At 69.5% G+C, this 57,671-nt stretch carries 38 protein-coding genes and 1 pseudogene (1 of these 39 running past the window's edge); 10 read left to right on the top strand and 29 right to left on the bottom strand.

The features are described from left to right. The 6 genes from AB8A24_RS19580 to AB8A24_RS19555 all read left to right on the top strand — a co-directional run. A protein-coding gene (locus AB8A24_RS19580) for an amino acid adenylation domain-containing protein (RefSeq protein WP_328961304.1) crosses the window boundary here: on the top strand, window positions 1–187 show its 3' end. 3,185 nt of this gene lie to the left of the window's left edge; 187 of the gene's 3,372 nt are visible here — the last part of the coding sequence; its start codon lies off the left edge, out of view; it ends in the stop codon at window positions 185–187. Beyond that, complete coding sequence (locus tag AB8A24_RS19575; protein ID WP_369476864.1) at window positions 180–2,738, top strand: type I polyketide synthase; 2,559 nt, start codon at window positions 180–182, stop codon at window positions 2,736–2,738. Before AB8A24_RS19580 ends, AB8A24_RS19575 begins: the two co-directional genes overlap by 8 nt. Window position 2,739: 1 nt before the next feature. After that, entirely contained in the window at window positions 2,740–6,009 is a 3,270-nt protein-coding gene (locus AB8A24_RS19570) for an aminotransferase class III-fold pyridoxal phosphate-dependent enzyme (RefSeq protein ID WP_369476862.1), read from the top strand. A gap of 55 nt (window positions 6,010–6,064) precedes the next feature. Further along, window positions 6,065–7,777 (top strand): carbamoyltransferase N-terminal domain-containing protein, encoded by a 1,713-nt coding sequence (locus AB8A24_RS19565; protein ID WP_328961301.1) that lies wholly within the window; start codon window positions 6,065–6,067, stop codon window positions 7,775–7,777. 399 nt (window positions 7,778–8,176) lie between these two features. Then, the gene (locus AB8A24_RS19560) at window positions 8,177–8,314 is read left to right on the top strand and encodes a hypothetical protein (protein WP_328961300.1); all 138 of its coding nucleotides are present in this window, start codon (window positions 8,177–8,179) and stop codon (window positions 8,312–8,314) included. Further along, a complete protein-coding gene (locus AB8A24_RS19555) occupies window positions 8,311–9,615 on the top strand; it encodes a ligase (protein WP_328961299.1) in 1,305 nt (434 codons plus the stop codon). Before AB8A24_RS19560 ends, AB8A24_RS19555 begins: the two co-directional genes overlap by 4 nt. 324 nt (window positions 9,616–9,939) lie before the next feature. On the opposite strand, the pseudogene AB8A24_RS19550 reads toward AB8A24_RS19555, so the two are convergent. From AB8A24_RS19550 to AB8A24_RS19420, 27 genes and pseudogenes are all read right to left on the bottom strand, one after another. Beyond that, window positions 9,940–10,634, bottom strand: a pseudogene (locus AB8A24_RS19550) (hypothetical protein); the annotation flags it as partial. Window positions 10,635–10,813: 179 nt separating this feature from the next. Further along, the gene (locus AB8A24_RS19545; RefSeq protein WP_328961298.1) at window positions 10,814–11,593 is read right to left on the bottom strand and encodes an alpha/beta fold hydrolase; all 780 of its coding nucleotides are present in this window, start codon (window positions 11,591–11,593) and stop codon (window positions 10,814–10,816) included. After that, on the bottom strand, window positions 11,594–12,328 hold the full coding sequence (locus AB8A24_RS19540) for a thioesterase domain-containing protein (RefSeq protein ID WP_328961297.1): 735 nt from the start codon (window positions 12,326–12,328) through the stop codon (window positions 11,594–11,596). Then, complete coding sequence (locus AB8A24_RS19535; RefSeq protein WP_328961296.1) at window positions 12,325–13,593, bottom strand: cytochrome P450; 1,269 nt, start codon at window positions 13,591–13,593, stop codon at window positions 12,325–12,327. Before AB8A24_RS19535 ends, AB8A24_RS19540 begins: the two co-directional genes overlap by 4 nt. Further along, entirely contained in the window at window positions 13,580–15,784 is a 2,205-nt protein-coding gene (locus AB8A24_RS19530; RefSeq protein ID WP_369476858.1) for an amino acid adenylation domain-containing protein, read from the bottom strand. Before AB8A24_RS19530 ends, AB8A24_RS19535 begins: the two co-directional genes overlap by 14 nt. Further along, complete coding sequence (locus AB8A24_RS19525) at window positions 15,781–15,945, bottom strand: hypothetical protein (RefSeq protein ID WP_328961294.1); 165 nt, start codon at window positions 15,943–15,945, stop codon at window positions 15,781–15,783. Before AB8A24_RS19525 ends, AB8A24_RS19530 begins: the two co-directional genes overlap by 4 nt. A 139-nt stretch (window positions 15,946–16,084) precedes the next feature. Next, window positions 16,085–16,303: an MbtH family protein gene (locus AB8A24_RS19520; RefSeq protein WP_328961293.1), complete on the bottom strand. Its 219-nt coding sequence runs from the start codon at window positions 16,301–16,303 to the stop codon at window positions 16,085–16,087. A gap of 253 nt (window positions 16,304–16,556) precedes the next feature. Then, a complete protein-coding gene (locus tag AB8A24_RS19515; protein WP_328961292.1) occupies window positions 16,557–17,606 on the bottom strand; it encodes a TauD/TfdA family dioxygenase in 1,050 nt (349 codons plus the stop codon). 46 nt (window positions 17,607–17,652) lie between these two features. Then, window positions 17,653–21,438, bottom strand: coding sequence for an amino acid adenylation domain-containing protein (locus tag AB8A24_RS19510; protein ID WP_328961291.1), 3,786 nt, complete (start codon window positions 21,436–21,438; stop codon window positions 17,653–17,655). Then, window positions 21,435–22,766, bottom strand: coding sequence for an MFS transporter (locus AB8A24_RS19505; protein ID WP_328961290.1), 1,332 nt, complete (start codon window positions 22,764–22,766; stop codon window positions 21,435–21,437). The genes AB8A24_RS19510 and AB8A24_RS19505 overlap by 4 nt, the downstream gene beginning before the upstream one ends. Before the next feature lie 161 nt (window positions 22,767–22,927). Continuing rightward, the gene (locus AB8A24_RS19500; protein ID WP_369476855.1) at window positions 22,928–29,563 is read right to left on the bottom strand and encodes an amino acid adenylation domain-containing protein; all 6,636 of its coding nucleotides are present in this window, start codon (window positions 29,561–29,563) and stop codon (window positions 22,928–22,930) included. Between the two features lie 258 nt (window positions 29,564–29,821). Further along, window positions 29,822–31,624, bottom strand: a complete 1,803-nt coding sequence (locus AB8A24_RS19495; protein WP_369476853.1) for a flavin-containing monooxygenase — start codon at window positions 31,622–31,624, stop codon at window positions 29,822–29,824. Window positions 31,625–31,973: 349 nt separating this feature from the next. Continuing rightward, window positions 31,974–33,146, bottom strand: a complete 1,173-nt coding sequence (locus AB8A24_RS19490) for a 2-oxo acid dehydrogenase subunit E2 (RefSeq protein WP_328961287.1) — start codon at window positions 33,144–33,146, stop codon at window positions 31,974–31,976. Further along, on the bottom strand, window positions 33,139–34,146 hold the full coding sequence (locus AB8A24_RS19485) for a transketolase C-terminal domain-containing protein (RefSeq protein ID WP_328961286.1): 1,008 nt from the start codon (window positions 34,144–34,146) through the stop codon (window positions 33,139–33,141). The genes AB8A24_RS19490 and AB8A24_RS19485 overlap by 8 nt, the downstream gene beginning before the upstream one ends. A 3-nt stretch (window positions 34,147–34,149) precedes the next feature. After that, window positions 34,150–35,079 carry a thiamine pyrophosphate-dependent dehydrogenase E1 component subunit alpha gene (locus AB8A24_RS19480; RefSeq protein ID WP_328961285.1) on the bottom strand — a complete coding sequence of 310 codons (930 nt, stop codon included), beginning with the start codon at window positions 35,077–35,079 and terminating at the stop codon, window positions 34,150–34,152. A gap of 142 nt (window positions 35,080–35,221) precedes the next feature. Next, the gene (locus tag AB8A24_RS19475; RefSeq protein WP_369476851.1) at window positions 35,222–36,316 is read right to left on the bottom strand and encodes a C45 family autoproteolytic acyltransferase/hydolase; all 1,095 of its coding nucleotides are present in this window, start codon (window positions 36,314–36,316) and stop codon (window positions 35,222–35,224) included. Beyond that, window positions 36,313–36,927, bottom strand: a complete 615-nt coding sequence (locus tag AB8A24_RS19470; protein ID WP_369476850.1) for a GNAT family N-acetyltransferase — start codon at window positions 36,925–36,927, stop codon at window positions 36,313–36,315. Before AB8A24_RS19470 ends, AB8A24_RS19475 begins: the two co-directional genes overlap by 4 nt. A gap of 1 nt (window position 36,928) precedes the next feature. Then, window positions 36,929–37,189 carry a phosphopantetheine-binding protein gene (locus tag AB8A24_RS19465; RefSeq protein ID WP_328961282.1) on the bottom strand — a complete coding sequence of 87 codons (261 nt, stop codon included), beginning with the start codon at window positions 37,187–37,189 and terminating at the stop codon, window positions 36,929–36,931. Next, the gene (locus AB8A24_RS19460) at window positions 37,179–38,717 is read right to left on the bottom strand and encodes an AMP-binding protein (RefSeq protein WP_328961281.1); all 1,539 of its coding nucleotides are present in this window, start codon (window positions 38,715–38,717) and stop codon (window positions 37,179–37,181) included. The genes AB8A24_RS19465 and AB8A24_RS19460 overlap by 11 nt, the downstream gene beginning before the upstream one ends. Continuing rightward, a complete protein-coding gene (locus AB8A24_RS19455; RefSeq protein ID WP_369476847.1) occupies window positions 38,714–40,729 on the bottom strand; it encodes a class I tRNA ligase family protein in 2,016 nt (671 codons plus the stop codon). The genes AB8A24_RS19460 and AB8A24_RS19455 overlap by 4 nt, the downstream gene beginning before the upstream one ends. Next, the gene (locus AB8A24_RS19450; protein ID WP_369476845.1) at window positions 40,726–41,802 is read right to left on the bottom strand and encodes an NAD(P)/FAD-dependent oxidoreductase; all 1,077 of its coding nucleotides are present in this window, start codon (window positions 41,800–41,802) and stop codon (window positions 40,726–40,728) included. The genes AB8A24_RS19455 and AB8A24_RS19450 overlap by 4 nt, the downstream gene beginning before the upstream one ends. 3 nt (window positions 41,803–41,805) lie before the next feature. Further along, window positions 41,806–43,101: a SidA/IucD/PvdA family monooxygenase gene (locus AB8A24_RS19445; protein WP_328961278.1), complete on the bottom strand. Its 1,296-nt coding sequence runs from the start codon at window positions 43,099–43,101 to the stop codon at window positions 41,806–41,808. 110 nt (window positions 43,102–43,211) lie between these two features. Next, complete coding sequence (locus AB8A24_RS19440) at window positions 43,212–44,447, bottom strand: acyl-CoA dehydrogenase family protein (RefSeq protein WP_328961277.1); 1,236 nt, start codon at window positions 44,445–44,447, stop codon at window positions 43,212–43,214. A gap of 342 nt (window positions 44,448–44,789) precedes the next feature. Further along, the gene (locus tag AB8A24_RS19435; protein ID WP_369476843.1) at window positions 44,790–45,707 is read right to left on the bottom strand and encodes a 3-oxoacyl-ACP synthase; all 918 of its coding nucleotides are present in this window, start codon (window positions 45,705–45,707) and stop codon (window positions 44,790–44,792) included. Beyond that, on the bottom strand, window positions 45,640–45,972 hold the full coding sequence (locus AB8A24_RS19430) for a hypothetical protein (protein ID WP_328961275.1): 333 nt from the start codon (window positions 45,970–45,972) through the stop codon (window positions 45,640–45,642). Before AB8A24_RS19430 ends, AB8A24_RS19435 begins: the two co-directional genes overlap by 68 nt. Before the next feature lie 34 nt (window positions 45,973–46,006). After that, on the bottom strand, window positions 46,007–46,429 hold the full coding sequence (locus tag AB8A24_RS19425; protein WP_328961274.1) for an acyl carrier protein: 423 nt from the start codon (window positions 46,427–46,429) through the stop codon (window positions 46,007–46,009). A gap of 229 nt (window positions 46,430–46,658) precedes the next feature. After that, the gene (locus tag AB8A24_RS19420) at window positions 46,659–49,910 is read right to left on the bottom strand and encodes a condensation domain-containing protein (RefSeq protein WP_369476840.1); all 3,252 of its coding nucleotides are present in this window, start codon (window positions 49,908–49,910) and stop codon (window positions 46,659–46,661) included. 626 nt (window positions 49,911–50,536) lie between these two features. Here AB8A24_RS19420 and AB8A24_RS19415 point away from each other — a divergent pair. The 4 genes from AB8A24_RS19415 (at window position 50,537) to AB8A24_RS19400 (ending at window position 56,046) form a co-directional block, all read left to right on the top strand. Further along, window positions 50,537–51,205, top strand: a complete 669-nt coding sequence (locus AB8A24_RS19415) for an LmbU family transcriptional regulator (protein ID WP_328961272.1) — start codon at window positions 50,537–50,539, stop codon at window positions 51,203–51,205. A 331-nt stretch (window positions 51,206–51,536) separates the two neighbouring features. Beyond that, a complete protein-coding gene (locus AB8A24_RS19410) occupies window positions 51,537–52,244 on the top strand; it encodes an alpha/beta fold hydrolase (protein ID WP_328961271.1) in 708 nt (235 codons plus the stop codon). Then, window positions 52,241–53,089 carry a mycofactocin-coupled SDR family oxidoreductase gene (locus AB8A24_RS19405; RefSeq protein ID WP_328961270.1) on the top strand — a complete coding sequence of 283 codons (849 nt, stop codon included), beginning with the start codon at window positions 52,241–52,243 and terminating at the stop codon, window positions 53,087–53,089. Before AB8A24_RS19410 ends, AB8A24_RS19405 begins: the two co-directional genes overlap by 4 nt. A 59-nt stretch (window positions 53,090–53,148) precedes the next feature. Next, a complete protein-coding gene (locus tag AB8A24_RS19400; protein ID WP_328961269.1) occupies window positions 53,149–56,046 on the top strand; it encodes a non-ribosomal peptide synthetase in 2,898 nt (965 codons plus the stop codon). Between the two features lie 94 nt (window positions 56,047–56,140). On the opposite strand, the gene AB8A24_RS19395 is transcribed toward AB8A24_RS19400, so the two are convergent. Together AB8A24_RS19395 and AB8A24_RS19390 are read right to left on the bottom strand one after the other, a co-directional pair. Further along, window positions 56,141–57,205, bottom strand: coding sequence for an MBL fold metallo-hydrolase (locus AB8A24_RS19395; protein WP_328961268.1), 1,065 nt, complete (start codon window positions 57,203–57,205; stop codon window positions 56,141–56,143). A gap of 78 nt (window positions 57,206–57,283) precedes the next feature. Beyond that, on the bottom strand, window positions 57,284–57,671 hold a 388-nt coding region (locus tag AB8A24_RS19390; RefSeq protein ID WP_369476836.1), incomplete at its 5' end, for a phosphoenolpyruvate carboxylase.

Raw genomic sequence — 57,671 nt, 5'->3', positions numbered from 1 at the left:
GGCCAGTCTGGCCGCGCGCCTCGGCCGGGCCGATGCCGCGACCGCCGACGTCGGCGGAGGCGGGGGCGGAGCCGGAGGCAGGGGCCGCGACCGGGATCGGGCGTCGAGCCGACGCATCCGACCGGCGGGCGACACGGTCCGCGACGCGCGCCTGCGGGCCCGGGAACGGGGCGGGAAGAATGCCTGACGCCGACGAGATCGACGTGACGATCCGGCCGAACGACGTGGCCGTGATCGGGATGTGCGGCCGGTTTCCCGGCGCCCCCGACGTGGACACGTTCTGGAGCCGACTGCGGGCCGGGGACGAGCTGCTGACCACCTACACCGACGATGAACTCCTCGCGGCCGGTGTGCCCGAGCGGGTGGTGCGCGATCCGCGTTACGTCCGGCGAGCGGCCGTCCTGCCCGACGCCTTCGACTTCGACCCCGAGTTCTTCGGCTATACCCGGCGCGAGGCGAAGCTGATCGATCCCCAGCAGCGGATCATGCTGGAGGTCGCGTCGGAACTGCTCGACACCATCGGCTACTCCGGCGGGGCCGGTGATCAGGCGGTCGGGGTGTTCGCCGGCGCGGCGATGAACACGTACCTGACGAACGTCGTCGCCCGGTCCTGCGACCTGCTGACCTACGACGGCATCGAGCTCATGGTCGCCAACGACAAGGACTATCTGACCACGCGGATCTCCTACAAGCTGGGCCTGAAGGGGCCGAGCGTCGCCGTGCAGACCGCCTGTTCGACCTCGCTGGTCGCGGTGCACGTGGCCGCTCAGAGCCTGATCGCGGGGGAATGCGACATCGCGCTGGCCGGTGGCGTCTCGGTGATCGCCAACGCGTATCCGGGCTATGTGTACCGCGAGGGGATGATGTTCTCCCCGGACGGCCGGTGCCGTCCCTTCGACGCGGACGCCGACGGCACCACGTTCGGCGACGGCGTCGGCCTGGTGGCGTTGAAGCGGCTGGCCGAGGCGATCGAGGACGGCGACCGGATCCTGGCCGTGCTGAAGGGATCGGCGGTCAACAACGACGGGTCCGACAAGATCGGCTACACCGCTCCGAGCGTCGAAGGGCAGCGGGCGGTGATCAGCGAGGCGCACGCGGTCGCCGGGGTGGACAGCGACAGCATCACGTACGTCGAGGCGCACGGGACCGCGACCGCCCTGGGCGACCCCATCGAGTTCACCGCTCTCAGCGAAGCCTTCGCCGACGGTGGCGCCCGGCCCGGGCAGTGCGCGCTGGGCTCGGCCAAGGCGAATGTCGGGCACCTGGCCGCCGCCGCCGGGATCACCGGGTTCATCAAGACGGTGCTGGCCCTGCAGCACCGGGAGATCCCCGGTCACCCGACCTTCACCCGGCCCAACCCGGAGATCGAGCTGGCCGGTAGCCCGTTCCACATCAACACTCTGCCGATTGCGTGGCAGCCGGGCCCGACCCCGCGGCGGGCCGCGGTCAGCTCGTTCGCCATCGGCGGCACCAACGCGCACGTCGTGCTGGAGGAGGCGCCAACGCTGCCCGCGCGGCCGACGCCGGACGCCGGTCCCCGGCTGCTCGCGGTGAGCGCCAAGAACGACCGGGCGCTGTGCGAGCTGGCCGGCCGGCTGGCCGACGTGCTGGCGCGGCCGGACGCCCCCGACCTCGCCGACACCGACTACACGCTGCGGGCCGGCCGGCGCGGGTTCGCGCATCGCCGCGCGGTCGTCGCGCACGACCACGCCACCGCCGTGGCCGGACTACGGGCGATCGCCGCGGGGGCCGCGGCGGGGCCGCCGGCGGAGGCCGCCCCGGCCGTGTCGTTCTTGTTCGGCGAGGTCCCGGTCGAGGATTTCCGGGTGCTGGCCGAGCGAGTGCCGGCCGTGGCCGAGATCGCGCAGCGGTCCACCGACAGCGTCCTGATCGGCGCGCAGAGTCCGCCGGCCGCACAGACGACCGCCGGACTGGTGCTTGCGACGCTGTGGGCCGAATCCGGCGCGCGGCCCGACGCGGTCGGCGGCGCCGGAGCCGGTGAAGTCCTCGCGGCCTGCTTCAGCGGGGTCCTCGACGAGACCGAGGCGCTGGCTCTGCTGTCCTGGCGGGCCGGGCTGCTCGACGGCCCGCCGGCGGTGCGGCCGCGGGTCCCGCGTGTCCCGATCCTGTCGGCCGTCGTGGGCGGCGAGCTGCCCGAGTCGCGAGCCCTCGACCCGCTGCACTGGACCCGGGACGTGTGGGAGGGCGGCCGGCTGGCCGCGGCCTTCGGGGGCCGGACCGAGGACGGGGCGACGGTGGTCGTCATCGGAACCCCGGCCGAACCGCTGCCGGGCGACTTCGGCCCGGACGGCGGCTCCGAGTCGTCACCGGTGGCGAGGCTGCTCCACGACGCGGCCCGACTGTGGACCGCGGGTGTGCCGGTGGACTGGTCCGACTGGTCCGGCCAGGAGCCCCACCGGGTCCCGCTGCCGGCACATCCGCTGCATCGCAGCAGGCTGCGGCTGGACGAACCGGACCAGGCGCCGCCGGCGGCCCCCGCCGGCCCGCCGCGCGGCGAGGAGCTGAAGCGGCTGCTGGCGAAGCTGTGGACCGAGGTGCTGCGCACCGAGGTCGACCGTTATGACCAGAGCATCTTCGACATCGACGACGACTCGATGCTCGCCGTGCGGCTCGCCCGCCGGATCGGGACGGAGCTCGGCGTCCCCCTGCCGACGATCGATCTGCTGAAGAACCCGACGATCGACCGCCTGGCGGCGCACCTGGACCGGGTCGGCTGACATGAACCACGAGGAGAACACCGTGGAGCCACTGCTCCCAGAGGTCGTCGCGATGATCGGCGGCTACTTCGACATCCGGCCGGACGCGCTGGATCCGGACGTCTCGTTCGCCGAACTCGGTGCGGACTCGATGGCGCTGCTCGGCATGCTGCGGCTGGTCGAGGAACGCTTCGGCTGCAAGGTCTCGCTCCGGCAGCTGTTCGGCGACCTCCACACGCCGGCCGCGCTGGCGGCGCACCTGGCGGCGAACGCGTCGGCCGGTACGCCGCCGGAGGCCACGGCGCCCCCGGCCGCCGGTGCCGTGATCGCCGCGGCCGTCGACGTACCGCGGACCTTCGCACCCGCGCCGGTGGCACCGGTCTCGGCCGACACCCTTCCGGTGCCCGGAGCCACGACGGCCGTCGAGCGGCTGATCACCGAACAGCTCGCCGTCATGCGAAGCCAGCTCGAACTCCTGGCGGGCGGTACCGCCTCGGGCGCCGGACCGGTCGTCGTCGAACCGGCGCCGGCAGCCCGTCCGGCAGGGCGACCGGCCTCATCCCGGCAGGCCGCCCCGCTCGCACCCGGTGCGCGCGGCGGAGCCGGCCTCGTGGAGTCGGAGCAACGTGCCCGGTATCTCAAGGTCCTGGCCCAGCGGTTCGGCAGCAGGACGAAGGGCTCGAAGGAGTTCGCCCAGCGGTTCCGCCCGCTGATCGCCGACAGCCGCTCGTCCATCGGCTTCCGGCCGACGACCAAGGAGATGCTGTACCCGATCGTCGCCGAACGCGGACAAGGCGCGCGGCTGTGGGACGTCGACGGCAACGAGTACGTCGACCTCACCATGGGTTGGGGCGTCCACCTCCTCGGTCACAACCCGCCCGCCGTCATGGCGGCCCTGCGCGAGCGGCTGGACCTCGGGTACGTCATCGCCTCGCGCACCGAGGCGGTCGAGGAGGTCGCCGCCGGCCTGATCGAACTCACCGGCATGGAGCGGGTCGCCTTCCTGAACACCGGCACCGAAGCGGTCATGACCGCCCTGCGCATGGCCCGGACCGCGACCGGCCGCGACGATGTCGTGGTCTTCTCCACGGCCTACCACGGTCACGCGGACAGCGTGCTCGCGGCGGCCTCCTCCGAGAACGGAGTGCGGACCACCCGGCCGATCACCTCGGGCATCCCGGCGCGCGCGGTGGAGAACGTGCACGTGCTCGAATTCGGCACCGACGAGGCCCTGGAGTTCATCGACAGGCACGGTCCGCGGCTCGCCGCGGTGATGACCGAGCCGGTGACCCTGCGCACCCCCGGAGTGCAGAACCCCGAGTTCCTGCGCCGGGTTCGGGAGATCACCCACCGGCACGGCACGAAGCTGATCTTCGACGAGATGGTGACCGGCTTCCGCTGCCACCCGGCCGGTGTCCAGGGGCTCTACGGCATCGAGGCCGACCTGGCCACGTACGGCAAGATCATCGGCGGCGGCATGCCGATCGGCGTGATCGCCGGCCGGGGCGGGATCATGGACACGATCGACGGCGGCGTGTGGGACTTCGGCGACGACTCCCGCCCGACCGCGGAGTCCACCTTCTTCGCCGGCACGTTCTCCCAGCATCCGATGACCATGGTGGCGGCCCGGGCGGTTCTGAACCACCTTCGCGGCGAGGGCCCGGCCCTGCAGCGGGACCTCGATCGCAAGACCGAGGTGTTCGTCGACGGGCTGAACGCCGACTTCCGCGAGCTCGACGTGCCGATCGAGGTCCGCCGGTTCTCCTCGCTCTTCCGGTTCGAGCACGAACAGAACATGGACCCGCTGTACTTCAACCTGCTCGACCGCGGCGTGTTCGTCTGGGAGCTGCGCAACTTCTTCCTGTCCACGGCGCACGAGCAGGCCGACCTCGACCACATCCGGGCAGCGGTCCGCGACTCGGTCACCGAGCTGCGGGAGCACGGTGTGCTCGGCCCCGGCGGGGCGGCCCCGGCCGGTGCCGTGGTGCCGCCGCCCGCGCCGCGCAGCACCCTCGCGCAGCGGCAGCAGGCGGCACTGGACGAGGGTGGCGTGCCGGCGTATCAGATGTCCGTCGGCTTCTGGCTCGACGGTCGGCTGGACCGGGACGCGCTGCGCGGCGCCGTCCAGGGCCTGGTCGCGCGGCACGAGACCTTGCGGACCACGCTCGCCGCCGATGGCGTGACGCTCGTCGTGCGTCCTGCCGCGGAGACGGTCCTGGACGAGGTTCTGACCGAACACGTCTGCCCGGATGACGACGACCTCGACCGCTTCCGGCAGTCCTGGGCCGAGCAACGGCTCGACCTCGCGGCCGGGCCGGTGTTCCGCGCCGCGATCGTGCGGACCGCTCCGGAGCGGCATCTGCTGCTGATCTCCGGGGCGCACGCCGCGGTGGACGGCTGGTCGTTCAGCGTCCTGGTCGACGACCTCGTCGCGCTGTACAACGCCGGCTGTCAGGATGTCCGGCCCCTGCTGCCGCCCGCGGTGCAGTTCCGGGACTACGTCGCGTGGCACGAGCGGGTCGTCGGCGGCCCCGACACAGCCGAGCACCGGGACCACTGGCGCACTCTGCTCCAGGGCGCGGCGGCTCCGGAGCTGCCCGGGTCCGGAACGTCCGGGCCCTTCCCCTACAGGGCCGTGCGGCACAGCGTCCAGCTCGACTCCGAGTTCTGCGACCGGATGCGCGACACCGCCCGAGAGCAGGGCGCGACGGTGTTCGCCTACCTGATCGCGGCCTGGGGCGCCGTGCTGCACCAGGTGACGGGGCAGGACGACATCGTCGTCCCGGTCCTGGCGGCCCGCCGCCCGCCGGAGCTGGACCAGGTGGTCGGGTACTGCTCGAACCTGCTGCCGCTGCGTCTGCGACGGACGGTGGACGTCCTGGCCGCGGACTACGTGGCCGAGGTCATGGAACACCTCGTGACCGGGCTCGAGAGCCAGGACCACCCGTTCGCCGACCTGATCGCGGAGCTCGCGCCCGGAACCGGCTTGCGCGCCGACCTGCTCGCGACGTCCGTCTCGTTCTACCGCCGCGTGGCGGCGCCCCCGATGGACGGGCTCACGGTGTCGGACGCCGACCCGCTGCCGATCGTTCACACCGGCCACCCCCTGGCGCTGAACATCATCGAGAGCGCGGACGGCTTCCGGTGCGACTTCGAGATCGCGACGGACATCGTCGCCCCCGACCTCGCCGCCGACGTCGCGCGCCGCTACCAGAACCTGCTCGCCAACCTGGTCGCGCACGGCGAGCGCCCACTGGCCCAGCTGGACGGGCCCGACCATGACGACCTCTGAGCACCACCTCCGACACGACCACATCAGCCCTCGGACATACGGGAGCCGCAAGACCATGATCACAGCAGGCCTGAAGCTGACGCAGAGCGGCGGCATCGCGATCCTCGACGAGGACCGTCTGGTGTTCAACGTCGAGATGCAGAAGATCGCCAACGGCGCCCGGTACAGCAACGTCGACGAACTCGACGACCTGGTCGGCGTCATGGACAAGTTCGGCCTCAAGGTCGGCGACGTCGGCACATGGGCGTTGGACGGCTGGGACGGCGCCGCCGGCGGGCACGTCAACGTGCTCGCCGGCGGGATCCGGACCGAGGTCCTGGTCGCCCCCTACCGGGAGACCGACCTGGTGCCCGACCCTGGGATGCCGGGCCATCGCGGCCGGATAACGATCGGCGGCCAGGCGCTGGACTACGACAGCTACGTCCACGTCGCCGGCCACCTGGCCTCGGCCTACTGCACCAGCCCGTTCGCGCGCCGCGGCGAGCCGTCGATGGTGCTGGTCTGGGACGGCGGCTGCTTCCCGCGGCTGTACTGCGTGGACGCCGACGGCCGGATCGAGGCCGGCGGCGAGGCGTTCCCGCTCATCGGCCACACCTACTCGATGACCTCGCAGTACTGGGGCCCGTTCAAGCGGCAGAACAAGTCGAGGAACGTCGACGACCTCTCCGTGGCCGGGAAGATGATGGCGTACATCGCCCTGGGCACCTCGCGGGAGCGGATCAAGCAGGTCTTCCGCGAGGAGTTCTTCGAGTTCTTCGACGCCGACTCGCCGCGGGTGCGGGAGTACCGGCGGGCCATCATCGGGTGCGGCAGCACCGGTGAGCCGTCGCACGCCTACGTGCACCAGTTCCTCTCCGCCGTGCAGTCCCGCACCGCCGCGCTCGGGTTCTCCGACGAGGACGTGCTGGCCAGCGTCCACGCGTTCCTCGAGGAACTGCTGATCGACCGGGTGACCAAGAAGATCCAGGCGTGGAAGGGCGGCGGCGCCTGGAACCTGTGCTTCGCCGGCGGCTGCGCGCTGAACATCAAGTGGAACAGCGCCCTGCGCTCCCACCCGACGATCAAGGCCATGTGGGTGCCGCCGTTCCCGGACGACTCCGGCGTCGCCATCGGCACGGCCTGCCTGGCCGCGGCCGGCGGCTCGGGGCTCCGGCCGATCCAGTGGGGCGCCCGGCTGGGCCCGGCTCTCGAACCGACGCCGGACGTGCCGCGCGGCTGGAGCACGTCGCCCTGCACGCCGGAGGAACTGGCCCAGATCCTGCACACCACAGGCCAGCCCGCGGTCGTGCTCGACGGCCGTGCCGAACTGGGACCCCGCGCGCTCGGCGGACGCAGCATCATCGCACCGGCGGTCGAGACGTCGATGAAGAGGCTCCTGAACGACGTGAAGACCCGGGAGCATTACCGACCGGTCGCGCCCATCTGCCTGGAAGAGCATGCCCCGACCGTCTTCGACCCGGGCACGCCGGACCCGTACATGCTGTTCGAACACTGGGTCCGTCCCGAGTGGATCGACCGCGTCCCGGCCGTCATGCACCTGGACGGCACCGCACGGCTGCAGACCGTCAACGCGTCCGACGACCCGAACCTGCACGCCATCCTGCGCGAGTACTACAAGTGCAGCGGCATCCCGGTCCTGTGCAACACGAGCGCGAACTACAACGGCCGCAGCTTCTTCCCCGACGTCGCGTCGGCGATCGAGTGGGGCCAGCTCGACCTGGTGTGGAGCGAGGGCGTCCTGTACCGGCGGGAAGACTCGGCGTTCTGAGGGGGCGTTTGATCCGGGCAGTTTGCCGTTCAGGCCTTAGCCTGCGCGTTTCACTTGCAGCGGTGTCCGGATCATGAGCGGGAACGTGAAAGTGCCTTCTGCGCTGGGGAGATGAGGCTTGTCAAAGGTTTCTGTCAGCCCAGCGGGAAGGCACTTTCCACGTGCACAGCACCGGGTCGGATCCCCGGCTCGTCGTCGCGACCGACGGGCGTGGGGAAGCCGCCTGGCCGCAGGCCGACGGGATCCGCGACGGTATCCCCGTTTCTCGCCCGGGCGGACGTGAACTGCCGGGCCTGGTAGTGGACATCGACGCCACCCTGGTCACCTGCCACTCCGAGGCGGAGAACGCGGCACCGACCTACGCTGCCGGCCGATCCGGACCGGCCGGTCATTCCGGCGATGCGGCCCAACCTCGGCGAGGCGCTCGACTTCCTGCCCGGACAGCACTCCGACCTGGCGTCGGGCGGCCGGCACCGGCCGGCCGCCGGCCCCGGTGCCTACGAGCTGGTCAACGACGAAACGGCAAAGCCCAGATGACACCTCAGCACACCCAGAAGAAGCCGACCCTGATCGTCGTCCACGACCGGGAGGGAACGCCCCCGTCCCAGGTGGCCCTCCCCCTGGGCTGGGCGGAGTGCGTCTTCGTGATCCCCGCCGCCGACGCCTCCCACGGGATCGCCTCGATCCTCGCCGCCTTCGGTGAGGTGGTGGAGATGGACCTGGACGCGGTCGAGGAGACGGCCGAACGGCTGCGCACGTACGGTCCCGACGGCATCATCACCTACAGCGAGCAGCTGCAGCGGGTCACTGCGCACCTGGCGGAGCTGCTCGAACTCCGCTACCACACACGGCAGATGGCGGAGCTGCTGACCGACAAGTGGCAGCAGCGGGCGGCACTGCGCGAGGCCGGGGTGGACTCGGTGCGCACCGCGCTGATCCACACCGAGGCGGACTGGGCGGCCGCCGCCGCGCACGTCGGCTTCCCCGCTGTGCTGAAGCCCGTCCACGGGGTCGCCAGCGGCAATACCTTCCACGTCCCGGACGAGGCCACTGGGCTCGGCCACCTGCGCTCGGTGCTGGCGCTGGACCGGCCGGGGCTGATCCAGGGCGGCGGCCTGGTGCTGGAGGAGTACCTGGTGGGCCGCCCGACCGAGCCGTTCGGTGACTACGTGTCGGTGGAGATCGCTGTGGTCGACGGCGATCTGACCACCGTCGGCGTCACAGGAAAGCCGCCGCTGGTACCGCCGTTCCGCGAGACCGGCCGGTTCTGGCCGTCCCCGTTCGGCCGGGCGGAGGACGAGGAGTTCACGGCCCTCGCCCGGAGCGCGGTGGCGGCCCTCGGGATCCGCACCGGCATCACCCACACCGAACTCAAGGTCACCCCGCAGGGGCCACGCTTGATCGAGGTCAACGGCCGTCTCGGCGGCGGCATCCAGGAGCTCTCGCTCAGTGCAATGGATCTCGACCTGACCGGGTACGCCGCCCGCATCGCGCTCGGCGAGACGGCCCCGCCGCGGCTGGTCCCGGTGGAGGGGGTGCACTTCCAGCTCATCCTGCTCGCGCCGCAGCGGTCCTGCGAGGTCGTCGCGATCGAGGGGGCGAAGGAGGTGCGGGCCCTGGACGGGGTGAGCAACTGCCGGTTCTACGTGAGGCCCGGTCAGACCCTGGACGGCGGAGTCGCCACCAAAGCGGTGGGCGTCGTCGGCGGTGTCGTTCCCGACCACGACGCGTACATCGCACTGGTCGAGCGGATCAACTCGCTGATGCGGCTGGGCTTCGCGTTCGAGGGGGAGCCGCAGCCCCGCTTCGTCAACGGCGCCGAGCTGTCCTCGCTGTAGGTCGACGCGGTACCGACGCACCCGAAGCACGACGAAGGGTTGAAGATCACGGCTCACGAGCCACCTGCCGCACCGGCGGCGAACCCGTTCGGAACCCCACCATCCGCGGCGTGTGCGCCGCCGCGCAGGCCGATCGCTCGTCGGCCCGGCCTGCGGTGACGGACCTCCTCTCGCCGGAAGACCGCGCCAAGGTGCCGGCCGGGGTCCAGGAGGTCATCACTGCCTCCAGCACGGCCGGACATACGAGGAGACGAAAGCATTTCCCATTCCGCCCGCACAAGACCGATCTGCCGCCGCCGCTTGACGCTTGTCCGCGTGGGATGTCTTGTCCCCGGCGACCGCGTCGGGTCGGGTGCGGGGACGACCGACCGGCCCGCGGACCCGCAATTTCTTGAGCACGGGGATGAACTGCGGACTGTCGGCAGCCTGCCCCTCGGTCAGCACGAACACTGGCGGGCGGCACTTTCACTCGCCGGCAACATGGCTCTTGCTGGTCTGCCCGCCTCTGGAGCGCCCGAGCGGCGCGGTCTTCAGGCGAGGATTGCGCCGCCGCCGGGCAGGTCGTCGCTCTTCGCGTTCTGGATCATCTGCGGCGTCCTGTCGGTCTTGTTCCTCCGGGCCGCCCCTTTTCGCCGGGCCTTCTCCGCCTCGTCGGCGGCTTTCTCCAGGGCCGCCAGGGCGTCGGGGCCCAGGTGCATCCCGGCGGAGTCGGGGTGAGCCCGAAGTGTGGTGGAATCCACGCCGACCAGCGACAAGTCCACCTCGCCCCGCCTCGCGGCCTCCGCGATCGCGCCCTCCACCAGGGCTTCGAAGACGCCCGCGTCACGCCACTGCCGGAAGCGATCGGAGACGGTCGACCACGCACCGAACTCCGACGGCATCTCCCGCCACTGCCCTCCGGTCTTGAACCGCCAGATCACGCCCTCGAACTGCCTCCGCAGTCGCTCCGGGTACGGACCGTACTCGCCGACCGGCAGGTACGGCTCGATGAACTCCCGTTCCGCATCAGTCAGTTGCACTCGCGTCGCGCGACATGATCTACCCGATCAGGCCTCGCCATGAGGGCGAACCCCACAGATTGATCACGACCCGATACCTGCCCTGGTCAGGCACAGGCCAGGGCGACGGTGCCGAGGGCGTGGGAGTTCGCCGCGGACGCCCGGAACCCCGACCGCGGTTTTCCGCGCGGAGCCGGACATCACATGTGATTCCGCACCGTGAATTCCAGGTCGGACGCGATCTGGTTGATCATTTCGGTGGTGCCGGCAGGGTCGAAGAAGTGCCCGCCGGACACCTTGGTCAAGTTGAACGCCGCTGAGGTTTCCCGGTACCAGTCCCGCATGAGCTCGGGTGGTGCTTCCGTATCGTCCATGCCGGTGAAAGCACGCAGCGGCACCGCCAGCGGCAGCCCGCTTCGCGGCGGGCAGGTGCCGACGACGGTGAGGTCGGCGCGGACGGTTGGCAGGTACATGTCCAGCAACTCTTTGCTGTCGAAGATCTCCGCGGCTGTGCCGCCGAGCTCACGCAGGTAGGCGATCAGCATGTCATCCGACTCGTTCCAGCCACGCACCGGCCGGCCTCGGGAAGGAGCACAACTGCTCGCGGAGAACATGTGCGAGGGCTGCGGCAGGCCGCGCTCGCGCAACAGGTGCGACACCGCCAAGGCCACACGCGCGCCCATGCTGAATCCGAAACAGGCATACGGCGGATTCAGCTCTCCGGCCATCGCGTCGGCAATGGCCTCGGCCAGCGGTCGCATGTCCCGGAAGGGTTGCTCCGCGAAGCGGTTCTCGCGGCCAGGCAGCTGTACGGCCACCACCTCGACGTACGGCGGAAGCAGGGATTGCCAGTCTCGGAATGAGGCGGCACTGCCACCCGCGTAGTGGAAGCAGAACAGGCGCAGTGCCCTGGATTCGTAGGCCGGACCGAACCGCCGGAACCACTTGGCCTCTGGCCCGCGCCGTGACTGAGCAGCCATCTAGGCCCCCTTCGCACCCATCCTGGCGGCGAACAGTTCGAACAACTCGGGTGGTCCGTCAAGGAACCGGTAATGCGCCCCCGGAAGCACGTGGTGATCCGTATCTCCGCACCGGTTCCAGCCACTCATTGTGTGGTGCTGGACTTCGCGGTCCTCGGTCCAGCCAATGGTCGTGATCGGCGTGGTCAGCCTGACGGGGTCGGGGACGACGTACCGTTTGTTGACCTCGATGTCGGCACGCAAGATTTCCAGCGCCAGTTCGAGCACATCCGGGCTCGGGTTCCCGCCGCGTTCTTCGATCATGATGCGGAGCTCGTCGGTCAGCCCATCGTCATCGAGTTCCAGGAACCGTCCGGTCGGGCCGTCCTGCGGCGCCACCTGTGAGGAGACGAACAAATGGCCCGGAACAGCCAAGCCTGTCGCCTCGACCTGGACGGCTGCCTGGTATGCCGCCAAAGCCGAGCCGCAGTGCCCGAAGAAGCCGTACGGCCGGTCGAGGTAAGGCGCCAGGCCGGCCACAAGGTCCACGGCCAACTCTTCGTAGGTGGTCGGCGCCTTTTCGCGCATCCGGTTCGCGCGTCCGGGTAGTTGTACCGGGACGAGTTCGACACCGCCGATGCTGGACGGCCAACGATTGTACATCCCCGCGCCGGTGCCCGAGTACGGGATACAGAATATCCGGGCGGTGGCCAGCGGATCGGGCCGGCGCAGCAGCCAAGGATTCATGCCCTTCATGAACTTCTCCCTCTGGTGCGCCGCTTCGCGGTTATTGGGATGTGCTTGAAGCCCGAAACAAAGTTCGACCGCAGTCGTTCCGTCGGTCCGGCGGCCTGAAAATCATCGAATCGTTCGAACAACTCGCTGAACAGGATACGAAGGGTCAAGCGCGCGAGCGAGTGACCGACGCAGTAGTGCGGCCCCACCCCGAAGGCGAGGTGCTTGTTGGGCTTGCGCCTCAGATTGAAAACCTCGGCGTCGGGGAACGCCTTGTCGTCACGGTTGGCCGCACCGAGCCATACCACCACCGCATCTCCGGCGGCGATCGGCGTATTGTGCATGACCACGTCCTGGGTGGCATAGCGCAGGAAGTGATTAACCGGCGACGCCCAGCGCAGGGCCTCCTCGGTGGCGGTCGCGTCGACCTCGGGGTGCGCGGCCCAGTCAGCAAGAACGTCCGTACCGATGAACTCGGCCATGACGAAGTTGGGTGAATGCGGGGTGGTGACGTTCGCACCGAGCAACAAGCTGTAACAGTTGGAGATGATCTCCCCCGGGGACATGTGGCGCCCCTCGAAAGTGGTCCCGATCAATACGCTGAGCAAATCGTCGGTGGGGTTGGCGCGCCGGAACTCCACGAGGTCTTGAAAATAGGCGAACAGCTCGCGGTGCGCGTTCTCCAGAGTGGCGGCCTTGCCATCTGGGCCTTGATACTCCGGATCGTCGGCGGCAATGCAGACCGTTGTCAGCCGGCTCAGCCACGACCAGTCCCGCCGCGGGATGCCCATCAGTGTGCCGCTGACGGCCATGGGAAGAGCCAGAGTGGCTTGAGCGAAGTCGAAGACTCCTCCGTCGCCGAGTGGTTCGATCAGTTCGACCAACAGACTTGTGATCATGTCGCGCTGCCGGTCGACAGCGCGCGCGGTGAGCGCCTTCTGGAGCCGGACCCGCATCTCGGTGTGCCGGGGTGGGTCGGTTACGGCGAGCTGCCGTCCACCCGCAGGGTCGTCGTGTCCGAGCAGGTCCACAAGAGTGCCACGTTCGGAGGTGAAGACGGCCCAGTCACGCAGGACGCGATCGGCGTCGTCGTAGGAAACGACCGACCAGAATCCGTTGTCGTTGTCCACCTGCTGCCAGTGCAGGGTGTCCAAGGCACGCAGGCGACGCCAGATCGCCGGAGCATCCCCGTCGCTGTACAGCATCGGATCAACGAGGTCGAGTCCGCCGTTGTGGACCGGGCAGCCCGATATTCGCGCCGAGTGGGTGGAGCTAGACGTCGTCACGAGTGATCTCCCGGCTGAGGTCGGCGATCTGAGCGGCCAACTCGCCGATGGTCGGTTGCAGGTACAGGGTCCGGGCGGCCAGCTTGACCTGGAACTCCCGCTGCATCTGGCTGAGCAGCTCCGCGGCGAGCAGTGAGTGCCCGCCGAGTTCGAAGAAGTCGTCCTCGACCCCGATCGGCTCCACGTTCAGCGCCTCACCCCACAACTCCGTCAGGCGTTGTTCGAGGCCGTCGCGGGCCGGGACGTACTCGTTCCAAACCGAACGCGCGATGGCGCTACTGGCCGGCAGCGCCCGGCGATCCACCTTGCCGCTGACCGTCAGTGGAAGCGCGTCGCGGACCAAGATCGCGGCTGGCAGCGAGTACGCGGGCAAAGTCGTGGCCAGATGGGTCCGCAGGCGGACCGCGAGATCGGCGTGGTTTTGCGCCGCCCCGCCTCGTGCCTCGACGTACGCGATGAGCCGAGCATCCCCCGAGGGGTCGCGCTGCGCCACGACGGCGGCCAGCCGCACGTCCGGATGAGCCAGCAACTCGGTCTCGACGGCGCCGGGCTCCACCCGGTATCCGCGGACTTTGACCTGGCCATCGCCCCGGCCATGGAAGAGCAGCGTGCCGTCCTCGGTCCAACTGGCCAGGTCACCGGTCCGGTACATGCGCCGGCCCGGCTGGTCGGCGAACGGGTCTGGAAGGAAGCGCTCGGCGGTGGCCGCGGGGTCGCCTACGTAACCGAGCGCGACACCCTCGCCACCGGCCCACAGCTCGCCGCGCACACCGATCGGAACCAACCGCATCTGGGAGTCCATGACGGCGACCGAAGTCCCGGCGATCGGCCGGCCGATCGGCACCGGATCTCCACCGGTCGGGCCGTCGGCGACCCAGCATGTCGTGAAGGTGGTGTTCTCGGTGGGACCGTAACCGTTGGTGAACGTCAGGCCGGGCTGGGCAGCCAGCAGATGGTTCAGGTGAGCTGGAGAAATCACGTCGCCGCCGGCGATCAGCCGTCGGACGTCGGCCAGCGCCTGCGGCCGGGCGGCGACGAACTGGTGGAAGAGCCCGGCAGTCAGCCAAAGCACGCTGACCCTCTCGGCGGCCAGGGTGTCGGCGAGGGTATCAGTGTCCATCGGCCCGGGCGGGAGGACCGCCAACCGCGCGCCGTGGACAAGGGGGGTCCACAACTCGAGGGTGGAGGCGTCGAAGGCCGGCGGTGCCGCCTGCAGGAAGACGTCGCCGGGCATGGGGTCGAGCCAATCGGGGTCGGCGACCAGGCGGCTGACGGCGCGGTGCGGCACCAAAACACCCCGGGGCTGACCCGTAGTGCCCGAAGTGAAGGAGATATAGGCCGGAGATTCGTGATGGAGGTCAGGAAGCGTCGGCGGTACGGTCGTACCCGCCGCGCTGTCGAACGGGATGGCCCGCACGCTGTCGGGCAACCCGACGGCCAGGTCCGGATCGGTCACAGCGACGCGCACATCGGCGGCGGCCAATAGTCGGTGCACCCGCTCGGTCGGATCGTTGAGATCCACAGCCAGGTACGCGCCACCGGCACGAAGCACGCCGAGCAGGGCGATCACAGCTTCGGGGGAGCGGGGCATGAGGACGGCGACGACCGAGCCGGTGCGAACCCCCGCCGTGTGGAGTTCTGCGGCCAGGGCGCCAGATCGGTCCATCAGCTCGCGATACGTGACGTGGTCGCCTCCCCGGCTGAGCGCGACGGCGTCGGGAGTCGACGCGGCTCGCTCGGCGATCAGCACCGGCACCGGACGCAGCTCCTTCGCCGGTGGACCGGCCATGAAGCCGCGCACTTTCGCTTCGTCGGCTTCGGTCAGCAGATCGAGCCGGCTCAGACAGAGGTCCGGCTGCGCCGCCGCTCGCCGCTGCGCGGCGAGCGGCGTGTCACCTGCCGGCCGTACGGTCAGCGCTGCCCCGGCTTCTTCAGTGTCCGCGTCGGTGGCCAAGACCTCGACGTCCACCGATCGTGCGTCACCGTAGTAGTCCACCTCGGGCGGCGCCGCGTCCCACTCCGCCGCTACCCGCTCGGCCAGAGCGACGAGCGTCGGATCGCCTGAGACATCCACCTCCAGCGGTCCACGTACCCCGTCCGCGTCCCGATACAGAACGCTTATCCGCTCGCCGCCCGTCCGCCGGTGAATTGCCGCGACCACTGTCGCGATCGTCGTAGCCGCGCTGGTCATTGGAACCTCCCGATCGCCCGCACTGCCAAGCGGTTGAAGCCAAACATGAAGTTGGAACGCAGCCGTGAAGTCAGGGTTTGCTCCTGGTCTGAGATGGTCGGCTGGTCCGCGTAGACCGCGGCGTTCCGCCCGAACAGTGGGATGGCGCTGGATTTGCTCACGGATAACTCTTTTTTGTTCTGAGCGCTAGATTTTTGAAGATGATGCGGACGGCGCGGGGTATTCCAAGTTCTCGCTTATCCCAAGAGGGTCCGCACGCTACTGGCCACCAGTGCGTCCGTAGGGTTGCGGAACTCGTTTTTACTGCGGTTCATCGCCCATGGCCCTGATCAGGCCGGCCGGCCTCATGTCCGTCCAGTGCGCGGAAACGTATGCAAGGCAGTTCTTGCGAGATTCCTGGCCGTACACCACCTTCCAGCCGGCTGGCACCGGGCTGAAGGCGGGCCACAGCGAATGCTGGTTCTCGTCGTTCACCAGAACCAGGCATGCGCCTTCTTCATCGTCGAACGGATTTGCCACGGATTCTCCTGATGAATCGATCAATCAGTCGTCAGCGTAACAGTGACGATAACCAGCCGTCATCGTTGCGGCAGCTGAGTAATTGGCCTCGCATCGGGTGTGTCTCGCCGGCGAGACACCGGCGTCGGTGTAATGGAATATTGCTATTCCTGATCGCCGCCGGAACGAAGGCAGGCGGCGATGGCGGCGCGGCGAGCTGCTGCCTGCCGCGCCACCCAGGTGGACAGCCCTTAGAGCTCGAACCGAGCTCAGCTCATGCAGGCACGGCCCCGCCGGTCATGTCGCCGAGCGCCACCACGATCTTCCGCGGCCCGGTGAAGGGACTGCGTGAGTGCGCGACCAGCATGTTGTCGATGACGAGGACGTCACCCTCCTGCCAGGAGAAGGCGACCGACTCCCGGTCCATCAGGTCGCGGACCTCGTCCACCAGGGCGTCGTCGATGACAGTGCCGTCGCCCCACAAGACGTTGCGCGGCATCCCCTGATCGCCGCACATCTCCAGCAGCGTGGAGCGCGTTTCCGGGTCCAGCGACGACGGGTGGTGCAGCGCCAGCTGGTTGAAGAACACGGCCTCGCCGGTCGTCGGGTGGCGCAGCACCGCATCCGCCTGACGCGAGGTCCGCAGGCCCCCGTCCGGCGTCCACTCGAAGCTCGTCCCCTCCGCGGCGCACTTGCGCTCGACCTCGGCGGGATCGTCGGTTCCGAAGAAGCGCGACCAGCTGACGTCGACGCCTTCGATGAAGTTGCGGACATAGCGGAGCTTCTTGGTGGCGAAGAGTTCGACCAGCTCCGGACGCATCCGGGCGAGAACCGTCCGGCAGTCGACGATCGGCGTCTGGCCACCGGACTGCGGGGCCACGATGCACGAGAAGAACTGACGCATCGGCCACTGCGGCAGATGCGAGCTCTCGTTGTGGAACAGGATCGAGAGGTCTTCCGGATACGGCGTCGACTTGTATACGCGGGCCGACTCACCCTCTCGCGGAAGGTCCCCGTATTCAGGGAAGAGGGTGCCGCAGATCGCCGAGGCGGCCTGTTCGAACTTCTCCACGGAACCGGCGTGGAACCCCCGGAGCAGGACCGCTCCGTGCCGCAGCAGCCGTGCTTCGAGTTCCTCCCGGTTCGCGCGCAGCCAGCCGGGCAGATCGACGCCGGGACCGGCCGGCGTGATGAGGGCGGGGGTGGTCGGTGACTCCGGCAGGAAGCCGATGTTCACCGAATCTCCGGCGGGTACCCGCACCTGTCGCCGAGTCGCGCCCAGCAGGGAGCGCGGTCCCGGTGTCCTGGAAGTCGCGTCGTTCATGTCCTGCTCCTCATCTCCTCGACGGTGAACCCGGCCGTGCTCTGTGTCATGCGTCGATCTTCCGTTGGATCAGCTCGGCGAGTTCCTCCACCGCGGGCTGTCGCATGATGCCGTGGTGGGTGGTTGCCACCGAGGCGAAGCCGAGCTCAGGCCCGACCACCGATCCCCAGCCCCACGTACGGTCCGGAGCCTGCGGCTCATCGGCCGGCTCGGCGCGCACCAGCAGCACCGGGAAGTCGGCTCGGCCCAGTTCGGCCTGCTCCGCCACGAAGTAGCGGTCCAGAGCCGTCATGTTGGTCATGTAGACGTCCAGCAGGGTCCGCAGCTCCGCCTCACCGGAGTCGGGAGGCAGTCGCCCGACGTCCTGCAGGGCCTTGAGCAGTTCCTGATGACCGAGATGCTCGAGCGGCCCCTCCGGCAGGTCCAGCTGGTAGTGGAAGGCGAAGCGGCGCAGGAGATAGTCGGCGGGCTGCCGCGCCAGGGCGTTCTCCGGGTCACCGGGGACGCCGCAGTTGACGATGATCAGCTGCGCCACCTCGCGCCCGGAACGGCGCAGCGCCTGGGCCGTGGCGTAGGCCATGATGCCGCCGAAGCACCAGCCGATGATCACGGGAGCGGCATCGCCGACGGCCGCGATGTTCGCCGCGTACTCCTCGGCCATGGCGGCGAAGTCGTCCTGCGGCGGCCTGCCGTGCAGCCCCCAGGCCTCGATGCCGTAGACCGACCGGTCCGCCGGTATCAGCCGGGCCAGCTCCCAGTAGCTGAGCGTGTTGCCGCCGCCGGGGTGGACGCAGAAGACCGGGGCCTGCTCGTGCGGTCCGCGGGCGGCGCGCAGCGGTACCAGGTTGGAGTCCTGGACATCGCTCCCGCGCACCAGCTCCGCCATCGTCGTGACGGTCGGGGCGCTGAACACCGTGGACATCGGCAGGCGCAGGCCGAAGGCGTTGTTGATCTGGGCCATGAGCTTGATCGCACGCAGCGACTGTCCCCCGAACTCGAAGAAGTCCGCGTCGGGGGAGGAGATGTCCTGGTCGAGGATCGAGGACCAGATCGCCAGCAGACGCTGTTCCACCGAGTCGCGCGGCCGGCCGGCCCGGGCCTTCGGCGGCGCGATCGGTGCGAGGGCGCGGCGGTCGAGCTTGCCGTTGCGGGTCAGCGGGAACCGCTCCAGCACCTGCCATCCGGTCGGCACGAGGGCGGCCGGGAGGTCCAGAGCCACGGCTGCCCGCACGTCCTCGACGGAGATGTCCACTCCGCCGGCGGCGGTGAGGTACGCGTCCAGGTGCGTGACGAGTCCGTCGGCGTCCGCGCGCGCCACGACCGCCGCGGCGCCGACGCCGTGACGATCCGCCAGCAGCGTCTCGATCTCGCCGAGCTGTACGCGGTATCCGCGCAGCTTCACCTGGTCGTCGATCCGGCCGAGGATCTCGATGCCGTGGCCGGGCACCAGGCGGCCGAGGTCACCGGTCCGGTGGGCGTCCGCGGTGTCCGCCGTACCGAAGCCCGACTCGCCTTCGCGCAACCGCGCGAGGTAGCCGAGGCCCACGCCGGGCCCGCTGATCAGCACCTCACCGGGGCACCAGGGCGGCAGCGTGGCACCCGCCGCGTCGACCACGGTCAGGACGTTCTCCCCGAGGCCGGAGCCCACCGGGATCGAGGAACAGCGTTCATCGATCGAGGCGGCCGGCGGGAGGCACGCGGCACCCACCGTCGACTCGGTCGGTCCGTAGTGGTTGTACAGGCGCAAGGAGGGCGCGATCTCTCGCAGCCGCTCGTACAACGGACGCGGCAGCAGTTCGCCGCCGAGCACGAGCGCCTCGCTCGGCAGCAGCGCGAGCGGATCGGCGGCCTCGGCCAGCAGCGCCGAAAGGTGCGAGGGAACCAGCTTCATCGCGGCCGCGGGGTTCGCCCGGAACCACTCGGTGAGAGCCGCGGGGCTGGTGGCGGTCTCGGTGGGGATGAGCTGGACGCAGCCACCGCCGGCCAGGGTCGGGAAGACCGCCGTGTAGGCCAGGTCGGCGGCGAGGGTGGAGACCGCCGCGAACTCGGCGCCCTCGGACAGGGCGAGCGTCCCGCCGATCGCCGAGGCGTAGTGCGCCAGCTGCTCGTGCCCGATGACGACGCCCTTGGGAAGCCCCGAGGTGCCCGACGTGAAGATCACATAGGCGGCGCCCGTGGCCGCCGCGCCGGAAGTCACCGCGCGCCCCGGGTCGACGACCGCGTCGGCCGTGCACACGATGCGGACGGAGGCCTGGTGATCGGCCTTCGGATCGGGGGTGAGCAGCAGCGCGGGGTCGGCCTCCCGCAGGATCGTCTCGATCCGCTGCTGCGGCCACGTGGGGTCGAGGGGGACGAACGCCGCGCCGGCGAGCCAGACGCCGAGCATCGCGACGACCGTTTCCGCCGAGGCGGGGACGAACAGCGCGACCCGCTGCCCGGCCCGCACGCCGTGCTCGCGCAGCAGGTGCGCCACCGCGTCCGCGCCCTGCGCCGCGTCCCGGTAGGACACGACGGTCTCGCCGCAGCGCAGCGCGGGCCGCGCGGGCGTGCGCTCCGCCTGCGCGAGGAAGCGGTCGAGCACCGAGGCGTACGACGCGCGGGGCCCGGCCTCGGCGTTCGGCGCGGCCGGCGCGGTGAGGCGCAGGCCGCCGACGGCGCGCTCCGTGTCACCGGAGAGCAGATCGGTCAGCTGATGTCCGAACGCCTCCGCGACGAGGTCCACGTCGGCCTGGGCGACGCGGCCCGCGCCGCCGACGAAGGTCAGGCGCAGGCTCCGCGCCCCGCGCACGCAGTCGAGGTGCAGCGCACCAGGAGCCTCGTGGGCGGACGCATCGGCCGAGACTTCCTCGGCCCACCGGTCGAGGCGGTGCCGGTACGAGAGCGGGCGGACGTCCGCCGCAGGGTGTGCGGAGGCCGCGGTCCCCGGGTCGATCCGGTTCTCGATCGCCGCCACGGAGCGGAGCGCGTCCTGCGACGCCTGGAGCGCGTCGGCGACCGGGGTGTCCGCGCCGATCTCCAGCCGCACCGGTACCGGACGCTCCAACAGGCCGAGCACGTTCTCCAGGCCTTCCGTGGACCGGCCGTCGGCCAGCACCAGCACCTGGCCGTCGGCGTCGCGGCAGTACCGGCCGTACAGCGAGCGCCAGAGAGCCAGCAGCACCGCCGCCTCGCTCACGCCGCACCGTCCGGTGAGTTCGCCCAGCCGTTCCAGAGCCGGCCCCTCGACGACGGCCGAGGCGCTCACCGGCTCGGCGGCCGGGTCCCGGAGGGCGACCGGAGTGAGGAAGGGCAGCGCCGAGGACGGCTTCGATGACTGCCGCGCCACCTCGTCGGCCACCGGTGGCTGCGCCGACTCGTCCAACACTTCGGCGAGCCAGGCGGCGACATCGGCGTACTGCAGCACCGTCGCCCCGGCCTCGGCGACCGCGTCCTCCAGCAGCAGGTCGACAAGCAGGGCCCAGGAAGCGTCGTCGACACTCAACCGCGGCAGGGTGAGCACCAGCCGCGTGCCGTCCGGACCGAGCTCGTGCTCGACGGTCAGCGCGCCGGCCCGGAACACGGTGCGATCCGTTCCCGACCGCTCGACCGCGACCGGGCCCACCGGATCCACGACCTGGACGAGCGTGGGCAGCCCCGCGAACTCGGTGTACCGCGTCCGCAGGCTCTCGTGCGTGGCGACCGCCGTCGCGATCCGGGCCTCCAGATCCGGCACCGGTATCCGCGTGGCGGTGCGGACGGTGCGCACCGCCGTACTCCGGGCCTCGCCCGACCGGGCGAGCTGTTGCGGGGAGAGCTGATAGCCCTCCTCCTGCCAGGTCTCGACGCTCGTCATGACGACTGCTCCTGAACGGTCGGGCCGGGTTCCGGCGCGGGGGCCGAGTCGGAATCGGTGGAGGACGCCCCGAGGCTGCGTACCGTCCGCACGGGTGAGAACAGCAGGGCGAGGGAGGCCAGGAACGTCCCGCTCGCGGCCAGCACCACAGCCGTCCGCAGTCCGGTTCCGGAGGCGAGCGCACCGCCGAGCAGCGAGCCGAGCGAGAACGCACCCAAGGCGCAGGTACGGGCCGTGGCGTTCACCCGCCCGAGCAGCTCGTCCGGGGTGGAGACCTGCCGGAAGCTGACCACCGTCACGTTGAAGATGGGAATGCTGAACTGGACGACGAAGGAGGAGGCCGCGACGGCGGCGACCGCCGCCGGCGAGTGGCCGTGTACGGCCGCGAGGAGGAGATATCCCATCCCGGGCAGCGCCATCGTCAGGATCAGTGTCGGGCCGACGCCGAACCGTTCGGTCAGCCGGCCGACCAGGAGGACGCCGACCAGGGCGCCGATGCTGCCGACCGCGAGGACCAGGCCGATCTGCTTCGATCCCATGCCGAGCACCCGGAGCATGTAGAGGAAGAACACCGACGTCAGGGCGCCGGAGAACAGGTTGATGATCAGCGCGGCCGTGGTGAACCAGCGCAGCAGCGGGTGCCGCACGATCGCGGCGAATCCCTCACGGATCGAGGCCCACACCGAGAGGTTCTCCGCCCCGGGCTGAGGCTTCGGCGCCTCGTCGGCCGGCAGTCCCGCCACCGTGAGGAAGGACAGGACGTAGGTCGCCGCGTCCACAGCGATCGCCACCGGTGCGCTGAGCGCGCTGACCAGCAGGCCCGCCGCGCCCGGCCCCACGACCTGCGCCGTCGAGCCCGACAGTTCCAGCTTCGCGTTCGCCTCGCCGAGCCGGTCCCGGCCGATCAGACCGGGTGTGTAGGACTGGGTGGCGAGGTCGAAGAACATCCTCATCACGCCGACGACGAAGACCACGACGAAGAGCTGGGCGATGTTCAACACATCGAGCCAGTAGGCGACGGGGACCCAGGCGAGGACCACGGCACGCACGACATCGGCGACGATCATCACGGACCGGCGCGCGCGGCGGTCCAGCATCACGCCGGCGAAGAGGCCGAAGAGCAGGAACGGCAGCGTCTCGAGGGCGACGAGCACGCCGGCTTCCATCGGCGTCGCGTGGAGCAGCAGAACCGCGGTCAGCGGCATCGCGACGTAGGTGATCGGGGAACCGAGCATCGAGGCCGACTGACCTGTCCACAGCAGCACGAAGTTCCGCTGGCGGAACAGCGAAGCCGGCTTCTTGCCGGTGCTCGCGACATCCTGGCTCATCAACGCCACACCGCCTCAGGGGTCTTGGCTCCCGGTCGGGGGCGCAGGGTCTCGGCGCGTTGGTCCATCACAGTCTTCCTATCGGGTCGAATTCGCCGCACGGGTGATCGGGGACGTCGTGCCGGGCGGTGTGCGGGCGTGCCTGGACTTCCCCCGGGCACTCAGTCTGCGGATCCGCCGAGCGGCTGGTCCAGCGAAGGACCGGGACGGGCCACCACCCGCCGCCTTCCGGGGCCGAGCGCCGGTCGGGTCGCCGACCGGTCGGGGTTCGCGTTGCGCCCGGCCGGTTCGGGGACTTCCACCGTGCCGATGGGCCGGTCGGGGTCGGAGGTCAGCTCCGCGACCAGCAGGCTGAGCCGCTCGGCCCAGTTCTGGACCGTGTGGTGGTCGAACAGGTCGGTGGCGTACGCGATGATCCCCGTGATGCCGGTCGGTCGCCCGTCCGGCTCGTACGACCCCCGCAGCAGGAAGTTCAGGTCGAACTTGGGGGATTCGTGTTCCGGGATCTCGAACGCGCCGACGTGGAGTCCGGGGAGGTCGAACGAGGCCTCGGTGTTGGTGTCGAAGGACAGCATGACCTGGAAGAGGGGGTGGCGTGCCGCGGTCCGGGGTGGGGCGACGATCTCCACCAGGCGTTCGAGGGGAAGGTCCTGGTTCTCGAAGGCGGCGAGGTCCGTCTCCCGTACTCGGGTGAGGAGTTCGGTGAAGGTGGGGTCACCTGAGACGTCGGTGCGCAGGACGAGGGTGTTGAGGAAGACGCCGACCAGGTCGTGGAGGACTTCCTCGGTGCGTCCGGCGACGGGCGTGCCGAGCGGGATGTCGGTGTCGCCGGTGAGCCGGGACAGCAGGACGGCGAGGGCGGCCTGGACCACCATGAACGGTGTCACGCCCGTCCGCCTCGCCAACTCCGTGACTCGGGTGTGGACTTCGGCGTCGATGGTGACGGGGACCCGGGCGCCGTGCCGGGCGGGGGTGGCGGGGCGCGGCCGGTCGAAGGGCAGGTCGAGTTCCACCGGCAGTGCGGCCAGGGCGTCGCGCCAGAAGGCGGACTGGCGGGCCGCCGTGCCGGCGGGGTCGTTCTCGGAGCCGAGCAGATCGCGCTGCCACAGGGCGTAATCGGCGTACTGGACCGGGAGTTCGGTCCAGGCCGGGGCGGCGCCGGCGAGCCGTGCGGTGTAGGCGGTGGCGAGGTCGTCGCCCAGGGGCCCGACCGACCAGCCGTCGCAGGCGATGTGGTGCAGCAGCAGGACCAGGACGTGTTCGTCCGGCCCGATGCCGAAGATCTGCGCCCGTAGCGGGATGTCGCCGGCGAGGTCGAAGACGTGTCCGGTGGCTTGGATCACCAGGTCGGTGACCTGTTCGTCGTCGGTGTCCGTCCAGGTCAGGGGCAGGGTGACCGCGTCGGCGGGCAGGATCTGCTGGACGGGTTCGCCGTCGATGACCGGGAAGACGGTCCGCAGGCTCTCGTGCCGGCCCACCACGTCGGCCAGTGCCGCGGCCAGCGCCCGCCGGTCGAGCGGTCCGGACAGGCGCAGCACCAACGGCATGTTGTACGCCGTGCTCGGCCCCGCCAACTGACCGATGATCCACAACCGCTGCTGCGCGAACGACAACGGCAGCGACTCCGGACGAACCCCGGCCACCAGCGCCGGACGGGAGGGTCCCGCCTCGACCAGCGCACCGGCGAGGGCGGCGACAGTGGGGGCCTCGAACAGGGTACGGATGCCGAGTTCGACCCCGAGCAGGGTGCGGATGCGGGCGACCAGCCGGGTCGCGAGAAGGGAGTGCCCGCCGAGTTCGAAGAAGTGGTCGTCGACGCCGACAGCGGGCAGACCCAGCACCTCGGCGAACGCCGCACACAGCATCTCCTCCCGCACGGTCGTCGGAGCGCGGTGGGTCGAGGCGACCGCGTAGTCCGGGACGGGCAGGGCCTTGCGGTCCAGCTTGCCGTTGGCGGTCAGCGGCAGCCGGTCCAGGACCACGACCGCGGCCGGCACCATGTAACCCGGAAGCGGCCCCGCGGCATGCCGGCGCAACAGGCCCGGCAACTGCGCGATCTGTTCCGGGGATTGCCCCGGGGCGGGTACCACATAACCGACCAGGCGCTTGTCACCGGGGATGTCCTCGCGGACCACCGCCACGGCCCGTGCGATACCGGGATACCGGGCCAGCACCGCCTCGATCTCCCCGATCTCGATCCGGAACCCCCGGATCTTCACCTGGTCGTCGGCCCGGCCGGCGAACTCGAGGGTCCCGTCCGCCCGCCACCGCGCCAGGTCCCCGGTCCGGTACATCCGCTCGCCGGGCGCACCGAACGGGCACGCCACGAACCGCTCCGCGGTCAGTGCCGGACGGTTCAGGTAGCCACGCGCCAGACCGGCACCCGCCACGTACAACTCACCCGTCACACCGGGGGCCACCGGTTCCAGGCCGTCGTCGAGCACGAACACGCGCATGTTGAAGGTGGGTCCGCCGAGTATCGGCCGCGGTGTGGACCGCGGCTCGGCGAAGACCTGGTAGACCGTGCACTCCGTGGGCCCGTAGAAGCTGAAGCTGCGGGTGCCCCCACCCAGCGAGCCGAGCCACTCCCAGAGCGAGTCGGGTACGGCCTCACCACCGACCACGAGCAGTGCCGGAGTACGGCGGCCGTTGTCGAACAGGCCTGCCGACACGGCGGCGGCCATGTGCGTGGGGGTCAGCTCCAGGAAGTCGACGTCGTGTGCGTCCAGCCAGGTCGCGAGGAGGCCGAGGTCGGAGAGCACCTCCGTGCTCACGACGTGCAGCTCGTGCCCCTCCAGCAGGCACGACAGCTGGTCCCACACCGCGTCGAAGGATATGGAGGTGGTCAGCGCGACCCGCAGCGGGCGACCGTCCGACAGATCGGCGGCGCAGGCGAAGACCGACTCACGGTGAACGGTGATGAAGTTGGTGATGCTGTGGTGCGGTACCGCCACGCCCTTAGGAGTTCCGGTGGAGCCGGAGGTGTAGATGACGTAGGCGGGGTGAGCTGGGGTCAGCGGGCCGGTGCGCTCGCTGTCGGTCGGGTCGTGACTCCAGGCCGGGTGTGCGGTCAGCTCCTCCTGGGTGGCAGCATCGTCCAGGACCAGCAGGGGTGCGTCGGCCGGCAGCCATGCCGCGGTGGCCTGGAGCGTCACCACGTACGACGGCTTCGCGTCCTCGATCATGAACCGGACCCGTTCCTTCGGGTACTCGGTGTCGATCGGGAGATACGCCGCGCCCGCCTTGAGCACGCCGAGCATCGCCACGAGGAGGTCGATCGACCGTGGCAATGCCATGCCCACGATGTCCTCGGGGCCGACCCCGTGCTCGATCAGGTGGTGCGCCAGCCGGTTGGCGCGGGTGTTGAGCTCGCCGTAGGTCAGGGTGGTGCCGTCGAAGACGACCGCGGTGGCCTCGGGGGTGCGGGCGGCCTGGTCCTGGAAGAGCACCGGCAGGGTCGTGGGCGGGACGGAGCGGGAGGTGTCGTTCCAGGTGTGCAGCACCTTCTCCTGCTCCGCGGCCGAGAGCACCGGGACCTGGTCGACCCGCTGGTCCGGGCCGGTGGCCAGGGTGTCGAGGACACGGGTGAAGCGTTCGGCGAGCTGCTCGATGCTCGCCTGGTCGAACAGGTCGACGGCGTAGGAGATCCCGCCGGTCATTCCGGCGGGCCGGCCGTGCTCGTCGAAGTGTTCGCGCAGGTCGAAGGAGAGGTCGAACTTCGCCAGGGTGCCCTCGTCGGGCAGGAAGCTCGTGCGCAGGCCCGGCAGTCGGAGCACGGGATCGGCGTTGTTCTGGAGCGCGAGCATGACCTGGACCAGCGGATGGCGGGCCAAGGAGCGGACCGGGGCCAGCTCCTCGACCAGGCGCTCGAACGGTACGTCCTGGTGCGCCAGCGCGTCGAGCGTCTGCTCCCGCACCCGGCCGATCAGTTCGCCGAAGGACGGACCACCGGACACGTCCGTGCGCAGGACGAGGGTGTTGACGAAGAACCCGACGAGGTCGTCGAGCGCGGTGTCGGTGCGCCCGGCCGTCGGGGTTCCGATCACGATGTCCTGGCCGGCGCCGAGCCGGGAGAGCAGCACGGCCAACGTGGCCTGGAGCACCATGAAGACCGTCGCGCCTTCGTCCCGGGCCAGTTCGGTGACCCGGGCGTGCAGCAGCGCGGGGATCTCCAGCGTCGCGCTCCCGCCCCGATGCGTGGCCACCGCGGGGCGGGCACGGTCGACGGGCAGCGCCAGTTCCTCCGGTATGTCGGCCAGCGCGCGGCGCCAGTGGGCCAGTTGCTTGCTCAGCAGGCTCTCGGGGTCCTGCGCCCCGCCGAGCAGTTCACGCTGCCAGAGCGTGTAGTCCGCGTACTGGACCGGTAGCGGCGCCCATCCGGGTTCTTGGTCGGCCAGCCGCGCTGTGTACGCAGCCGAGAAGTCCCGGACCAGCGGCACCAGCGACCAGCCGTCACCGGCGATGTGGTGCATGAGCAGCACCAGCACGTGTTCGTCCGCACCGGCTTCGAACAGCCAGGCTCGGAACGGCACTTCGGCCGAGAGGTCGAAGCAGTGGCCCTCTGCCTCGCTGATCGACGCGGTCAGGCCGGACGGCCCGACGAGCGCCGCCGGTACCACGGTGAGCACCTCGCCGAGCTCCTCGACCGGCACCACCCGCTGGTACGGCCGTCCCTCGACCGACGGGAAGAGAGTGCGCAGCACCTCGTGGCGCCCGAGGACATCCCGCAACGCCGCGTCCAGCGCACCGGTGTCGATCACACCGGAAAGCCTGATGGCCGCCGGGATGTTGTAGGTGGCGCTCGGTCCCTCCAACTCGTGCAGGAACCACAACCGCTGCTGCGCGGACGACAACGGCAGCGGCTCCGGACGATCCACGGTCACCAGCGCCGGACGCGAGGGGCCCGCCCCGGCCAGCGCCTTGGCCAGGGCGGCGATGGTGGGGGATGCGAACAGCGTACGGATGCCGAGTTCGACCCCGAGCAGGCTGCGGATGAGGGCGACCAGCCGGGTCGCGAGCAGGGAGTGGCCGCCGAGAAGGAAGAAGTTGTCGTCGATGCCGACGGTGGACAGCTCCAGGTTCAGCACCTTGGCGAACGCGGCGCACAGGATCTCTTCCTGGACGGTCGTCGGAGCACGGCGGGCGGCCACGACGCCCTGGTCCGGTGCGGGCAGGGCCTCGCGGTCCAGTTTCCCGTGATCCGTCAGCGGCAGCCGCTCCAGGACCACGACCGCGGCCGGCACCAGGTGCGTGGGCAGCAGCCCGGCAGCGTGCTCGCGCAGGGTCGCGGGCAGCCGTACGGTGGCTTCCGGGTCGAGGCCGGGGCCGGGAATTACGTAGCCGACCAGCCGCTTGTCGCCCGGGATGTCCTCGCGGGCGACGATCGTGGCCTCGGCGATGCCGGGGTACCCCGCGAGTACCGCCTCGACCTCGCCGAGTTCGCTGCGGAAACCGCCGGGCCGTGCTTGGTGGCCCGTCAGGTCGATGGGCCGGTCGGGGTCGGAGGTCAGTTCTCCGAGCAGGTGGTCGAGCTGCTCGGCCAGTGCCTGGACCGTGTGGTGGTCGAACAGGTCGGTGGCGTACTCGAGAAACCCCTTGATGCCGGTCGGCTGTCCCTGCGGACCGAACCGCTCCTCGAATTCGAAGTTGAGATCGAATTTGGCGGTTTCGCTTCCGGGGAGGTCGAATTCTCCGGTCTTGAGTCCGGGGAGGCCGAAGGCGGCTTCGGTGTTGGTGTTGAAGGACAGCATGACCTGGAAGAGGGGGTGGCGTGCCGCGGTTCGTGGTGGGGCGATGATCTCGACGAGGCGCTCGAAGGGGAGGTCCTGGTTCTCGAAGGCGGCGAGGTCCGTTTCCCTTACTCGGGTGAGGAGTTGGGCGAAGGTGGGCTCGCCGGAGACGTCGGTGCGCAGGACGAGGGTGTTGAGGAAGAAGCCGACCAGGTCGCGCAGGGCTTCTTCGGTGCGTCCGGCGACCGGCGTACCGAGCGGGATGTCGGTGCCGCCGCCGACTCGAGACAGCAGCACGGCCAGGGCGGCCTGGACGACCATGAACGGCGTCACGCCGGTCTGTCGGGCCAACTCCGTGACGCGGGTGTGGACGTCCGCGTCGACGGTGATGGGTACTTGGCCTCCGTGCTGGGCGGCTGTCGCGGAGCGTGGCCGGTCGAAGGGCAGGTCCAGTTCGACGGGGAGGGCGGCCAGTGCGTCGCGCCAGAAGGCGGACTGGCGGGCGACGGTACTGGTGGGGTCGTTCTCGGAGCCGAGCAGGTCGCGCTGCCACAGGGTGTAGTCGGCGTACTGGACGGGGAGTTCGGTCCAGGTCGGGGCCGTGCCGGCGGTCCGTGCCGCGTAGGCGGTGGCGAGGTCCTTGCCGAGGGGGCCGAGCGACCAGCCGTCGCAGGCGATGTGATGGACCAGCAGCATCAGGACGTGTTCGTCGGGTCCGGTGCGGAAGGCGTGGGCGCGCAGCGGGATCTCGGTGGCGAGGTCGAAGAGGTGTCCGGCGGCCTGGACGGCGAGGTCGGTCACCTGTTCCTCGTCGGTGTCCGTCCAGGCCAGCGGCAGCGTGACCTCGTCGGCGGGCACGATGTGCTGGACGGGTTCGCCGTCGATGACGGGGAAGACGGTCCGCAGGCTCTCGTGCCGGCCCACCACGTCACCCAGCGCCGCGACCAGCGCCTGCCGGTCCAGCGCCCCGGACAGGCGCATCGTCAACGGCATGTTGTACGCCGCGCTCGGCCCCGCCAACTGACCGATGATCCACAACCGCTGCTGCGCAAACGACAACGGAATCATGCAGGCTACCTCGCTGTTTCCGACCGCTACCAGTCTCGATCCGCAGCCGATGGCTCAGGCGCCGAAATCACCGGCCAGGCGTCGGGCCGCAGCGGGATCGGGAGCCGTTATTTCGGCGGAATTAATGGGCAAAGAGAAGGCGGAGTTGTATCGACTTCGCGAGGCTAGCAGGCAGCACTCGCCAGGGTGAATGAGTCCCGGGCACCACTCGACGGAGCCCGGGAGGACTGTCTCGCCGGCGAGACGGGGCAAGCGGCTTCAGCTGTCCGAACGGTGGAATTCCAGACCGTCGAACTCCCCGTTGCCCCGCCATTCCTGAAGGTGTCGGAAGAAGCCCAGGCCATCGGGGAACTTGTGTGCGTCCCAAAGGGAATGCGGACCGAGATCCGTTCCCTCGTTGTTGGAGTAGCCGGGGGTGCATTCCGTGCCCAGGAACGTGCGCCAATCCGGATCGATTCCCACGTTGTCCATCCAGGAGTCCTCCGCCTGCTGGGTGAGTTCGACGACGTCGACCCCCGTGGTGACCGCGTGCGCGATGACGGCGGCGACGGTCTTGGCCGCCTCGGACAGGTTGTGCGAGAGGTTGGAGAACCGCGTCCCGCCCGTGAGCGACTGAACGAGGAACGCGTTCGGGAACCCGTGCACATGAAGTCCGTGCATCGTGCGCATGCCGTTGATCCAGTGCTCCGACAGTCGCCTGCCGTCCCTGCCGACGGGGTCGAATCCGGCGCGCCGGGTGGGCGCGGTACCGACCTCGAACCCCGACGCGTAGATGATGCAGTCCACCTCGTACTCGGTGCCGTCCACCACGACACCTCGCGGTGTGATCCGCTCGACGCCCTTGCCGTCCGTGTCGACGAGACGGACCGTCGGCTCGTTGAAGGCGCCCAGATACTCGTCGTGGAAGGTCAGGCGCTTGCACGCCAGGTGGTACCAGGGCTTGAGGAGTTCCGCGGTCCGTGAGTCCTTGACCGTCTCTTCCACCCGGGCGTGGATCTGGCCCATCTTCTTCACGTCCGCGTAGTACCAGGGCGCGAGAGGCTCCTCGGACGTGTCCGACTCCGCCGGCACGTCCTGTTCGGCATTGCCCCACATCTTGGCCATGGCGGTCCAGCTGTCGTTGATCAGATCCTCGGCCGGCGGTTCGGCCGACGTCATGGTGGCCGCGTAGTTCTCCAGCCAGCGCTGCTGCCACCCGGGCGTGGCCATCTGCGCGAACCACTCCGGGTCGATCGGCCGGTTGTTGCGGACCTCGATGACGGAGGGCGTGCGCTGGAGCACGAACAGTTCCTGGCTTGCGGTGGCCAGGTGAGGGATGCACTGCACCGCGCTGGCGCCGGTGCCGATGATCGCCACCCGCTTGTCCCGCAGGTTGTCCAGCGGTCCGCCGACCGGGTCGCCGGTGTAGGCGTAGTCCCATCGGCTCGCGTGGAAGCTGTGGCCCTCGAAGGTCTCGATACCCGGGATACCGGGGAGCTTCGGCACGGACAGGTGGCCGAGCCCCATGACCACGAACTGGGCGGTGAACTCGTCACCGCGGTCGGTCCGCACCGTCCACAGCTGGGCGGCCTCGTCCCAGTCCAAGCCGGTGGCCTGGGTGTGGAAGAGCGCGTTCTCGTACAACCCGTAGTGCTTGCCGATGCGTTGGCAGTGCTCCAGGATCTCCGGGCCGTGCACGTACCACTCGGTGGGCACGTGGCCGGTCTCCTCCAGCAACGGCAGATAGATCATGGACGCGACGTCGCACTGGACGCCCGGGTACCTGTTCCAGTACCAGGTGCCGCCGAAGTCGCCGCCGGTGTCGACGATCCTGACATCGGAGACCCCCGACTCCTTCAGGTGGGCGCTCGCCATCAGGCCGGCGAACCCCCCGCCGATGACCGCGGCCGTGACGTGGTCGCGGTACGGCTCGCGCTCGATGCGATCGGTGAAGGGATCCTCGTTCATGTGCGCGAATTCGCCACTGAGGTTCGCGTATTGGTCGATGCCGTCCGGCCGCAGTCGCTTGGCCCGCTCGGCGGCGACTTTCGCGATGTGCTCCGACACCTTTTGGCTGGACATGAAATTCTCTCCTCCGCATGCGCTTCTCCGGCCGCCCGGCCAGCGCCTGGAATGTGTCGTGGTGGTCGGTACTCGACGAGGCCCGTGGGTCTGTCTCGCCGGCGAGACAGACCCATGGCCGTCTCAAGATCGGTTCGAGGTGTGTGGCGGGCCGTGTGTCGGCGCGCTGGGCAGGGGGGCACTCCGGTAGGAGGAGGGTTCTCACCACAAATCGACTGGACCGGAGCTCCGTTGCTCGTTGAGTCTGCCATCCCAGAGGCCGGGTTGTCCGCGATCGGCGGCCGGGTGCCGGCGCCGGCCGCCAAGGCGGCAAGCAGGTTCGCCTGCTCGCGGCGATCGGCGTCTCCCGTCAGCCCGCGAGACGGGCGATGGCGTCGGCGCTCTCCAGGTCCTGCTTCACCGCGGTGAGGAAGCGGACCGCGTCGCGGCCGTTGAGATAGCGGTGGTCGTAGGTGACCGCGACCGTGGTCACCGGCCGGGTGAACGGCGTGCCGTCCTCGGTCAGTGCGACTTCGCTCCGCTCGGCGCACAAGGTCACGACGCAGGTGCGGCCCGGATGGACGATCGGCGCGGCCAGGATGATGTCCGGATCGTTGTGCAGCGAGAGGGTGATGGCCTCGTCGGTGAACGCGTCCCCGCGGAAGTTCTGTCGCAGGGCGCTGACTCGGAAGTCCATGAGGTCGTCGGCGAGGTCGTCGATCGGACGGCGGGCGGCGTCCTTGAGCACCGGGATGAACAGGCCGGTCCCGACGTCGACGGTGACCCCGACGTTGGCGTCCGGCGCGAGGACGAGGGTGTGGTCCGCACCGGGCGTGGCGAAGAACAGCGGGAAGTCGGCGTGGCGGGCGGCTATGGCCTTGACCAGGATCTCGACCAGGCCGTATGGGGCGCCGCCGCCGCGGGTGGCGCGGAACGCTGTCAGGTCGACCGCGATCGCGGCGAAGGCTGCTGGGATCGTGCGGTGCGCCTCGCTGACGACGGCGGCCACCGCGCGCTGGCGCGTGCTGAGGCTGACGACGGCGGCGTCCGCGGCCGCCCCGGCCGCTGCTGACTCCGCCCCCTGGTCCATGACCCCCTGGTCGATGAGCCGTTGGACGTCGGAGGCCTTCACCACCCGCTTGCCGAGCGAGCGCAGTTGCTCGGTCCGGATGCCGTGATCCTGGGCGAGGGTGCGCGCGGCGTCGCTGAGGATCGGGTCCGGGCCGCCGTCGTGGTCCTCGCCCTCGCCCTCGGGTGCGGTGGTCACGACGGCGGACGCCTGGTTCGCCAGGTAGTCGTCCCGTTCCTGGTGGCTGTCGAACAGCAGCCCCACGGGCCGCCCGAACTCGCACTGCGCTCCGACCTCGACGAGCCGGTGGAGGACGCCGTCCACGTCCGCGACGAGTTCCTCCAGGGCCTTGGCGGTCTCGACCTCGGCGACGACCTCGTCCGCGTACACCTCGGCGCCGTCGTCGACCGCCCAGCCGACCAGGACGCAGCCCTCGTCGTTGTTGTTGAACTTCGGCAGCAGCAGTTCACGCATGGAACGCCTCCCAGATGGCGCGGTGGATGTCGGAAGCTTGGGGGAGCACGGTCTGTTCCAGGTGCGCGGCGGTCGGGATCACCTCGGCCTCGGCGCTGCACAGCACGACCGGGTTCCGCAGCCGGCCCCACAGCCGCTCGTAGACGCGCGCGGCGACCTCCGTACCCCAGGTGCCGCCGGCGGCGGAGTCCTCGACCAGGCACACGACCTCGGCGCCGGCCAGGGCGGGCAGCAGTGGCTCCACGTCGAACGGGTACAACCGGGTCGGAACGATCACCTCGCAGGTGATCTCGTGCTCGGCGAACAGCGTCCCGGCCGCCGCCAGCGCCCGCCGGGACACGCCACCGGGCGCGATGATCACGCAGTCGGCCGCGTCGTCGCCGTCCGACGCCCGCAGCCGCGCCGGGCCGCCGGCTCCGAACGGGAAATCGGCGACGAACGGCCCGTCCGTCCCCGGCTCGTGCATCGGCTGCGTGTAGAGCACCTTGTCCTCGAACAGGACAGCCGGCTCGCCGTCGGCGAGCAGGCCGGCCAGCAGTGCCGTGTTGTCGTGGAACGGCGAGATCTCGTGCACCGACAGGTGGGGCACGCCGATGAAGTGCTTCTGCAGGCTCTGGCTGTGGGTCGGGCCGTACCCGCGCCGCCCACCGGTGGGACAGCGCACGATCACCGGGACCTCGACGCGGCGGCCGTACATCGCGACCGATTTGGCCGCGAAGTTGACGATCTGGTCGAAGGCCAAGGTGGCGAAGTCGCCGAACATGATCTCGACGATGGCGCGCCCGCCGGACAGCGCCAGCCCGTTGGCCACGCCCACCAGCGACTGCTCGCTGATCGGTGTGCTCAGGACGCGGTCGGGGTAGCCCGAGGACAGCCCTTTGGTGATCTTGAAGGCGCCGCCGTACGGATCGGCGACGTCCTCTCCCAACAGGAACAGGTCGGGGTCGGCGGCGAAGGCCGCGTGCAGCGCCCGGTTCAGGTTCTCAGCGACACGTTCCACGGCTCAGTTCCTCTCCCACGCCGAGGCCGGACGGGCCAGGACCCGCTCCACGGCATCGGCGATCCGCTTCCGCTGCTCGTCCTCGACCTTGGCGAACAGGTCGGGGTCCCGGCGCCGATAGGCGTCGTGCCAGTCGTGTTCTCGCTCGGCGGCGACCTCGGCGGCGGAGCGCGTGTCGTCGCCCTTGCTGTGCGGGCCGAGGCGGTGGGTCGCGAACTCCACGACGACCGGCCCGCCGCCGGCGCGCGTCCGGTCGACCACCGGTGCCAGGCGCGCGCGGATCGCGGCGACGTCGCTGCCGGTCACGGACACATGGGCGATTCCGAACGCCGCGGCCCGCCCGGCGATGTCGCCGGCCATGGCGCGCGCGGTCGGCGTGGTCTGTGCGATGCCGTTGTTCTCCACGACCACCAGCAGCGGCAGCCGCCACAGCGCGGCCAGGTTCAACGCCTCGTAGACGGCGCCCTCGCCCCAGGTGCCGTCGCCGATGTAGGCCACGGCGATCTCGGGCCGGCCGGTCCGCTGGAACCACAAGGCCGTGCCCACGGCCACCGGCAGGCTCTCGCCCTGCACCCCGGTGGACAGGTAGGTGTCGCGGAAGATGTGCTGGCTGCCGCCGACGCCCGAACAGATGGCGCCCTCGCGGCCGGTCATCTCGGCCAGCAGGCCCTCGGGGTCGTCGAAGCGGGCCAGGTAGTGTCCGTGGCCGCGGTGGTTGCTGAACACGAAGTCGCCCGGGGCCAGCAGCGGCCCCAGGGCCACCGGCACGTACTCCTGGCCGAGGCAGGTGTGCGTGGTGCCGTTGAGCAGCCCGCGCGCGAACAGCTCCAGGACGGCCTGCTCGAAGTGCCTGATCATCAGCAGGCTGGAGAGATCGTCGACGTCGATCCCGGCATCGATGCCGGCGACGCTGATGGCAGTACCTGCTTTCATGACAGGTTCCCTTCCGGAAAAGCTTCTGACGCGTGTCCCTCGAGGACTGTCGTGAGCTGATCCTCGTGGTTCACAAGGACGACGAATCGCCCGTTCTCGTCATCGAGCACGTTCATGTCCCGCCCGTCGGAGTTCGAAAAGATCAAGAAGGACCGCCCGCGCGCGGAGAGCCGTCAGGGCGGCAGTCCGGGTCCGCAAAGGTGAACTCCCTGGTGGCAGATACGGCGGGATCACCCGGCCTGATGTACAACCGGCCGCTCCTCGGCAGAGCGACGGCTGCGGCGACGGTGCGCTCGTACCGGATGTCACCGGTTGCGACAACTCGGATCGGAGGGACCGAGAGCAGAGCGAAATGCTCCTCCACCCCAGCGGCCGGTGCCATCCCGGCGAGACCGGCGCGGCACGCCTCCAACCTTCGGCGTGAGGAGTTCCGCGCGAAGACGTTGATCTCGTCGAAGGGTTCGAACTCGGGGTGGAGGAAGTGGTTGGTGTGCTCGGCCTGTTGGGCTTCGAAGCACCGGAACCCGCCGTCCAGAGCCTCCACCCAGACCGCTTTGTCCGCGTCGCAGAGCATGAACGACCGTGAACTGGCCAACGGGAGCCCGCGGAGACACTCGACCGCCTCATCGACGGTGGCGGCGGAGTCCAACACGTGGCGAATGGCCAGGTACGGCGGGACTCCGGGTTTCCAGTCGCCGCCGAGGACCAGGTTGAGGCCCACGGCCAGACCGTCGCTGTTGACGCCCAGATAGCCGAGGAGGCCCGCGAAGCTGAGCACCAGGACCCCGCGCGGGGAACCTGTGAGCCGGACGTCGAGGACGCTGATCTGATCGTCCAGGTCGCCGTTGAGGTCCACCGTCTGGGCCAGTACCGGATGGGAACCGGCCCGCGCGTAGGTGGTGCAGTCGCCTCGCGCCGGGATCTTCCGGTAGCCCAGGATCTCCCGGCGCAGTTGCAGCAGCAGCGCCTGGTCGCGGTGGATTCCGATCCCGTCGGCGAGTCCGGTGATCTCGTCCGCGAGCCGTGGCAGCTCCGCCGTGATCACCTTGTCGAACGCGGACAGCACCGGTTCGAGCCCGGACATCGTGACCTGTTCGTCCAGAAGCAGGTCGAGACGGCAGAGCGAGTCGTCGACGAAGCCGCGCAACGGACCTGCGAGCGCGGCGCCGTGCTGTCGGCCGACCTCGTACGGATCGCCACGCAGACGCAGATGGGTGATGTCCGCTCCGCCGGTCACACCGCCATGTCCTGACGGGTCACCTTCGGGTGAGCGGCCAGCTCGCCCTTGAGCCAGGGCCACTCGCCGCGCACCACGCTGTAGTAGACCGCGTCCCGGCGCCTGCCGCCCGGCATCGGGTTGAAGCTGCGGAAGACGCCCTCCTCCAGGGCGCCGATGTTGCGCAGGCCCGCTCTGGCCTGCACGTTGAGCCGGTCCGTCTTGAACTCCACGCGCTCGGCGCCCAGGGTCTCGAAGGCGTGCTCGAGCAGGAGGTACTTGGCCCACCGGTTGATGCCGCGGCCCTGGAAGTCGACGCCCAGCCAGGACCAGCCGATCTCCAGGCGCGAGTCCGCCTCCGAGAGGTTGCCGAAGCTCATGCTCCCCGCGCAGCGCCCCGTCGTCTTGTCGGTAATGTGGAAGACCACGCGCCTGCCCGCCGCGTGGTCGGCGACCATGCCCTCGAAGAAGGCGTCGAAGTCCGCCTCGGTCTCGACGAGGCTCACGAAGTAGCGCCAGATCACCGGGTCCATCGCGATGTCGTGGATCGACTCGCGGTCCTCGGGACCGATCGGACGCAGCGTCACGTGGTCGTTCTCCAGCGTGGCCGCGGCCAGCTCCGCCCAACTCACCTCAAGCAGCCTTTCCCGCGTAGCGCGACAGGGTGTCGACGACGTCGTGGAGGGTGCGCATCTCGGCGACGTCGCGCTCGGTCAGATGCGCGAGGTCGACCGAGAGGTCCTCGCAGAGCCGGGTCAGGAACAGGACCTTCTGCAGCGAGGTCAGTCCGTGGTCGGACAACGCGACGTCCGGGTCGATCCCGTGCGGATCCGCGGCCGGCTGGAGCGCGGCAGCAAGGTTCTCCCGCGCGATGGTCTCGATGTCACTGGGCATGGATACCGTCCTGGTTGTTCGTGATCTCCGCCTGGAAGGCGGCGAAGATGGCCTGGCGTCTCGGCTTGAACTGCGAAGTGAGCATTCCGTTGGCGATGCTGGGCCGGGGACTCGCGACCACGACCTTGCGGATCTGTTCGTCACGGCCGAACGAGGCGTTGGTGCGGGCCAGCTGGTCGGCGATCGCCTCGAGGTCGGGGGAGTCGGAGGACGGCGAGACCACCGCGACCAGGGACGTCTGCGCGGGGCAGAACACCACGCACTCCTCGATCGCCGGACTCGTCCGCATGTGCTCCTCGATCGGCCGGACGATCACCTTCTTGCCGTTCCCGAGCACGATGACGTCGTCGGCGCGCCCCTGGATGAACAGGAAGCCGTCCTCGTCCACGTAGCCGAGGTCGCCGGTGCGCACCACCCCGTCCGCGACGAACATCCGCTCGGAGTCGCCGGGCTCGGCGAACTCGTAGCGCCGGTTCACCGGATGCTCGCTGCGGACCAGGATCACGCCGTCCTCGTCGAACAGCACCTGCTTCCCCGGCAGCACCCGCCCCGCGCTGCCCTCCTTGTGGGCACCGGGGTGGTTCTTGCTGACGATGCACGTCTCGTTCAGCCCGTAGCCCTCATAGATGGGAAGGCCCGCGTCGGTGAGGTAGCGCAACACCTCCCGGTCCGCCGGTGCCGATCCCGTCCACAGGTAGCGGATCCGATCGCCGAACAGCCGCCGCGCGGCCGCGCGGCGCGCCGCGTCCGGCGTGACGCCGTCGGCGCGCGCGGCGTCCTGGCCGATCTGCTGCCTGGCGACCTCGAAGAACGCCGGCACACCCATCACCACGGTCGGCCGGGCCGTCGCGAGCGCGGCGAAGGCCGCCTCGTACGTGGTGACGGTCGCGTCGTGGCCGAAGCAGAGGGCGGAGTAGACCCAGTACCGCTGCTGCAGCAGCGACAGCGGAAGGAAGACGAAGAGGTTGTCACCGCCGCGGTGCTCGAAGATCTCCTGCACGGCCCGCATCGACGCGTCGATGCTGCCGACGGTGGCCCCGAGCCCCTTCGGCGCGCCGGTGCTGCCGGAGGTGAACTTGATCGTCGTGACCTCCTCGGGCTCGTACACGACGGGCTCGGGCAGTTCCGTCCATGTCCGTCCCGCGGCCTCGGCGACGTCGGCGAAGGCTCGGACCGCCGCCGGCGCGCCCGCCGGCACGTCCTGGTCGGTGAACAGAGCTTTGAGCCCGTAGCGCGCCACCAGCTCTCCGGCGTCGGCGAACTTGCCCGGTTCGAAACCCGCGACCACGGCCTTGAGCCGCAGCGCGGCAAGGTCCAGCAGGACCCATTCCAGGCTGTTGGCCGCCAGGATCCCGATGCGGTCCCCTGACTCGACGCCGAGGCTCCGAAGGTAGGCGGCGACACGGCCCGACTGTTCGTACAGTTCGGTCAGGTCCAGCGTCCTGCGGCTGCCGAGCCGGAGGAACGAGATCCGGTGGCCGGGAGCCGGAGGCCCCGCCACCACGCGGTTGATCACGGAGTCCGTCATCCCGTGGTCTCCGCGGCGAGCGGCCAGTCCGACGGCAGCGCCGCGAAGTAGGACTGGTCCTCAAGGTTGATCCGGGTCCCGGGCGCGACCAGCTCGACCTGGGAGGGCCAGGACGAGAGGTCGGCCGTCCCGAGCGCCTCGGCGAGTCGGGCGGCGAATCGCGGCATGACCGGCGCGGCCGCGCGCGCCAGCAGCTGTGCCGCGGCCAGTTCCAGCGCGACGGCCGTTCGGGCCTCGTCGTTCCAGCCGGCGATCAGCGCGGTCCGTGCCTCTGCCTCGGCGAACCGCCGAGCGTCCACGACGATCCCGTCCAGCTCGGCGGCCGCACGGTTCAGCGAGAATCCGTCCTGTCCGAGGCTGTCGGCGACAGCGGCGAGCCGTATTCCCAGGCGGTTGAGGAACGCCGTGTGCTCGGGAGTCCAGACGCCGGCGTCGGGGGCGAGCCCGCCGTGCTGCCCGGCGATCCGTGCGCCCAGGTCGTTCAGCCAGCTCTGCCAGCCGTCCACCAGGACCCTCTGGACGGTCTCCGTGTACGCCGCGAGCTCGAAGTTCGTCCGTTGCTGCTCCGGACGTGTGAGCGAGAGGTAGTAGCGCACCGCGTCCACGGTCTCCGGGCGCAGGATCTGCTTGCCCCAGACGGCATGGCGTCGGCTGGTGGAGAACTTGCCGCCCTCCAGCAGGTAGAACTCGTTGACGTGGTAGTCGATGTCGGGATTCCACGCCGGGTACGCCGACCGGTAGAGCGCCGGGTAGAGCACCGCATGGTAGAAGCTGTTGTCGTAGCCGAAGAAGTGGACGAACTTCCAGTCCTGCTCGGGAGCGACGGCTCGCCAGTCACGGCCCAGACGCCCGCCGAGGGCTTCGATGCCGTGGAGGAAGCCGTAGGACATCTCGGGCCAGACCCAGATCACCTGCCCGTCCACGGTCGTCTCCGCGGGTGCCACGCCCCAGGCCGAAGGGTGCGTCACGGGAATGTCGAGGCTGGTACGCGCGAACACCCGGTCCGCCAGCTCGCGGAGTCGGGCCGGGACCCGGCCGAGGCGGTGGTGATCGGCGACCTCCTTGCCGAACTCGTGGAGCGGCAGGACGAAGCGGGAGACCGGCTGTTGCTTCGACGGCGCCTGTGACCGGCTGCTCCGCGGGTCGACCAGGTCGACGCAGACGTTCGGCTCGCCGCATTCCTCGCAGATGTTGCCGCTGGTGCCGCCGCCGCATCCGGGACAACCGCCCGAGACGTCGACCTCGTAGAGGTAGGCGCCCGTTTCCGCGTCCACCAGGGCGTCCGTCTGCCGGACGGCGACCGCACCGGAGTCGACCAGCTTCGAGAAGTACCCGCGCAGACCGTCCCGGTAGCCGGGATCCTCGTTGGTCGCGGTGAACTGGTCGACCTCGATGTCCATCAGACGGAGCGTCGCGGCTATCTCGGCGCTGTAGTGCCCGGCGGTGCTCGCCGGTTCGCGCTCCTCGCGGCGGGCGCACTCGACGACGTAGCTCTGGAAGTCGTCGCTCCCCGTCAGGTGCCATGCCTCGGTGCCCTGCATGCGCTGGAACCGGACGTAGGCGTCCGCTCCCAGGTAGGGGCCGGACAGATGGCCGAGGTGGAGGTCGCCGTTGGGAGTGGGCGGGGTCGAGAAGACGAAGACCGGCCGCTCGGGGAATCGGCGGCGCGCGGCACCCGTGGCCGCGGTCCGGGCGGCGAGCGCCGGGTCGCGCCAGTACAGGTCGAAGAAGACCAGGTCGACGTCGCCGTCGTTCTCGATGACGTGCGTCTCGAAGGGCTCGAACTGGCACACCGTTCCCGGCTCCACCCGGATGCGCCGGCCGTCGAAGGCCACCCATCCGGTTCCGGCGACGACGACGAACATCTCGATCTCGTCGTGCTGGTGCGGATCGGAGGTGACGCCGGGAGCGACCCGGCCCCAGCCGGCTCCGGCACTCATCGACTCCACGGAGCTCATCTCGATGCCGAATGCCTGGTGCAGGTCCTCGGTGGCGAAGACGCTCACATTCATGGGTGGCTCCCTTGCTCGGAAACGTTCTGAAGGGCCGTACGGAGCAGGTGTGCTGCTTCTGCGGCGATGGCGGGTGCGAGCCGGTAGCCGGAGCCGTTGGCAGCACCCGCGAACACCAGTCGGCCCTCCTCGTCCAGTGCGCGTACCAGAGGCTCCCGATCCGCGCTGTACGCATCGCAGAACACCCGTCCGCTGCGGGCGGAGTCGGCCAGGCGGGGGGCGCGGCGGAGCAGCACCTCGCGGGCCTCGGCGAGGTCCGACGCGCAGACGCTGCCGGTGAGCCGGTCGGGGTCGACGTCCCAGACCTGGCTGGTGTAGCTGAAGAGCCAGCGCCGCTGCTCGTGGAGTGGGAGCAGGAACGCGTCCTCGTCATGGAAGACGACGACTCCGTCCTCGGCCGCGGGCGGCTGTTCGATGTGCAGTGCCACGACCTTCTTCACTCTGGCGCCCAGGGGCGCGAGCCGTTCCCGCCAGGCCGGTGCGGTCAGCCACGGGCCGGGTGCGAGCACGACCGCGTCGGCCGTGACGCGTTCTCCGGTGCCGAGCGCGAGTTCGTATCCGTTCCCGGCCCGGTCCAGGGCGGTGACGCAGACCCCGTCCCGGAAACTCGTCCCCGGCCGCAGCGACCGGGCCAGTGCGCGGGCCAGTGCGCCGACGTCGGCGTACTGGCAGCCCTCGCCCTTCCAGGCCGCCGTCCCGTCCGACAGCGGCGGCAGCCAGTCCGGCAACGCGTCCACGCGGGACATCCAGGCCTCGTCGAGATAGGCCGCCTCCACCTGGCCCGCGCTCGCGCGGTCGGACACCACCAGCATGGGAACCGGGTGGATCGGCAGAGTCGGATCAGCGTCCAGCAGAGCCCGGTACCAGGCCTGGCTGTAGCCGGACATGCGACGGACACGCTCCGTCGCGCCACGGGGGAAGTGCAGACCGGCCGAGCGGCGGCTGGCTCCGGATCCGACGGCGTCCTGGTCGAGCACCAGCACGGAGGCGTTCGGAGCCTGAAGCACCAGCTCCCGTGCGATCGTGCACCCGATGATTCCGCCGCCCACGACGGCGAAGTCGACATGCGTCATGGCTCACCCCACGCTCTCGTCCGGGCTGAGCTTCGCCGACCATTCGATGAACGAAGGTGCCGGATCGTCGCTGCGCACGCATCGAAGGCGGTCGATGATCCGCTGGCTCCGCCAGGCGAGCAGGCTGAGGTTCTTGTCCGCCAGTCCGCGCTGTCGCAGTGCCGCGTTCTGGAGGAAGACGCTTCGGTTCGAAGGACCGTCCCATCTCACGGCGAAATCACCGTCGATGCGGTACTCGTCGCCCTCGCGCTCGAATCGGTCCGCGATCGGCGCGAGGAAGTCGGGCGCGGCGGTGCGGAATCCGGTCGCCCAGACCACCACGTCGGCATCGACCTGCCCGAGGACCGCCGGATGGTTGCTGTTGGACAGCTTCAACGACCACGCGTTGTCGGAGGCGGCGACCTCGATCACGTTCCGGTTCGGGTACAGCGAGACCAGGTCGGTGTTGCCGTGGATGAACCGCTCGGCGTAGATACGCTGGTAGATCTCGCGGAGCGTGCTCTCGGAGATGCCGTCACTGGTGAGGACGTGCTCCCGGTTGAACGATTCGCGCGTCCCCTGGTCCAGCCGGGCGAAGTAGTCCGAGTAGCCGGGCATGTAGAAGTCGTTGGTGAAGGGCGAGTCGTCGATGGGGTAGAAGTTGCGGCGGCGCGACACCCACGAGACCCGGCGCGGCCTCTCGGGGGACGGCCGCGAGATGAGGTCGAGGAACGCCTCGGCGCCCGACTGGCCGCCGCCGACCACGCAGACCCTCTTCCCCGCCAAGTCGCGGCTGAGAGGCACGAAATCGCTGACGTGGAACTGGGTGGGGCCGAGGTGGTCACGGGCCGCCGCCGGCACCCAGGCACGGCTGCCGATGCCGATCGACACGTTGTTCGCCGTGACAGTGCGCCGGTTGGTACGCACAACGAATACGCCGTCGAAGTCGACGGACACGACCTCCTCGCCGAACACCACGTTCTGGTTGCGCCGGCTCGCCCATTCCAGGTAGTTGCGGAACTCCTTGCGCGGCACCGCGCTGAACTGAGCATTGATGAAGTGGTAGATCCGCCCTTTGTCCTTCAGGTAGGACAGGAACGAAAAAGGACTGGTCGGGTCCGACAGGCTCACCAGATCCTTGAAGACGGACACCTGGAGGGTCGCATCGGGGATCTGCTGTCCATCGTGCCAACTGAACTCCTCACGCTTCTCAAGGAAGAGATTCGGTAGCCCCGGACAACCGTGCAACAAAGATGCAAGACTCAGGTTCGCAGGGCCGACGCCGACGCCGACACATTCGTAGTGCTGTTGGTCACTCATGGCTCTCCCCGTGTATGCATCAAATGTCTTTCCGTACCCGGCAGCCAGGGTGAGCCAGGATGTATGGGTGCGGATCTGCCCGTGTCATCGCTGCGGCGGGGGAGGACAAGTCAGCGCTCCACTCGATGTGCACTGCGTCCGGATGCCGCTCGGGATCGGCCCGCGTGCGGCCGTCGTCCCAGCGCGTCCGCGATGATCATCTTCTGGACCTCGGACGCTCCCTCGTAGATGCGCAGGGACCTGACCTGCCGGTACAAGCGCTCGGGGACGCTGTCGGCAACCAGGCCGGCTGCCCCGTGGATCTGGACGGCAGCGTCGACGATCTCCTGTGCGGCCTCGGTGGCGGCCAACTTGGCGATGCTCGAGTGCTTCGCGTAGCCGGGGTTCCCGTGGTCGAGCTCCCACGCGGCCCGCGCGACCAACATCGCCGAGTAGTTCAGCTTTATCTCCATGTCGGCAAGCGCACTCTTCACCAGCTGAAGGTCCATCAGCTTCCCGCCGTAGATCGGCCGCTCACGGGCCCGCTGGACGGCCGAGTCGGCAGCGCGCCGCGCAAACCCCACCGCGGCCGCCCCCACCGTCATCCGGAATCGCTCCAGCAGGTCCGTCGCGACCACGAACCCCTGTCCGGGGCGCCCGAGTACGCTCGATCCGGGGACCAGGCAGTCTTCGAAGGCCAGGTGTCCGAACGAGCGCGGAGCAACCAACCGCACCTCCTCCAGCACCCGGACTCCAGGCGTTCGCGCCGGCACCAGAAACGCCGTGAGCCCCAGCGCACCGGGTCCTCCACCCGTTCGCGCGATCACGCAGTGCAGATCCGCGATGCCGGCATTGGCGATCCAGGCCTTTCGGCCGTTCAACAGATAGCCGTCGGACACTCGGTCGGCAGTCAGGCCGACTGCCGAGATGTCGGATCCGGACTCCTCCTCCGAGATGGCGAACGATCCCGCCACCTCGCCCGACGCCATGCGCGGCAGGTACTCCAGCTGCTGCTCACCGTTTCCGTACTGGACGATCGTGGTCGCCGACAGCGCTTGGATGGAGAAGGCGAAGTCCGCCAGATCGTCGGCGTACGCGAGGATCTCCCTGGCCAGACAGATCCAGCGGTAGTCACCGGCGGCGGACCCGTTCGCGGGATCGAGGAATCCCAGCCACCCGGCGGAGCCGAGCGCGCTCAGGATCTCCCTGCCGGCCTTCTCCGGGGTCTGCTCCAGAGGACGTGACCACAGGCCGGCGTGGTCGGCGCACCAGTCGGCGAGCTCCACGGCCGACGTGCGGTGCCGCTCCTCGTAGAACGGCAACGCAAGAATGCCCTCATCGAGACCACTGAACAGCGCGTAAGTCATGTCGCCCTTTCAGATTCGCAGGTCAGCATCGGTCGGAACGGCCTTGAGCCCGGCGGCACTCTGATCAGGCGATGCTCGATGAAACTACGCGACCGAAGCGCGGCCCCACCAGAATCCGCCGCCCTCTCGCGGCACCACGCCGATATCGGTTGATCACCTCGTGGCGGGGATTCGGAAAGAAGGCACGGAACCCGATGATCGGCCGGTGTCGGAAACCGTACGACCGGGGCATCAGCGCTCCGCCTGCCGTATTCGCCATGAGCCCGCTGCCACGCGTCGGCCGACGCTTGTCTCGCCAGCGAGACAACGCCCGCCGACCATTTCGAAGATGCCAATTCGCTGTCAGCGCGTTTGCTTGCGCAGCAGAACCCCGTACCGTACTCCAGGAACCGAGGCGGCCAGCAGGTAGTGGCCGTTGTCGCGAAGGCGACCGGCTGCAGCGAGGTCCGTCAGGTTGATGATCGGGTCGGCGGCGAAGCAGTGGCCTACCCGTGCGATGTTGTCCGTATACAACTGCGCGGCCGTAAATCCCGCCTGAAGCTCTTTCATCACGATGATGGCTTCGAAGATATTGGTGTGCATGAGGATGTCGACCTCGTCGATTCCGATGGACGCACGTTTCATCAGCTGCGTGTTCACGCGGCGGGAGAGGTCCGGACTGATCTGGTTCGACCAGTCCAGGTCCTTCAGCTCGTGCGCCGCGGCACTCGCGACGATCTCGTACTCCCCGTCGGTGTCCGACACCAGCACACCGGCCGCGCCATCGCTGAACAGGGCGAACTTGGCCAGTCTTTCGGCCTCGACAGTGACTCGGTCGGTGGTGACGACCAGGACCCGCCGATGCATTCCGGAAGCGACGAAGGCCTCGGCGACTCGCAGGCCCGCCAGCAGGTTCGTGCATCGGTCGAGCGTGATGCCGAGGAAGTCGGTCTCACGCGTTCCCAACCCCTCCGCGATGGTCCGCACGAAACTGCCGTGGCTGTCCGGCCCCCCTGGAAAACTCGTGCAGCACAGCACCAGTGCGTCGACGGAGGAGGGGTCGACGCCGGCGGCGCGGAGAGTCGCCTTGCCCGCCTCGACCGCCAGGTCCTCCAGCGACTTGTGGCTCCGGTGCACATGGCCCCAGCCCCAGAGCTCCGGGGCATACGGCACACCTAGTTCACCGGCCCGCGCCTTCAGATCCGGAGTCTCGCTATGGTGCGACGCGATCTCCCCCAGCACGTACTGCGGTCCGCTCAGGAAGACAGAGGAGGAACTCATCGAGGCTCCACAACGGGATGTGTATTCGGGCGGTCGAGTTACTCAGAAGCTGCGCGAAGGTGAGGTGCGATCCGGGCAGCGTGGCCGGCGGGATCGAGGCCGGCAGCAGCAAGCGACCGATGTCGCACCACATCATCAGCTTGTGCTGGGCGAGGCGGTCGACGACACCGGCCGGGAGGAAGAAGAGCAGGAACGGCAGCACGCCGAGGCTTGACAGGATCGCCACGGGGGAGACCGACGAGCCGAAGAAGTCGTCGGCCGACACGAACGATGGACGGCCCGTGTCGGGGAGGCCGATCTCAGTCCGCGGGCGTTGTCTCGGATGCCGGTCCGAGTCCGGCCACCAGGCGCTCCAGCCCCGCGTCGTCCAGGCCGTCGAGGGCCGCCAGCAGCTGCGCGGCCGCCTCCGGGGAGGCGTCGTCGATGTCTGCCCCGGCGGGTCCGCCGGCAACCGGTCCGGCCGCGAACGTGGCGACAGACCCACCTTCCGCCCGCACCCGCGCCGTCAGACCATCCAGGGTGAGCTCCAGTAGCTCGCCGGCCGGGACGTCCACACCGAGATCGGTCCGCAGCCGGCTCCACAGCTCGATGGCCGCGAGCGAGTCGAACCCGAGCGAGACCAACGGGACGTCGCAGCTGAACGGGTCGGTCACGCGCGCCCGGATCAGCTCGTCGAGATAGCCGCGGACGGCCAGGAGGCCGTCGTCGTTGCCGATCGTCACTTGCCCGCGACCTCTCTGCCGTGATTCATCGGCCATCTCCCTGATCCTCGAACGGGGTTCGCCATGACTCTCCTGTGCAAACAATCCGACACTCGGCATCCGAACGGCGGCCGACACCACTTCTCCGCGGCACGCGAATACCCTCGCGGACCCTCCCCATGCTGGGCCTGTCTCGCCGGCGAGACAACACCGCACAGACCATCCCCGGCCCGCTCCGCACGCAGTGGTGTCATGAGTCCGTTCTCCTGCCCAGCACGGGCCGGGACGCGCTGACCTCGGCACTGAGCAGAGCGGCGAGCTCCCCGAGCGAATCCACTTCGAAGAACGCCCGCAGCCCCAACTCACAGCCCATGACGGCGCGCACCCGACCGATGACGGTCATGGCGAGCAGCGAATCTCCGCCGAGAAGGAAGAAGTTGTCGTCAACGTCCGTCTGCGGAATGCCGATCACCTCGGCCACGATCTGGCACAGCTGCCGTTCACGGGGGTCGTCGGACACCGAGACGCTTCGGACGGTGTCCGACACGGTGCCCGACGGCGCGCCGCCCGACAGTGTCTTGCGGTCCAACTTCCCGTCGGGCGTGGTCGGAAGAGCGGCGAGAACCTGCACCCGGTCGGGCAACAGAGAGGAGGGGAGCCTGTCGCGCAGGAACTCCTGGACGGTGGCGGGCGTCAGCGCGTCCTGGCCTTCGTCGCAGGGCACGACGTACGCCACCAGTTCGGCCACGCGGGTGCCGGCCTGGGTCGCCACGACCGCGGCGTGGGCGATGGCGGGATGCCCGAGCAGCACGCCCTCCACCTCAGCCGGCTCCACGCGCAGGCGGCGGATCCTGACCTGGTCGTCGAAGCGCCCCCACAGTTCCAACTGCCCGTCGGGAAGCAGCCGGCCCTTGTCACCGGTGCGGTACATGCGCCGTCCGGGGACAGGACTGAAGGGGTCGGCCACGAATCGCTCGCTGGTGTACGCCGGCTGTCCCGCATACCCCTGGGACACGCCGAGTCCACCGATGCAGATCTCACCGACGAACATGGGCGGCAGCAACTGCAACTGGTCGTCGACGACGTAGATCCGTGACGCGCCGGTTGCGCGGCCGGCCACCGGCTTCGGGTGTTCGCGAATCTCTGCCCTGGCCGACTCGACGGTGCACTCGTCGAGGCCGTAGACGTGGAACGCGAGCAGCCCGGATTGGTGGTGCAGACGCTGCCACAGCCGGTCGGACGGGCTCTCGCCACCGGTCACCACGATCTTCGGCGGGTGCGGGAGCGCCAGGAGGCCTTCGTCGACCAGCATTTCCAGCCGGCCGCTTGCACAGTCGAGTACATCGATCGCCGTTTCGGGATCTGCTCCACGGGCGAGGAGCTGATACGGGTCCGTTCGCTCCTCCTCGTCGATCAGTAGCAGCCGGTGCCCGAAGGCGATCATGCCGAGACAGTGATTGACGAACACGCCGGAGGTCAGGGAACTCAGCGTACCGACATTCACCTGACGGCCTTCGGGCAACCGTGCGTACACCGGCGCCAGTTGGGTGGTGGCAAGGGCGAGAAGGCTCGCCTGATCGATGACCACACCCCTCGGCTGTCCCGTGGAACCCGGTGTGAAGACCACGTAGGCCGGAGCGGCGGCCGGGCGACGCGCGAAGCCGCCGTCGGTCGGATCGTCTCCGGAGGCCTTCTCCGCGTCCGCCAGGAGGGCGGCTGCCGAGAAGGTCTCCACCTCGGCGAATGCCTCGTCCGCGATGACGAGAGCGATGCCCGCCTCCTTGAGCGGCAGTCGGCGGCGGAACTCGGGCTGTCGCGGATCCAGCAGCAGGAAGGCACCCCCCGCGCACCAGGTGGCGAGCATCGCGACGATCAGATCGCTGCGCCTGTCGAGGCAGATCCCCACCACGGTGCCGGTCCGCACGCCGCGAGCCTCAAGGCCCGTGGCCATCGTCCGCGCCCGGCCGGCCAGTTCGGCGAACGTGAGCCGCGCGCCGTCCGCGACGACTGCCTCCCGCTCGGGCACGGTGGCCGCGGTCAGTTCGAAGAGGTCCCACACGGACGTGGGCTCCGAGGGAGTACGGTCGACCTCCGGTTCACCGCTCGCGCCGAGCGCCAGCGTTTCCGTCAGTGCGGCCTGGTCGAGCAGCGGGATGCTGCCGAGTGCGACATCGGGTTGCCGGCTGAGTGAGCCCAGCAGGTCGCCGTAGGCCTTGGCGAACCGCTGCATGGCTGCCTCGGAGAACCGCCGGCGGTTGAATTCGACGTTGAGTGAGACTTCGCCTGCCAGCTGCTGTATGTCCAGCCTCAGGTCGAACTGAAGCCCCGACAATTCCGCAGGTTCCGGCTGGAGCGTCACCTGGAGGCCTTCGAGTGCCCATACGTCGCTCAGGTCGAGCATGCCGTAGGTGATGGCAGCGTCGAACAGGGGGTTGCGGTCGGCGTCACGCTCGGGAGCCAGTGCGCCCACCACCACCTCGAACGGGACGTCCTGGTAGTCCAGTGCGTCGTGAATCGTTTCGCTCGCGAGACCGAGAAGCTGATCGAAGGTGAGTGACGAATCCACCTGGCAGCGCAGTGCCACCGTGTTGGAGAAGAATCCGATCGTTCCGAAGAGTTCTGAGGTCGGCCGGCCGAGCGTCTGCGTTCCGACCGATATGTCGTTCGTTCCCGCCCAGCGCTGCAGCAGAACGAAGTATACGGACAGCATTCCGGCGAAGGGTGTCACCGAGCGAGCCCGGCAGAACTCTTCGAATTCTGCCACCACATTCTGCGGGACGGCGATCGGCAACCTCGATCCGATCATTTCGCCCGGGCTCTCCTCGCCGTCCTCGGGCATCGGCGCCGGCTGAATACCTGCCAGCCGGCCACGCCAGTAATCCAGGGCGGCCTCATCCACCTCGGAGGCGTTCTCCGTCAGGCAGAAGTCGGCGTACTGCGCGGCCGGCACCGCCAAGGCGGGCGCATGCGGGTCTGCGTAGGCGAGACGCAGTTCTTCGGCGAACACCTTCCCGGAGATTTCGTCCGTGATGATGTGGTGGAGCACGAAGACCACCAGGTGGAGGCTCGGCGATACCCGTATCACCGACGTTCGCCAGAGCGGGCCCGACGAAAGGTCGAACGGGAGGTCGACGACCCTCCTGGCCTCGGCGTCCGCCCATGCTCGGCGCTCGTCCTGCGAGTCGCCCTCGGCCTCCACGAGGTCGATCAGGACCGGCTGCGTGGCGTCGCCGTCCTCGTCGTGCACCAATTGGAAGACGTCGCCGTCGCGCTCCAGGAATGTGGTCCGAAATGCCTCGTGCCTGCTGCGCAGCACCTGAAGTGCGCGCTCCAGCCTGTCTGTCGAGAGATCTCCGGCGACGGTGAGAACCGGCCTCCAGACGTCAGAGGAGTTGTTCGGTCGCATCACCGAGGAGAAGTACATCCTGCGCTGCGGTGATGAGGCGGGAACCATCCGTGAATGACGCTTGCCCGCGAGACCGTCACCCTCAAGATCTGGCATATCCAGCCCATGTGTGTGATGCATTCGGGGCACGGAAGCCCTCCCCTATCGATCGGCCGTTCCTTCGGTAACACCCTATTTTCAGGCTCGATCGACGCAATCGTTCGAGCGTGCGTCAGACGGTCTCACGCGCTCCGCGTCGAAAGCCCGCCGCCGCGAGAAGGGCGTGGACCTCGACATGGCGCCCCCCTCGGGGTCCATATCCAGCCATGGCTGGAATGATTCGCTCCGCTCACGTGTCTCGCTGGCGAGACATCGTCAGGACGCAGATGCACTCTCGCACCGATCGGTCGGGAACGTGGCGAATTGTCCGATGGGGTGCATGGGGCGGCGTGGAAATGGTGACGCAAATGGGGGAGTTGGTGCCGGAGAGATTTTGCTTAAAGAAAACGTTTTATCGGTGAACGATCCCTCGACCCGCGTGAGCCCTCTCGCGTGCCGTAGCGAACGACCCACTTGTCGCGCAGAATTACGCCCCGGATGACATCCAACCGTTACGGTTGGCCAGTACATGCAAAGCATCAACCAACGGGGGATCGTTGAGCACTGCCATCCTAACAAAAAGGACAAACGAGACAACTGCGCGGAACGTTGCAACAGCAAGCACTGCGGGACAGCTGCGGAGTATGGGCGTGCAGTTCCACAAGTCCGGCTTGTCGTTCACATCCAGGCAGAGCGTCAATATGTGGGAGCAAGTCGGGACAGGGCTGCTCTCTTTCGCGGACTCTTCTACCTGGTGGGTCGCCGACTGGCTTGTTTATGGTGAATCCGAGTTCCAGGACCGATACCACGAAGCCGTCAAGCGGACGTCGCTCAGCTACCAGACGCTTCGTAACTACACGTGGGTCGCGCGCAAGTTCCCGCTGACCCGCAGGCGGCAGAATCTGAGCTTCAGTCATCACCTCGAAGTGGTGGCGCTCGATGAGCCGGAACAGGACTACTGGCTGAGGAAAGCGGAAGCGATGGGCTGGAGCAGGAACAAGCTTCGCGGGGAGGTTCGTAGCAGCCTCCGTGCGCGGCAGGGCGAGGTGACCGAGTCCGAAAGTCGCGCTGAGCTGGACAAAGGCGTCCCTGTCGAGGCCGGTTCGCCTTCGAAGCGGGTCGAACCCGCTGCGATCGGATCCGGCTCGGGTATGGATCAGCGCGATGCCGACCCCTCGCCCGAAGCGGGCCTGCTGCACATCGAACTCCCGGCCGAAATCCTGGCGCAGCTCCGGACCGCTGCCAGGAAGGAAGGTGCGCCGGTCGAGGCCTGGGCGATGGAGATACTGCGGCGGGCTGCCGGCGGGTCCTGAGGCGAGGGTGCCGTCGTACGTCGGGAGACCTCCTGGGTGCCTTCCCGACGTGCGGTGGCCGCCGGTACCGTGCTGAAAGCGAGCCACGGCGAATGTGTCACTCGCCGTTGGCCGGCCCAGGTAAATGCCTTCGGCGTCCTCGAATGGATTCGCCGCGAAATATCCTCAAGAACGGACCTGGCGTCCGGTGCGAGGTGCGCTTGTCCCGCCGGCGGGACAAGGTTTTCACCGGCAAAACCAGGATTCCTCATGTGGCTGGACGTGTTTGACCGGTGTCTATGATGTTGAAGGCGCTGTTGGGCGAATGGCATTCCAAGTATGAGGATGATAAATGACCCTGTCATTGTTGTGCGTACCTTTCGCCGGGAGCGGTGCCGGCTTTTACCGGGGCTGGCCGAACGGCGCTGATCAGGGTATTCGGATCGTCCCGTTGCAGATGCCCGGCCGGGAGGAACGTTTCCTGGAGGACCCGTACAAGGACGCCGCGGAGGCGGCCAAGGACCTTGCCGGCGCCGCGCTCCGCCTGGTCGGCGGGGCGCAGCGAGTGGTGCTCTTCGGGCACAGTCTCGGCGCCGTTCTCGCCTACGAGACGGCTCGTGAACTCCAGACGCAGGGCTTCACCGCGCTGGAGCACCTCTTCGTGAGCGGGTCCCCCGGTCCCCGGAGCGGTCGTACCGGGCGGACCGCCGAACTCGACGACGACACCTTCGTGGAGCGGGTCGCGGAGCTCGCCGGGTACCGGCATGAGGCACTCGACGACCCCGAGCTGCGGGAGGTGCTGCTTCCGTTGCTACGGGCGGACGTAGCCCTGCACGAGGACTACCGACCCGTTTCGGACGAGCCGTTGACGCTGCCTGTCACCGCCCTGCGGGGGACGGACGACGCCCTGGTGAGCCGGGCGCAGTGCGCGACCTGGGAGACGGCGACGACCGGTCCGTTCGAGCTGAAGGAACTCGCGGGCGGACACATGTATCTGACCGACAGACAACAGGAATTGCTCGCTGTCATCGACGCCGCGGCGCGAGGCGCCCGCACATGACGCGCGACAGGAGAAGTACCGCGGGTGCGGCCCTGGAGGGCCGGACCGTGGTGATCACCGGCGCGGGCCGTGGCCTGGGACGCGCCTGTGCGCTGCGGTTCGCGGAAGAGGGAGCCGACCTCGTTCTGCTCGACGTGGGCGAGGACATCGGTGGGGTCCCCTACCCCCTGTCGACGAGCGGTCAGCTCACGCACACCGCCAAGCTCTGCGAGGAGCGCGGCGCGGCGGTGCTGGCGGAGTCCGTCGACGTACGTGGCAGTGTCACGCCGGCTGTCGAGAAGGCGCTCGACCGCTTCGGCCGTGTCGATGTCCTCGTCAACAACGCGGGCATCGCCGCCCCTTCGGGAAAGGCTGTCCACGAGATCACCGAGGACGAGTGGCGTCTGATGATCGACGTCGACCTCTCCGGCGCGTGGCGCATGATCAAAGCCGTGGCGCCGACGATGATCGCTCAGCGGCGGGGCAGCGTCATCAACGTCTCGTCCACCGCCGGTCTGGTCGGCTACCGGCACTTCGCGGGGTATGTCGCCGCCAAGCACGGGCTGATAGGCCTGACCAAGGCCGCGGCTCTCGACTACGGGCCGTACCAGGTCCGGGTCAACGCCCTCTGCCCGGGCTCCGTCGCGGACGACCCGGTGGTCGACGGCCGGATGCTGTCCGAGATCGCTCGCTCCCTGGACGTGGCCGTGGAAGACCACGAGAGGGTCTTCGTCCAGGCACAGCCGATGAACTCGCTCATCGCTCCCTCCGACATCGCCGGCGCCGCCCTCTGGCTCGCCGGTGACGATTCCCTTCAAGTGACCGGCAGCGTACTGACGGTCGACGGGGGCTTCACCGCGCGCTGACCCGCGTCGCCCGACCGTGTTCCCCGCACCCTTCTTGGCGCACCGACAGGAGTTCTCCGATGGCGACAGCCCACTGGTCCGTGCCGCTGCAGTGCCACGAGCAGGCCGCCGTGTGCCACAGCTTGACGATCAGGTGCCCGCAGCCACCCAGCAGCAGCGAGCTTCGGCGACGATTGGAACAGGTCGGCGAACTCGCCGAAGGCGTGCTGTGGGAACGGCGCACCCGGGAGCGCTCGACGGCGCCGGAGGCGCAGCAGTACGCGGAACAGGAAGCCCGCCGGCCGCTGCGCGCCACCTCCGGTCCGCGGCTGCGCATCACGCTCGTGCGGCATACGGACGACGTCGCCGATCTGGTGCTGGTCGCCGCCCGTGACGCCCTGCCCCGGGCGGCACTGGGCGACTTGGCCGGGTTCCTCACCGGCGGTTCCCTGCCCCGAGCAGGTCGGCATGGCACCGCGCGTGAAACGAGCGGCGCGGGGGCCGCCCCGCTCGCGGGGCCGGAGTGGGGCCTCGGTGACCTCGCGCGCCGCGGTCTCGTCGGCTCGGCCCGTTTCTCCACGACGGTCCGCGAGAACCCGGTGGACCGGAAGCTGTTGATTTCCGCGATCGCCATCGTCCTGGCCCGGTACGACGCCGAGGAGACACCGCGGATCGCCCTGCTCGATCCCGACGCGGCAGGACCGGACGCATTGTCCAAATATGTCCTCAAGTACGACGAGACCATGTCCGTCGCCGCATTCCTCGCCGGTGGGCCCGAGACACCGGAGCCGGCCGGTGAACCGGCGACGGAACTCGGGGGTGGCCTCGCGATTCCTGTGGGCATGGTCTTCGGCGAGTGGGACGACGCGCGGCAGTACTACCCCTGCCTCGCGCCCGTCTTCCCCCTCACGCTCCAGGCCGAGCAGCGCCCGGACCGGTCCTGGAGCGGCACCTGCTGGTACGACGAGGGTGCGATCGATCCGCGGATCGCGCACGCCTTCGTCGAGCAAGTGGCCTATGTCGCACAGTGGTTGGCGGATCTGGGCGAGTCCGGCGAAGAGCTGCCGCTGTCGGCCACCCCCCTGATGCCGGCCGAACGCGCCGCGGACATCGTGCGGCGGGGAGCGACTCCTCCGATCGCCGTGACCTCCGCGGCCGGTTCGACGGTCCACGGGCGCTTCGAGGATCTGGTACGCCGCCATCCGGACGCGGTCTGCGTCACGGACGGCACCCGCACTCTGACCTATCGCCAGCTCGATGAGCAGGCCGAACTCATGGCCGAGGGGCTGCGCTCCTCGGGGGCGGTGCCGGGGAGCATGGTCGGCGTGTGCCTGGAGCGCGACGCGACGCTCGTCGTCACCTTGCTCGCGATACTCAAGTCCGGCTGCGCCTACGTACCCATGGACGTCACCTACCCGCACGAGCGCCTGCGTTACACGGTCGGCAGCGCCGGGGTGCGCGTCGTTGTCGCCGCAGCCGACGTGTTCCCGGTCGTCGAGGGCGTTCGGTGCGTGGCCCCCGAGGAGCTGCTTCGGCTCGGCGAGCGGAGCGTCTCCCGCGGCCGGACCACACCCTGCGACGAGAACGACCCCGCCTACATCATCTACACGTCCGGCTCGACGGGGCGGCCCAAGGGCGTCGTCGTCCCGCACCGCAACGTGCTGGCCCTGGTCGAGGGCACGGCCGAGGACTTCGGGCTCGGCGCGGACGACGTCTGGACGATGTTCCACTCCAGCGCGTTCGACTTCTCCGTCTGGGAGATCTGGGGCTGTCTGCTGACCGGCGGGCAACTCGTGGTGGTGCCCTTCTGGATCACGAGGGACACGGGGGAGTTCCACGCACTGCTCGCCGAACGACGCGTCACCGTGCTCAACCAGACGCCCTCCGCCTTCCTGCCTCTCGTCGCGCAGGACCGGGAATCGCCCGCCGAGCTCGCGGTGCGCCTGGTGATCTTCGGCGGTGAGCCGCTGGACGCCCGTGAGCTGCTGCCCTGGTTCGCCCGCCACCCGCAGGCGGAGTGTCGTCTGGTCAACATGTTCGGGATCACGGAGACCACCGTGCACGTCACGGCGCAGACCGTGACGCCTCAGGCGGCTCTGCAAGGGAGTCGGTCGGTGGGCCCGGCGCTCCCCGGCTGGTCGGTGTCCGTACGTGGACCGCGAGGAGAGGTTCTGCCGGTGGGAGCGGCGGGCGAGATCTGGGTCGGCGGGGCCGGCGTCGCCCGTCACTACCAGGGGCAGCCGGAGCTCACGGCGCGACGTTTCGTCATCGACCCGGTCACCGGTGAGCGGATCTACCGCAGTGGCGACAAGGGCCGCATGAGGCCCGACGGGTCCCTGGAACACCTGGGCAGGATCGACAGCCAGGTGAAGATCCGCGGGTACCGGATCGAGCCGGACGAGATCCGCAACGTCCTGCTCGGAGCACCGTCGGTCTCCGGGGCGACCGTCGTCGTCCACCACGACGAGAGTGGCGATCGAGCAGCCGACCGGCTGGATGCCTACGTAGTGCTCAAGAGGGGCACGACAGTGGCCATGGTCGCGGAGCATGCCAGGCAGCTTCTGCCCGACTACATGGTCCCGGCAACGGTCACAGAACTCGATGCCATCCCTTTGACGATCAACGGGAAGGTCGATGTCGCACAGCTCCCCGCACCGACTGCCGCTCGGCCGGCCGCGACGGAGTCCCCGGATCCCGTCGAGACCGGGTCCGCCGACCGGCTGGAGCGCGACATGCTGGACATCTGGAGCCGGCACCTGCGTACGCAGGTGGGCCCGGAGGACAACTTCTTCGCGCTGGGCGGCAACTCGCTCCTGGTCGTCCGCGTACTGGCCGAGGTCAAGGAGCTCGGTGCACCGAAGATCACCGTGCGGGATTTCTACCGGAACTCCTTCGCACGACAGTTCATCCAGCTGGTCAGGGAGCGGATCACTCTCGCTTCCGACGCCCCGGCCACCACTGGTGGCGCGCGGAGCTGACCTCGTCGCAGGGACGGGACCGGTGCTCACCTGACGACGTGCTGTGTGCCGCGCCACCCGCGGCAAGGTCCGACCCCGCGCCGTGCGGCCGTGGTCAGGGGAGGCGGATCGGGGTGGGTAGGAGCTTGCGGGCCGGTACCGGGTGCCACTGGACGGCTCCGGCACGGTCCCGTACGGCACGGCCGAAGGCCTGGTCCCCGAAGTGGAAGCCGAAGCCGTACGTGCGGGGGGCGAGCAACTGGGACAGGAGCTTCGTACGGGCTTTCAGCACGCCGGCGACGTCCGTGTCGGGGCCGGAAGGCCACTCGGGGTGGGCCAGCTGGGCCGGAGTGTGGAAGGCGTCGCCGAACACCAGGATCCGCCGCCCGCCGCAAGCCCGGACCACGTACGTGGTGTGGCCGGGGCTGTGGCCGGGGGTGATCAGCGCGGTGACGCCGGGCCACACCTCGGCGCCGTCGACGAAGTGCCGCGACTCGCGGGACATCGGCACCATGAACCCGTCCCAGGACGGCGCCCCCACATGGACGTCACCCCGCCAGAACGGGGCCCACTCTGCGCCCGCCACCAGGTAGTCGGCGTGGGGGAACGCCTTGCGCAGCACTTGGTCGCGGTCCCGGACGAAGCCGAGGCCCGTGTGGTCGGTGTGCAGGTGGGTGAAGGCCACCGTGTCGACGGACGCCGGTGGGACCCGCAGCGCCCGGAGGGTGCTCAGCAGCGCCCCGCCCCGGGAGGTACCGAGCGACGCGGGCAGGATGTTGCCGCCCAGGCCCACGTCGATCAGCAGCCTCCGGCCGCCCCGCTCGACGAGCACACCGCCGGCCGAGGCGGCGATGCGCCCGGAGCGGGTCAACGCCTCGGGGTGGTCGCGCCAGTAGGAGGCGGGGACGGCGGGCAGGAATCCGGCGGGGTCCAGTTCCATCGCCGCGTCGACGACGTAGGTGAGCCGGGTGTCGCCCAGGGTGAGCGTGCGCACGGCCGACTGGTCGCTCAGCGCGCCGATGTGCCGTGAACCGTGGACCGAGGTGGCGGGGTCGTCCGCGGCGTGTGCGACGCCCGACGTGACGCCGGCCAAGGGGGCGGACACCGCCGCCGCGGTGGCGAGCGCGGTGCGCAGCACCCCCCGGCGCGAGAGGCCGGGGGTGCGGTGGACGTCTGTCATGGCGGACTCCTCGGGGGCAAAACGGGGGCAACGGGTGCGGGGCGTGCCGGTGGCTTCGGGCGTGGCGGTGCGGGTGCGTCAGCCGGTGTTGCGCAGCCCGGCGGCGACCCCGTTGACGGTGAGGAGCAGGGCCCGGGACAGCAGGCGGTCGGGCTCCGCCCCGGCGGCGGTCGCGTCCCGTTGCCGCTTCAGGAGGGCCACCTGGAGGTAGGAGATCGGGTCAAGATAGGCGTCGCGGACCGCGAAGGTCTGTTTCAACAGCCCCTGATCGGCCAAGAGTTCGGTGCCACCGGTGATGCGGAGGACTTCGCGGACGGTGAGTTCGTGTTCGGCCTCGATGCGGGCGAAGACGTGCTTGAGGTGGTCGGGTACGAGGGTGTCGACGTAGTGGCGGGCGATCCGTAGGTCGGTCTTGGCGAGTGTCATCTCGACGTTGGACAGGAAGTTGCGGAAGAAGTGCCAGCGT

The sequence above is a fragment of the Streptomyces sp. BF23-19 genome, assembly GCF_041106355.1.
Classification (GTDB): domain Bacteria; phylum Actinomycetota; class Actinomycetes; order Streptomycetales; family Streptomycetaceae; genus Streptomyces; species Streptomyces virginiae_A.
The sequence above is the reverse complement of the archived record's forward strand: the minus strand, read 5'-3'. Positions and strand labels throughout refer to the sequence as shown.

Excerpts from the sequence above, each read along its gene's own strand:
- AB8A24_RS19505 (WP_328961290.1), bottom strand. The coding sequence starts at position 22,766 with ATGAGCCAGGATGTCGCGAGCACCGGCAAGAAGCCGGCTTCGCTGTTC.
- AB8A24_RS19560 (WP_328961300.1), top strand. The coding sequence starts at position 8,177 with ATGCGGCCCAACCTCGGCGAGGCGCTCGACTTCCTGCCCGGACAGCAC.
- AB8A24_RS19515 (WP_328961292.1), bottom strand. The coding sequence starts at position 17,606 with ATGAACGACGCGACTTCCAGGACACCGGGACCGCGCTCCCTGCTGGGC.
- AB8A24_RS19460 (WP_328961281.1), bottom strand. The coding sequence starts at position 38,717 with ATGACGGACTCCGTGATCAACCGCGTGGTGGCGGGGCCTCCGGCTCCC.
- AB8A24_RS19540 (WP_328961297.1), bottom strand. The coding sequence starts at position 12,328 with ATGAAGGGCATGAATCCTTGGCTGCTGCGCCGGCCCGATCCGCTGGCC.
- AB8A24_RS19440 (WP_328961277.1), bottom strand. The coding sequence starts at position 44,447 with ATGACTTACGCGCTGTTCAGTGGTCTCGATGAGGGCATTCTTGCGTTG.
- AB8A24_RS19395 (WP_328961268.1), bottom strand. The coding sequence starts at position 57,205 with ATGACAGACGTCCACCGCACCCCCGGCCTCTCGCGCCGGGGGGTGCTG.
- AB8A24_RS19480 (WP_328961285.1), bottom strand. The coding sequence starts at position 35,079 with ATGAAAGCAGGTACTGCCATCAGCGTCGCCGGCATCGATGCCGGGATC.
- AB8A24_RS19510 (WP_328961291.1), bottom strand. The coding sequence starts at position 21,438 with ATGACGAGCGTCGAGACCTGGCAGGAGGAGGGCTATCAGCTCTCCCCG.
- AB8A24_RS19445 (WP_328961278.1), bottom strand. The coding sequence starts at position 43,101 with ATGAGTGACCAACAGCACTACGAATGTGTCGGCGTCGGCGTCGGCCCT.
- AB8A24_RS19450 (WP_369476845.1), bottom strand. The coding sequence starts at position 41,802 with ATGACGCATGTCGACTTCGCCGTCGTGGGCGGCGGAATCATCGGGTGC.
- AB8A24_RS19545 (WP_328961298.1), bottom strand. The coding sequence starts at position 11,593 with ATGGCTGCTCAGTCACGGCGCGGGCCAGAGGCCAAGTGGTTCCGGCGG.
- AB8A24_RS19415 (WP_328961272.1), top strand. The coding sequence starts at position 50,537 with ATGGGCGTGCAGTTCCACAAGTCCGGCTTGTCGTTCACATCCAGGCAG.
- AB8A24_RS19435 (WP_369476843.1), bottom strand. The coding sequence starts at position 45,707 with ATGAGTTCCTCCTCTGTCTTCCTGAGCGGACCGCAGTACGTGCTGGGG.
- AB8A24_RS19405 (WP_328961270.1), top strand. The coding sequence starts at position 52,241 with ATGACGCGCGACAGGAGAAGTACCGCGGGTGCGGCCCTGGAGGGCCGG.
- AB8A24_RS19455 (WP_369476847.1), bottom strand. The coding sequence starts at position 40,729 with ATGAATGTGAGCGTCTTCGCCACCGAGGACCTGCACCAGGCATTCGGC.
- AB8A24_RS19420 (WP_369476840.1), bottom strand. The coding sequence starts at position 49,910 with ATGCCAGATCTTGAGGGTGACGGTCTCGCGGGCAAGCGTCATTCACGG.
- AB8A24_RS19555 (WP_328961299.1), top strand. The coding sequence starts at position 8,311 with ATGACACCTCAGCACACCCAGAAGAAGCCGACCCTGATCGTCGTCCAC.
- AB8A24_RS19500 (WP_369476855.1), bottom strand. The coding sequence starts at position 29,563 with ATGATTCCGTTGTCGTTTGCGCAGCAGCGGTTGTGGATCATCGGTCAG.
- AB8A24_RS19530 (WP_369476858.1), bottom strand. The coding sequence starts at position 15,784 with ATGACCAGCGCGGCTACGACGATCGCGACAGTGGTCGCGGCAATTCAC.
- AB8A24_RS19465 (WP_328961282.1), bottom strand. The coding sequence starts at position 37,189 with ATGCCCAGTGACATCGAGACCATCGCGCGGGAGAACCTTGCTGCCGCG.
- AB8A24_RS19570 (WP_369476862.1), top strand. The coding sequence starts at position 2,740 with ATGAACCACGAGGAGAACACCGTGGAGCCACTGCTCCCAGAGGTCGTC.
- AB8A24_RS19495 (WP_369476853.1), bottom strand. The coding sequence starts at position 31,624 with ATGTCCAGCCAAAAGGTGTCGGAGCACATCGCGAAAGTCGCCGCCGAG.
- AB8A24_RS19575 (WP_369476864.1), top strand. The coding sequence starts at position 180 with ATGCCTGACGCCGACGAGATCGACGTGACGATCCGGCCGAACGACGTG.
- AB8A24_RS19410 (WP_328961271.1), top strand. The coding sequence starts at position 51,537 with ATGACCCTGTCATTGTTGTGCGTACCTTTCGCCGGGAGCGGTGCCGGC.
- AB8A24_RS19490 (WP_328961287.1), bottom strand. The coding sequence starts at position 33,146 with ATGCGTGAACTGCTGCTGCCGAAGTTCAACAACAACGACGAGGGCTGC.
- AB8A24_RS19565 (WP_328961301.1), top strand. The coding sequence starts at position 6,065 with ATGATCACAGCAGGCCTGAAGCTGACGCAGAGCGGCGGCATCGCGATC.
- AB8A24_RS19400 (WP_328961269.1), top strand. The coding sequence starts at position 53,149 with ATGGCGACAGCCCACTGGTCCGTGCCGCTGCAGTGCCACGAGCAGGCC.